The sequence below is a fragment of the Actinomycetes bacterium genome, assembly GCA_022599915.1.
Lineage (GTDB): Bacteria > Actinomycetota > Actinomycetes > S36-B12.
Genome location: JAHZLH010000009.1, coordinates 1 through 57,439, shown reverse-complemented (window position 1 = coordinate 57,439; position 57,439 = coordinate 1). Strand labels below are relative to the sequence as shown.

General features: G+C 59.9%; 55 protein-coding genes (1 of these 55 cut by a window edge). 29 read left to right on the top strand and 26 right to left on the bottom strand.

Annotation, left to right across the window (positions count from 1 at the left end; translation table 11 throughout):
• The 4 genes from K0U62_02115 to K0U62_02100 all read right to left on the bottom strand — a co-directional run.
• Positions 1–779: the 5' portion of an MFS transporter gene (locus K0U62_02115; protein ID MCH9800313.1), read on the bottom strand. Its footprint begins 517 nt before the window's first position; the window shows 779 of its 1,296 coding nt (coding positions 1–779); the start codon lies at positions 777–779; its stop codon lies beyond the left edge, outside the window.
• Positions 780–822: 43 nt separating this feature from the next.
• Positions 823–990 (bottom strand): hypothetical protein, encoded by a 168-nt coding sequence (locus K0U62_02110; protein ID MCH9800312.1) that lies wholly within the window; start codon positions 988–990, stop codon positions 823–825.
• Between the two features lie 132 nt (positions 991–1,122).
• The gene (locus K0U62_02105) at positions 1,123–2,202 is read right to left on the bottom strand and encodes an inositol-3-phosphate synthase (GenBank protein MCH9800311.1); all 1,080 of its coding nucleotides are present in this window, start codon (positions 2,200–2,202) and stop codon (positions 1,123–1,125) included.
• Positions 2,203–2,220: 18 nt separating this feature from the next.
• Complete coding sequence (locus K0U62_02100; GenBank protein ID MCH9800310.1) at positions 2,221–2,832, bottom strand: PadR family transcriptional regulator; 612 nt, start codon at positions 2,830–2,832, stop codon at positions 2,221–2,223.
• Between the two features lie 328 nt (positions 2,833–3,160).
• Here K0U62_02100 and K0U62_02095 point away from each other — a divergent pair, with 328 nt between their 5' ends.
• Genes K0U62_02095 through K0U62_02085 form a run of 3 tightly spaced genes read left to right on the top strand, consistent with a single transcriptional unit; the run spans position 3,161 to position 7,216 of the window.
• A complete protein-coding gene (locus tag K0U62_02095; protein MCH9800309.1) occupies positions 3,161–3,658 on the top strand; it encodes a DUF5318 domain-containing protein in 498 nt (165 codons plus the stop codon).
• Positions 3,655–5,784 (top strand): penicillin-binding protein, encoded by a 2,130-nt coding sequence (locus tag K0U62_02090; GenBank protein MCH9800308.1) that lies wholly within the window; start codon positions 3,655–3,657, stop codon positions 5,782–5,784. The genes K0U62_02095 and K0U62_02090 overlap by 4 nt, the downstream gene beginning before the upstream one ends.
• 43 nt (positions 5,785–5,827) lie before the next feature.
• Positions 5,828–7,216, top strand: a complete 1,389-nt coding sequence (locus tag K0U62_02085) for a glycosyltransferase 87 family protein (GenBank protein MCH9800307.1) — start codon at positions 5,828–5,830, stop codon at positions 7,214–7,216.
• A gap of 29 nt (positions 7,217–7,245) precedes the next feature.
• Here K0U62_02085 and K0U62_02080 read toward each other — a convergent pair whose 3' ends face one another.
• On the bottom strand, positions 7,246–8,319 hold the full coding sequence (locus K0U62_02080) for an aminoacyltransferase (GenBank protein ID MCH9800306.1): 1,074 nt from the start codon (positions 8,317–8,319) through the stop codon (positions 7,246–7,248).
• Position 8,320: 1 nt separating this feature from the next.
• On the bottom strand, positions 8,321–9,103 hold the full coding sequence (gene xth, locus K0U62_02075) for an exodeoxyribonuclease III (protein ID MCH9800305.1): 783 nt from the start codon (positions 9,101–9,103) through the stop codon (positions 8,321–8,323).
• 235 nt (positions 9,104–9,338) lie between these two features.
• On the opposite strand from xth, the gene rpsF reads away from it, so the two are divergent.
• The 4 genes from rpsF to rplI are packed head-to-tail and all read left to right on the top strand — an operon-like array spanning position 9,339 to position 10,832.
• Positions 9,339–9,611, top strand: a complete 273-nt coding sequence (gene rpsF, locus K0U62_02070) for a 30S ribosomal protein S6 (protein MCH9800304.1) — start codon at positions 9,339–9,341, stop codon at positions 9,609–9,611.
• An 8-nt stretch (positions 9,612–9,619) separates the two neighbouring features.
• Entirely contained in the window at positions 9,620–10,105 is a 486-nt protein-coding gene (locus tag K0U62_02065; GenBank protein MCH9800303.1) for a single-stranded DNA-binding protein, read from the top strand.
• Between the two features lie 30 nt (positions 10,106–10,135).
• Positions 10,136–10,372 (top strand): 30S ribosomal protein S18, encoded by a 237-nt coding sequence (gene rpsR, locus K0U62_02060; GenBank protein MCH9800302.1) that lies wholly within the window; start codon positions 10,136–10,138, stop codon positions 10,370–10,372.
• Positions 10,373–10,385: 13 nt separating this feature from the next.
• Complete coding sequence (rplI, locus tag K0U62_02055) at positions 10,386–10,832, top strand: 50S ribosomal protein L9 (protein MCH9800301.1); 447 nt, start codon at positions 10,386–10,388, stop codon at positions 10,830–10,832.
• Between the two features lie 19 nt (positions 10,833–10,851).
• Here rplI and K0U62_02050 read toward each other — a convergent pair whose 3' ends face one another.
• Positions 10,852–11,745: a fructosamine kinase family protein gene (locus K0U62_02050; GenBank protein ID MCH9800300.1), complete on the bottom strand. Its 894-nt coding sequence runs from the start codon at positions 11,743–11,745 to the stop codon at positions 10,852–10,854.
• The gene (locus tag K0U62_02045) at positions 11,742–12,227 is read right to left on the bottom strand and encodes a low molecular weight phosphotyrosine protein phosphatase (protein MCH9800299.1); all 486 of its coding nucleotides are present in this window, start codon (positions 12,225–12,227) and stop codon (positions 11,742–11,744) included. The genes K0U62_02050 and K0U62_02045 overlap by 4 nt, the downstream gene beginning before the upstream one ends.
• Before the next feature lie 55 nt (positions 12,228–12,282).
• Here K0U62_02045 and K0U62_02040 point away from each other — a divergent pair, with 55 nt between their 5' ends.
• From K0U62_02040 to dnaB, 3 genes are all read left to right on the top strand, one after another.
• The gene (locus K0U62_02040) at positions 12,283–12,675 is read left to right on the top strand and encodes a hypothetical protein (protein MCH9800298.1); all 393 of its coding nucleotides are present in this window, start codon (positions 12,283–12,285) and stop codon (positions 12,673–12,675) included.
• 9 nt (positions 12,676–12,684) lie between these two features.
• On the top strand, positions 12,685–13,821 hold the full coding sequence (locus K0U62_02035; GenBank protein ID MCH9800297.1) for a hypothetical protein: 1,137 nt from the start codon (positions 12,685–12,687) through the stop codon (positions 13,819–13,821).
• 495 nt (positions 13,822–14,316) lie between these two features.
• On the top strand, positions 14,317–16,578 hold the full coding sequence (dnaB, locus tag K0U62_02030) for a replicative DNA helicase (GenBank protein ID MCH9800296.1): 2,262 nt from the start codon (positions 14,317–14,319) through the stop codon (positions 16,576–16,578).
• 133 nt (positions 16,579–16,711) lie between these two features.
• On the opposite strand, the gene K0U62_02025 is transcribed toward dnaB, so the two are convergent.
• Positions 16,712–18,682, bottom strand: coding sequence for a right-handed parallel beta-helix repeat-containing protein (locus K0U62_02025; protein ID MCH9800295.1), 1,971 nt, complete (start codon positions 18,680–18,682; stop codon positions 16,712–16,714).
• 1,338 nt (positions 18,683–20,020) lie between these two features.
• Here K0U62_02025 and K0U62_02020 point away from each other — a divergent pair.
• Positions 20,021–21,235: a hypothetical protein gene (locus K0U62_02020; protein MCH9800294.1), complete on the top strand. Its 1,215-nt coding sequence runs from the start codon at positions 20,021–20,023 to the stop codon at positions 21,233–21,235.
• Positions 21,236–21,305: 70 nt separating this feature from the next.
• Here K0U62_02020 and K0U62_02015 read toward each other — a convergent pair whose 3' ends face one another.
• Complete coding sequence (locus K0U62_02015; protein MCH9800293.1) at positions 21,306–22,142, bottom strand: thioesterase family protein; 837 nt, start codon at positions 22,140–22,142, stop codon at positions 21,306–21,308.
• A 54-nt stretch (positions 22,143–22,196) separates the two neighbouring features.
• Between K0U62_02015 and K0U62_02010 the strand changes: the two genes are divergently transcribed.
• Positions 22,197–23,159, top strand: coding sequence for a DNA-3-methyladenine glycosylase 2 family protein (locus K0U62_02010; GenBank protein MCH9800292.1), 963 nt, complete (start codon positions 22,197–22,199; stop codon positions 23,157–23,159).
• Positions 23,160–23,280: 121 nt separating this feature from the next.
• Positions 23,281–24,303, top strand: coding sequence for a hypothetical protein (locus K0U62_02005; GenBank protein ID MCH9800291.1), 1,023 nt, complete (start codon positions 23,281–23,283; stop codon positions 24,301–24,303).
• Here the strand turns inward: K0U62_02005 and K0U62_02000 are convergent.
• Entirely contained in the window at positions 24,300–25,721 is a 1,422-nt protein-coding gene (locus K0U62_02000) for an FAD-dependent oxidoreductase (GenBank protein ID MCH9800290.1), read from the bottom strand. The genes K0U62_02005 and K0U62_02000 overlap by 4 nt on opposite strands.
• Positions 25,722–26,427: 706 nt before the next feature.
• Between K0U62_02000 and K0U62_01995 the strand changes: the two genes are divergently transcribed.
• From K0U62_01995 to K0U62_01970, 6 genes are all read left to right on the top strand, one after another.
• Positions 26,428–26,703, top strand: a complete 276-nt coding sequence (locus K0U62_01995; protein MCH9800289.1) for a hypothetical protein — start codon at positions 26,428–26,430, stop codon at positions 26,701–26,703.
• A gap of 5 nt (positions 26,704–26,708) precedes the next feature.
• The gene (locus K0U62_01990) at positions 26,709–26,912 is read left to right on the top strand and encodes a hypothetical protein (protein ID MCH9800288.1); all 204 of its coding nucleotides are present in this window, start codon (positions 26,709–26,711) and stop codon (positions 26,910–26,912) included.
• Positions 26,913–27,053: 141 nt separating this feature from the next.
• A complete protein-coding gene (locus K0U62_01985) occupies positions 27,054–29,129 on the top strand; it encodes a beta-lactamase family protein (protein ID MCH9800287.1) in 2,076 nt (691 codons plus the stop codon).
• A 93-nt stretch (positions 29,130–29,222) separates the two neighbouring features.
• On the top strand, positions 29,223–30,266 hold the full coding sequence (locus K0U62_01980) for an alpha/beta fold hydrolase (GenBank protein MCH9800286.1): 1,044 nt from the start codon (positions 29,223–29,225) through the stop codon (positions 30,264–30,266).
• A 229-nt stretch (positions 30,267–30,495) separates the two neighbouring features.
• The gene (locus tag K0U62_01975) at positions 30,496–32,172 is read left to right on the top strand and encodes an MFS transporter (GenBank protein MCH9800285.1); all 1,677 of its coding nucleotides are present in this window, start codon (positions 30,496–30,498) and stop codon (positions 32,170–32,172) included.
• Between the two features lie 159 nt (positions 32,173–32,331).
• Positions 32,332–33,165 (top strand): NmrA family NAD(P)-binding protein, encoded by an 834-nt coding sequence (locus tag K0U62_01970; protein ID MCH9800284.1) that lies wholly within the window; start codon positions 32,332–32,334, stop codon positions 33,163–33,165.
• 33 nt (positions 33,166–33,198) lie between these two features.
• Here K0U62_01970 and K0U62_01965 read toward each other — a convergent pair whose 3' ends face one another.
• The 3 genes from K0U62_01965 to K0U62_01955 all read right to left on the bottom strand — a co-directional run bounded on the left by K0U62_01965 (position 33,199) and on the right by K0U62_01955 (position 35,242).
• The gene (locus K0U62_01965) at positions 33,199–33,705 is read right to left on the bottom strand and encodes a DUF2165 domain-containing protein (GenBank protein MCH9800283.1); all 507 of its coding nucleotides are present in this window, start codon (positions 33,703–33,705) and stop codon (positions 33,199–33,201) included.
• Positions 33,706–34,056: 351 nt separating this feature from the next.
• Entirely contained in the window at positions 34,057–34,446 is a 390-nt protein-coding gene (locus tag K0U62_01960; GenBank protein MCH9800282.1) for a DUF1622 domain-containing protein, read from the bottom strand.
• Between the two features lie 223 nt (positions 34,447–34,669).
• The gene (locus K0U62_01955) at positions 34,670–35,242 is read right to left on the bottom strand and encodes a hypothetical protein (protein MCH9800281.1); all 573 of its coding nucleotides are present in this window, start codon (positions 35,240–35,242) and stop codon (positions 34,670–34,672) included.
• Between the two features lie 168 nt (positions 35,243–35,410).
• Here K0U62_01955 and K0U62_01950 point away from each other — a divergent pair, with 168 nt between their 5' ends.
• Positions 35,411–35,944 (top strand): hypothetical protein, encoded by a 534-nt coding sequence (locus K0U62_01950; GenBank protein MCH9800280.1) that lies wholly within the window; start codon positions 35,411–35,413, stop codon positions 35,942–35,944.
• Positions 35,945–35,982: 38 nt separating this feature from the next.
• Here the strand turns inward: K0U62_01950 and K0U62_01945 are convergent, their stop codons facing one another.
• Genes K0U62_01945 through K0U62_01935 form a run of 3 tightly spaced genes read right to left on the bottom strand, consistent with a single transcriptional unit; the run spans position 35,983 to position 38,995 of the window.
• The gene (locus tag K0U62_01945; GenBank protein ID MCH9800279.1) at positions 35,983–37,212 is read right to left on the bottom strand and encodes an ABC transporter permease; all 1,230 of its coding nucleotides are present in this window, start codon (positions 37,210–37,212) and stop codon (positions 35,983–35,985) included.
• Positions 37,209–37,913 carry an ABC transporter ATP-binding protein gene (locus tag K0U62_01940; GenBank protein MCH9800278.1) on the bottom strand — a complete coding sequence of 235 codons (705 nt, stop codon included), beginning with the start codon at positions 37,911–37,913 and terminating at the stop codon, positions 37,209–37,211. Before K0U62_01940 ends, K0U62_01945 begins: the two co-directional genes overlap by 4 nt.
• Positions 37,910–38,995, bottom strand: a complete 1,086-nt coding sequence (locus tag K0U62_01935) for an HlyD family efflux transporter periplasmic adaptor subunit (protein MCH9800277.1) — start codon at positions 38,993–38,995, stop codon at positions 37,910–37,912. The genes K0U62_01940 and K0U62_01935 overlap by 4 nt, the downstream gene beginning before the upstream one ends.
• Positions 38,996–39,191: 196 nt before the next feature.
• Between K0U62_01935 and K0U62_01930 the strand changes: the two genes are divergently transcribed.
• The 4 genes from K0U62_01930 to K0U62_01915 all read left to right on the top strand — a co-directional run bounded on the left by K0U62_01930 (position 39,192) and on the right by K0U62_01915 (position 42,475).
• Positions 39,192–39,665 carry a GNAT family N-acetyltransferase gene (locus tag K0U62_01930; GenBank protein ID MCH9800276.1) on the top strand — a complete coding sequence of 158 codons (474 nt, stop codon included), beginning with the start codon at positions 39,192–39,194 and terminating at the stop codon, positions 39,663–39,665.
• Between the two features lie 81 nt (positions 39,666–39,746).
• On the top strand, positions 39,747–40,166 hold the full coding sequence (locus tag K0U62_01925; GenBank protein MCH9800275.1) for an RpiB/LacA/LacB family sugar-phosphate isomerase: 420 nt from the start codon (positions 39,747–39,749) through the stop codon (positions 40,164–40,166).
• A gap of 57 nt (positions 40,167–40,223) precedes the next feature.
• Entirely contained in the window at positions 40,224–40,973 is a 750-nt protein-coding gene (locus K0U62_01920; protein ID MCH9800274.1) for a protein-L-isoaspartate O-methyltransferase, read from the top strand.
• A 74-nt stretch (positions 40,974–41,047) separates the two neighbouring features.
• Entirely contained in the window at positions 41,048–42,475 is a 1,428-nt protein-coding gene (locus K0U62_01915) for a glycosyltransferase (GenBank protein MCH9800273.1), read from the top strand.
• Positions 42,476–42,500: 25 nt separating this feature from the next.
• Here the strand turns inward: K0U62_01915 and K0U62_01910 are convergent, their stop codons facing one another.
• The 5 genes from K0U62_01910 to ppk2 form a co-directional block, all read right to left on the bottom strand.
• Positions 42,501–43,382: a hypothetical protein gene (locus K0U62_01910; GenBank protein ID MCH9800272.1), complete on the bottom strand. Its 882-nt coding sequence runs from the start codon at positions 43,380–43,382 to the stop codon at positions 42,501–42,503.
• Between the two features lie 209 nt (positions 43,383–43,591).
• A complete protein-coding gene (locus K0U62_01905) occupies positions 43,592–44,149 on the bottom strand; it encodes a hypothetical protein (protein MCH9800271.1) in 558 nt (185 codons plus the stop codon).
• 100 nt (positions 44,150–44,249) lie between these two features.
• Positions 44,250–44,606 (bottom strand): DUF2304 domain-containing protein, encoded by a 357-nt coding sequence (locus tag K0U62_01900; protein MCH9800270.1) that lies wholly within the window; start codon positions 44,604–44,606, stop codon positions 44,250–44,252.
• Position 44,607: 1 nt separating this feature from the next.
• A complete protein-coding gene (locus K0U62_01895) occupies positions 44,608–45,318 on the bottom strand; it encodes a glycosyltransferase family 2 protein (protein MCH9800269.1) in 711 nt (236 codons plus the stop codon).
• A gap of 179 nt (positions 45,319–45,497) precedes the next feature.
• Entirely contained in the window at positions 45,498–46,349 is an 852-nt protein-coding gene (ppk2, locus tag K0U62_01890) for a polyphosphate kinase 2 (GenBank protein ID MCH9800268.1), read from the bottom strand.
• Between the two features lie 107 nt (positions 46,350–46,456).
• On the opposite strand from ppk2, the gene lhgO reads away from it, so the two are divergent.
• The 3 genes from lhgO to cydC all read left to right on the top strand — a co-directional run bounded on the left by lhgO (position 46,457) and on the right by cydC (position 51,209).
• On the top strand, positions 46,457–47,665 hold the full coding sequence (gene lhgO / locus K0U62_01885) for an L-2-hydroxyglutarate oxidase (GenBank protein MCH9800267.1): 1,209 nt from the start codon (positions 46,457–46,459) through the stop codon (positions 47,663–47,665).
• 110 nt (positions 47,666–47,775) lie between these two features.
• Positions 47,776–49,530 (top strand): thiol reductant ABC exporter subunit CydD, encoded by a 1,755-nt coding sequence (gene cydD / locus K0U62_01880; protein MCH9800266.1) that lies wholly within the window; start codon positions 47,776–47,778, stop codon positions 49,528–49,530.
• The gene (cydC, locus tag K0U62_01875) at positions 49,527–51,209 is read left to right on the top strand and encodes a thiol reductant ABC exporter subunit CydC (GenBank protein ID MCH9800265.1); all 1,683 of its coding nucleotides are present in this window, start codon (positions 49,527–49,529) and stop codon (positions 51,207–51,209) included. The genes cydD and cydC overlap by 4 nt, the downstream gene beginning before the upstream one ends.
• Here the strand turns inward: cydC and K0U62_01870 are convergent.
• The 3 genes from K0U62_01870 to K0U62_01860 all read right to left on the bottom strand — a co-directional run bounded on the left by K0U62_01870 (position 51,206) and on the right by K0U62_01860 (position 54,590).
• The gene (locus K0U62_01870; GenBank protein MCH9800264.1) at positions 51,206–52,030 is read right to left on the bottom strand and encodes a DUF2127 domain-containing protein; all 825 of its coding nucleotides are present in this window, start codon (positions 52,028–52,030) and stop codon (positions 51,206–51,208) included. The two genes, cydC and K0U62_01870, sit on opposite strands and share 4 nt — an antisense overlap.
• Positions 52,027–52,989 (bottom strand): UDP-glucose 4-epimerase GalE, encoded by a 963-nt coding sequence (gene galE, locus K0U62_01865; protein ID MCH9800263.1) that lies wholly within the window; start codon positions 52,987–52,989, stop codon positions 52,027–52,029. Before galE ends, K0U62_01870 begins: the two co-directional genes overlap by 4 nt.
• A gap of 65 nt (positions 52,990–53,054) precedes the next feature.
• A complete protein-coding gene (locus tag K0U62_01860; protein ID MCH9800262.1) occupies positions 53,055–54,590 on the bottom strand; it encodes an MFS transporter in 1,536 nt (511 codons plus the stop codon).
• 68 nt (positions 54,591–54,658) lie between these two features.
• On the opposite strand from K0U62_01860, the gene K0U62_01855 reads away from it, so the two are divergent.
• A complete protein-coding gene (locus tag K0U62_01855) occupies positions 54,659–55,438 on the top strand; it encodes a carbon-nitrogen family hydrolase (GenBank protein MCH9800261.1) in 780 nt (259 codons plus the stop codon).
• A gap of 87 nt (positions 55,439–55,525) precedes the next feature.
• Complete coding sequence (locus K0U62_01850) at positions 55,526–57,286, top strand: DUF4012 domain-containing protein (GenBank protein ID MCH9800260.1); 1,761 nt, start codon at positions 55,526–55,528, stop codon at positions 57,284–57,286.
• A gap of 28 nt (positions 57,287–57,314) precedes the next feature.
• Here K0U62_01850 and K0U62_01845 read toward each other — a convergent pair.
• Positions 57,315–57,439: LPXTG cell wall anchor domain-containing protein (locus K0U62_01845; protein ID MCH9800259.1), on the bottom strand; the 125-nt coding region annotated here is incomplete at its 5' end.

Here is a 57,439-nt window from a genome sequence, read left to right as displayed (position 1 = left end):
AGCAGCACCACGGTGAGCACGCCGAAGGCAAACCGGTGCACCAGCTGAACAGCGACAGCGCGCCAACTGGGCCGGTCCGCGGTGAGGACTCGGAAGCCAGCAATCAAACCTCGAACAACAGCTGAGGTGGTTTCGCCATGTTGATCGTTGCTGGGACCCAGTCGATCACGCCCTAAGGACAGCGGCACCAATCCTGCTGCAGCGTAGATCAGGGCCGCTGCCGCGAGTACGTAGCCGACACCGGTGTCGCCACCGCCAGCGAGGCGCCCAAGTGAGATTCCGACCAGGATCCCCAACCCATAGATGATCGTTCCTGCTGTTGGTGCCACCGCGTTTGCAGTTACCAGTCGTTGCTGCTCCACGACATGGGGCAGCGCGGCGGAGAGGCCAGCCAAAACGAATCGACCGAGGCCCAGCGTGGCCAATACGATGAGACCCAAGTCCAGGCCGTCTCGGCCCACCGCCACCACCGGAATAGTCAGTAGCACCGTGCCACTGCGAGCCCAGTTGGCCCGGGCCAGGACTTGCCGACGGCGCCACCGATCGAGAAAGACGCCCGCAAAGGGTCCGATGAGAGAGTAGGGCAGTAGCAGAATCCCGAACGACACCGCAATGGCGAGCGGAGTGGGTTGTCGCTCTGGCGAGAACAACACGAAAGACGCCAACGCGGCTTGCAGTAGCCCATCCCCGAAGGAACCGGTAAGCCTCGTCGCTAGCAGCCGAAGAAATCCGGTGTTGCGCAGCAGGATCGCTATCGGCGCCCGGATGTCCTCTGCCACGGTCTGACGCTACTGCCTAGTTCTCATTGGTAGTCCAGTGACGCTATTCCTGGTCACCCCGGTTGAACCAGCTCGAGTTCATTCCGATAACTGCGCCGATGGCGGCAAACAGGCCGATCAGCACGGTGTTGCCCACAAGAAGCCACAAAACTGTGCCCAGGACTGTTCCTCCGGCGATACCGACCGCCATTCCACGTGCGTCGAACTCCATGAGATGACCCTAGCGTCGTTGGCTACGGTCAGGGCGTTCCGGCCGGTATGAGTCAAGAGCTGCCGTTCCTAGGGAATGCGAAGGGGCCGAGCCCGCAGTGCGGTCCCGGCCCCTCGGCTGACTCGTATCGGACTAGCGTTCGATTTTTCCGGCGATGAAGTCTTGGACGGCCTGGTTGGCTTCCGTGTCGGTGTATTGCACCGGTGGGGACTTCATGAAGTATGAGGAGGCCGACAGAATCGGTCCACCGATGCCGCGGTCCTTGGCGATCTTCGCCGCACGCAGCGCATCGATGATGATGCCGGCGCTGTTCGGCGAATCCCACACTTCAAGCTTGTACTCCAGGTTCAACGGCACATCACCGAAGTTACGGCCCTCTAGCCGGATGAACGCCCACTTGCGGTCGTCAAGCCATTCGACGTAGTCGCTCGGTCCAATGTGAACGTTGCGGGAGCCGATGTCCCGGCTCATCTGTGAGGTGACCGACTGAGTCTTGGAGATCTTTTTGGACTCCAACCGATCGCGCTCCAACATGTTCTTGAAGTCCATGTTGCCACCTACGTTGAGCTGGTAGGTCCGATCGACGGTGACGCCGCGGTCCTCGAACAACTTAGTGAGCACTCGGTGCGTGATGGTGGCGCCAACCTGTGACTTGATGTCGTCGCCAACGATTGGGACACCAGCGTCCTCGAACTTCTTGGCCCACTCGGGAGTTCCCGCGATGAAGACCGGAAGCGCGTTCACGAACGCTACCCCTGCGTCGATGGCGCACTGAGCGTAGAACCGCGCGGCATCTTCGGAGCCCACGGGCAGGTAGCAGACCAAGACGTCAGCTTTGCTGTCCTTGAGTGCCTGCACCACGTCGACCGAGTCATCGCTGGACTCGGTAATGGTTTCCCGGTAGTACTTGCCGAGGCCGTCTAGTGTCGGGCCCCGTTGCACGGTCACACCGCTCGGCGGAACATCACAGATCTTGATCGTGTTGTTCTCGCTGGCGAGGATGGCGTCAGACAAGTCTTGGCCAACCTTTTTGGCGTCCACATCGAAGGCGGACACAAACTCGATGTCTCCCACGTGGTACTCGCCAAACTGGACATGCATAAGCCCCGGAACACGGGACTCGACGTCGGCGTTGCGGTAGTACTCGACGCCCTGAACTAGGGACGCGGCACAGTTACCTACGCCGACGAGTGCGACGCGAATCTTCCCCATCGCTGTTCTCTCCTTCGGTTACCGGTGAGCGGGCTGACCGCTGCCGGAGTCGGTGGCAACGGCGGTTCCGCTGCCTTGGTTGTTTTCTGTTTCGTTGTCAATCAGTTCTCGCAGCCACGAGACCTCACGCTCAACTGAGTCAAGGCCGTGTTGCTGAAGCTGGATTGTGTAGGTGTCCAGCCGCTCACGTGAGCGAGCCATTGACGTCCGTAGCGTCGCCAATCGCTCCTCTAGCCGGGAACGCCTTCCTTGCAGAATCTGCATGCGCACATCTGCGTCGGTCCGACCAAAAAAGGCCAGATGGACACCGAACCTGTCGTCCTCCCACGCTTGCGGACCACTATCTTCTAGTAGATCCGCTAGGTGCTCTTTGCCCTCCGCAGTTAAGCGGTAGACGATCTTGGCTCGCCGGCCTGAAAGGGTTGGCGCACCAGCATCGGCTGGGCCCGCCTCCTCGATGAGGCCTCGCTGTAGTAGGCCCTTCAAGCAGGGGTAGAGGGAACCGTAGGAAATAGCGCGGAAGGTACCCAGGACGCTGTTGAGTCGCTTGCGTAACTCGTAGCCGTGCATGGGGTTGTCTTGCAACAGACCAAGCACGGCGAATTCAAGCACTTCGGAGCGCTTGGCCATACTGATCTTCCTTCCAACAGCCACGAGGTGGCTGCCTGCTCGTCCGTCATCTCCATCGAGTGTGTGCCGAGATGTCGTGGCGAACTATTGCCGTCGATATCTTGACCCGATACTCGAAACAGATATGTCGGTTCGATATATCTTGTTTTCTCAACTTTACGGGTTAGGTGTGCCCGTAGCAAGCACAAATAAACATTTGCGTGTCGCGGCGGTAGCCCAACGTGAACATCCCGTGGTGGTCCGCTACCGGTAGGTATGCGATTCCAGTCACGTAACAACTGCATCTCGGGCAGATGGCAAATATCAGTTCGAGACTTACTCTGGACGGATGGCGACTCATAAACAGCAGCAGTTACCCCGTGGTTCACGGGTTGCTGCTGCACCCACAAAGCCCCCGCGGGAGTCGCTGCCAGAGCCGGAAGAAGTCGCCGATCCGACTCGCCCCCGGCATGTCATCGACTACACGATGCAACGTCGGGCCACTTTGCTGGGACTGGTGCGGGGAGGGTTACGGGAAGATATCTGCGACGCGGACCCGATTTTGCTGCGCACTGCCAAGTATCACGGCGAGCAGACTTCCCGAGATTGTCCGGTTTGCCGCCGAGAGCAGCTGGTGTGCATCACCTACACCTTCGGTGCGGAGATGGGGGAACTGTCCGGTCGCGTGAGAGCCGCTAACGAACTTCCTGAACTGGCCCTGCAATACGGGGCTTTTCGGGTCTACGTGGTCGAGGTGTGTCGTGGCTGTGAGTGGAACCATCTGGTGATGTCCTACGTTCTAGGGGATGGCCAGCCACGTAAGCCACCGAGAAGGGGGAGAGCGTGATCAACTACCCAAGGTCAGACAAGACTGGTGCGGGCAGATTCCTACCGTCGTGGAAACTCGTCTTGGGGCTGATGCTGAGTGGCATCGTGCTCGCAGCGGGCGTTTTCGCGCTAGCGGTTTTCTTGATTCCAGTTCCCGACCAAAACGACGTCGCTCTGGCGGAGACCACCAAGGTGACCTACGCCGACGGTAAGAATGTCATTGGGCGCGTAGGAGATGTCCGACGAACGAGCATCCCGCTTAGTGAGGTTCCGGAGCATGTGCAATACGCGGTTCTGGCGGCTGAGGATCGAGACTTCTACGATCACGGTGGCTTTTCGATCCAAGGCATCACCCGAGCATTCGTCAACAACGTCTCTGGTGGTGACAAGCAGGGCGGATCGACCATCACCCAGCAGTACGTGAAAAACGCCTACCTAACGCAAGAGCAGACCTGGACCCGCAAACTGAGGGAACTAGTCCTGTCGGTGAAGTTAGAGACGATTGAGTCAAAAGATCAGATCCTGGAGGACTACCTCAACACCATCTACTTTGGCCGTGGGGCTTACGGGATTGAAGCTGCTTCCGAGGTGTACTTCGGGAAGAAGACCGCCAAACTCACCCTGGAGGAGGGCGCGGCGCTAGCAGCAATCATTCAGTCTCCCGGCAACTTCGAACCATCGCTTTATCCGGATGAGCTGCAGGCTCGTTGGAGCTACGTGCTCGAGGGCATGCTCAGCGAGGGGTGGATAACGCAGCAGGAGTACCAGAACGCGGAATTCCCCAAGTTCAAGAAGTTGAAGGATAAGAACCAGTACGCCGGCCAAAACGGCTACATCATCGAAGCGGTCCGCCGGGAAATGGTGGAAATGGGATGGACCGAAGCTGAGCTCAATCAAGGCGGCTTAACCATCGTCACGACTATCGATCGCAAAGCGCAAAGTAGTGCAGTGACTGCGGTGGAAACAGCTGGGCCGCAATACGACGACCAGCGAGTTCGGGTCGGATTGGCTGCGGTGCGCCCGGTCACCGGAGAAATCGCTGCGATCTATGGCGGCAAGGACTACCTCGACAACCAACTCGACAATGCGTTGCAGGCTCGGGCGCAGGCGGGATCGACCTTCAAAGCCTTTACCTTGGCGGCTGCCTTGGAGGAAGACTTCGGACTGGATTCCACTTGGAACGGCAACTCGCCCGCCACCGTAGAGGGGTACACGCTGCAGAACTTCGCTAATGCCAGTTACGGCACCGTCAGCTTGCTGCAGGCGACGACTAAGTCCATCAACACGGCCTATGTCGATGCGGAGGCCACGGTGGGGGTAAAGGAGTCGATCAACGCCGCTGAGCGGCTTGGCCTACCCGCCGATACGCCAGGTATTGAACCTAACCTCACCTTTGTCTTGGGCTCGGCGTCGCCGCGGGCGATCGACATGGCCGCTAGCTTCAGCACTTTTGCGGGGCGGGGAACGGCCGCGACACCGACGATCATTCGCAAGATCGTGTTCAACACTGGTGAAGAGGCCTACCGGATCGATCCCGATCGCGGCCGACGTGTCTTTGACCCGCAGACCATGGATTTGACGAACTATGCGCTGCAAACCGTGGTGACCTCGGGTACGGCGACACGGGCATCGTGGACCGGACGGCCGGCAGCGGGAAAGACGGGAACTACTGACGACAGCACCGCTGCCTGGTTCGTCGGCTACACCCCCCAAATGTCGGCCGCCGTCATGATGACCAAGTCCGACAAGAAGGGAAATCCGGTGTCGTTGAACGGTACCGGTGGCGTAGGCAATGTCACCGGTGGCTCATTCCCTACCGCTATTTGGGCGACTTTTATTGAGGCAGCATTGGCCGATGAGCCGCAAGAAGATTTCGTTCCACCGGGACAGCTGCCCAGTCCGTCGGTTGAGCCGAGTGAAAGCGAAAGCCCCTCGGAGGAACCGTCACCTACGGAATCCCCGACAGCGGAACCGACCCAACCACCCACTCAACAACCCACCCAGCAGCCGACGTTGCCCCCCACACCGACACCGGTAGACCCTGGACTGCAAGGCGGTGGCGGTGGTCAGCAGCCAACACCAGAAGTGCAAGAAGTTCCGCAAGGCCGGGAGGCGGAGTCTGTCGAACCGGTTCCGACCGGTTAGGCGTTATCACCACCCCGCAGGTTCGGCGCAGTAGAGTGCCGGTGTGGCTGACTCGCAGATCCGACCCACGCGATCGGATCCCGATCTGCGGGAGGGAAACGAAGGGCTCGGTGGTCCCGCTGGCGATCACGAAGCCCGTCCGCAATTTTGGACTCCGCTTCGCATAATTCTGGTCGTCGGCACCTTGGTGTATTGGGTCGGTTTGCTGCGCACCTATCCCTGTATGTCCAACGGTTGGTTGAACCCGGATCGGTACGAGGCACTGTGTTACAGCGACATTCCCGTGCTCTATCAACTGCGCGGGCTTGCTGACGGTTTGATGCCGATCCTGGAATGGCCAGCGGACGGTCAACCCTTGGAGTACCCGGCCCTGACAGTAGTCTGGGTATGGCTGATCGCAAAAGGTATCGGACTGTTCTCGACCAACCCGCTGACCTACTACCTCGCCACAGCGACGCTGTCCTACTTGCTCTACGTGGTTGCCCTTATCGCTACCTCGCTGACGGTTCGTCGGCGGGCCTGGGACGGTCTACTGCTGGCTGCTTCACCGGCGGTGCTACTCGCGTCATTCATCAACTGGGACTGGCTAGCGGTGGCGCTCACATCACTAGCATTGCTGGCGTGGTCACGAAGCCGACCGGGATGGGCGGGTCTCGCACTGGGTCTGGCGATTTCCGCCAAGTTCTATCCGTTGCTGCTGTTAGGGCCGTTGTTCCTGCTGTGCCTACGGGACCGAAGACTAGCCGCGTTCGGTCGGGCGCTGCTGTCTACTGCTGCCGCCTGGTTGGCCGTGAATCTGTATTTCGCCCTCGCCAATCCCGAAGGATGGTCCTACTTCTTTTCGTTCTCGCAAGAACGTGGTCAAGACTTTGGCTCTTGGTGGCTGATGGTCGAGAAATGGGGATTTCCGATCCCGGGTGGTGTGGTTAACCTACTTGGCACGACGCAACTGGTGATTTTGTGTGTGGGAATCGCCGCGCTGATCTTTTTCGCACCGCAGAAACCACGATTGGCGCAAGTGAGTTTCCTGGTCGTTGCGGCGTTCATCATTAGCAACAAGGTGTACTCGCCGCAGTTCGTGCTGTGGTTGCTGCCGCTGGCCATCTTGGCGCGGCCGCGTTGGCGTGATCTGATCTGGTGGCAACTGGCGCAGGCGGTCTACTTCGTAGCGATCTGGTGGTATTTGGTGGGCATCTCCGACGGCGAGCGCGGATTGCCAGACGAGTGGTACGCAGCGGCCATTGCCATTCACCTGGTAGCCACGATCAGCTTTGCCGCTCTCGTGGTGCGCGACGCACTGTGGCCGCAATACGATCCGATCCGTTCCGACGGTGATCCTGACCATGCCGATGATCCTGGTGGTGGAGTTTTGGATCATCCCAGGCAAGCAGAGCTGAAGCTAGCAAGCGCGGGGGTCGATCCGGCGAAATGAGTAGCCGGCTGACCAACGGTCGGAGTGGGTCAGAGGTGGAGGCGATCCACCACGGCAGCCAGTGCGGTATGCCAATTCGTCCGTAGTGGGAATTGCCAGGTGCCGATCATGCGTCTGAGTTGTGTGGGTGGCCAGCCCGGTGCGGGCATCCGGATGGAACTGCTGGGGTCGGTGGCCAAGGTCGGAATCACTAGGGACCGCGAACCAGTCATGGCAGTGTGTGCAATCAGGTGGGCACGCAGGGCCTGCACTTCTGGGCGATCGGCATGCGGCTGTGGCAAAACGCCAGAGAGATCCCAGGCGCGGTTACCCGACACTGCCACCAGACCCCCGTAGAGCGGTTCTCCTTGTTGCTCCACCACCAAGAGTTTGACCGAACCGGGGCTTTCTGCCGCTAGACCTTGCCAGCCACTAGCGAGCCGCCGCAGGCCTGGTGTGGGTATGCCTTGATGAACGTCCGTGATTGCCCGATGCACGCTCGGCAGTTCCTCGGCGGAGCCGGCCCGTACCCGGTAGCCAGTGGATAGGGCATCGGACGAGGCAAGGTGATTGATGCGACGCAGCGCGTTCCCACCGGCCACCATCACCTCGGCGGTGCATTCCGCTGGCAATGGTTCGACTCGCTGCCAGCCTGCCTCGATTAGTCGTTGCTCGGTTCGGCGGTACTCCCAGCGGTCATCACCGTTCTGGTGCAGCTGGATTTCACTGCCCTGCGCCCTCTGATCTGGGTCAACCGCCCACCAATCCTGTTGCACGACCTCGGGGCTCACCCGCACCGAGATCGCTCCTTGGTCACGCAGTAATTCGCTGAGTGGCTCCAGCCAGTCAGACAGCGAGCAGCCCGGCCGGCGCTTTCCCGTCCAGTCGATATCTGGGCCGCCAGCCAGCACCGCCACGGTTCGCATCGGCAGTCGAGGTAGACCTCGGTAACGAACTAGACCGGCGCCAATTAAACGATCGCCCTCAAACCAGCCGATCGACTCGGTGCGGCTGGATTCGAAGCCTCGAGCCCAGCCAGGTGTCTGGCGCAGCGGAACCTGCGGATGGGACGCCAGGTAGGCCAGATGCTCGGCAGAGCTTATTCGGCGAACGGTCAACGACATGTCACTGATCAGCCAAATCGACCACAACTGGTGCGTGGTCCGAGGCCCCTTTGCCTTTACGGGCTTCGCGATCTACGTAGGCATCAGTAACTCGCTGCACTACTGGATCACTGGCGTAGGCCAAATCGATACGCATACCGTTGTTCTTGGGGAAGGCGAGTTGGCGGTAGTCCCAGAACGTGTAGGCGCGGTCGTACTTCAGCGGTCGGGCGGTAACCTCTTGTAGCCCGGCAGCGCGCAAGTCAGCCAGTCGCTGTCGCTCGGCCGCCGTGACATGGGTGCTGTCGGAGAACAGTTCGATATCCCAGACGTCGTCATCGGTGGGTGCGATGTTGAAGTCGCCCAACAACGCCAAGTTGGAGTAACTGCCCAGTTCCGCGATGGCAGTTTGGGTCAGACAATCCAACCATTCCAGTTTGTAGCGGTAGTGGTCGTGGTCCAAGGTTCTGCCGTTGGGCACGTACAGACTCCACAGCCGTAGATCGCCGCACACCGCGCCCAAAGCGCGCGGTTCACTCTTTCCCTCCCACGAGGGAACCGCCGGGAGCCCCTCGCTCACGTCGGCAACACCGACTCGAGACAAAATAGCGACGCCGTTCCAGGCTCCGTCGCCGACCACTGCGCTCTCGTAGCCGACCCCGGAAAACATCAGTGCTGGAAAGTCGTCAGCACGGCATTTGGTTTCCTGCAGGCACAGCACGTCTGGCTGAACCGCTGCCAGCCAATCGATGACGCGGTCTAATCTGCGGTTGATGGAGTTAATGTTCCAAGTGGCGATGCGCACAAGAAAACTGTACGTGTGCACAGTTGCGCGTCCGGTTGGGTCCTCCCCAGCAACGCTAACGACAGGCTAGTTGTCGGAGGTAGCAGACAGGATTTCACCGCGAGGGTGTCCAACCGTTACAGTTGGGGAGTTCGCCCCGGCGATTGCCGCGGGCTAGCGCCATCCTCCTGCTGCGGAACGTCCGTGGCCGTTGAGACCGAGGGAGGTCCCATTGGACGCGCGCCACTACGAAGTTATGGTCATTTTGGCTCCTGATCTAGAGGAGCGGACCGTCGAGCCCACGCTGGATACGTTTCTGAACGTGATTCGGCAAGACGGCGGCAACGTCGACAAGATTGACGTCTGGGGACGTCGCCGGCTCGCCTACGAAATCGACAAGTACGCTGACGGGATTTACTCCGTCATCGATATTCGCTGCACCACCGAGTCCGTTAAGGAACTCGATCGGCAGTTGAACTTGAACGAAGCGGTACTGCGGACGAAGGTCGTCCGGCCCGACGCCAAGTAGGAGGAACCATGGCAGGCGATACCCAGATCACCATGATCGGCAATCTTGTTGCCGATCCCGAATTGCGCTTCACCCCCTCGGGTGCGGCCGTCGCGTCGTTTCGCGTCGCGTCTACCCCCAGGTTCTTCGATAAGCAGAACAACGAATGGAAGGACGGCGAATCGCTGTTCCTGACCTGCAATATCTGGCGGCAGCAGGCCGAAAACGTCACCGAGTCACTGGCCAAGGGCATGCGCGTCATTGTTGTTGGCCGGCTGCGGCAGCGCTCGTATGAGACCCGCGATGGCGAACGCCGTCAGGTGATGGAGATTGAGGTTGATGATGTCGGCCCCGCCTTGCGCAATGCCAAGGCATCCGTGGAGCGGATCAGCCGGGATGGCGGTTACAGCTCCGGCGGTGCGGGTGGCGCCGGCGGCTTCAGCGGAGGTCAAGCCGCCGATGACCCGTGGAGCGCTCCCGCAGGTTCCGCTGGCTCAGATGAGCCCCCGTTCTAACCTTTCCCAACGATCGAAATGAGATCCAATATGCCTAAGCAGATCGTCCGGCCTATCCGGACCAAGCCCTGCCAGTTCTGTCGAGACAAGGTGACCTTCATCGACTACAAGGACACCCAGTTGCTGCGTAAGTTCATCTCGGACCGCGGCAAAATTCGAGCTCGCCGGGTTACCGGTAATTGCAGCCAGCATCAGCGCGATATCGCTACCGCAGTCAAGAATGCACGCGAAATGGCCCTGCTGCCCTACACCTCCAACGCACGCTGATTGGGAGTTTGAGATGAAGTTAATCCTCACTCGTGACGTCGGAGACCTCGGTGCTCCAGGCGACATTGTCGAGGTCAAAGACGGCTACGGGCGCAACTACCTGATTCCGCAGGGAATGGCCATCGCTTGGACCCGCGGTGCCGAGAAGCAGATCGACCAGATCAAACGAGCACGGCAGATCCGTGAGGTGCGCAACCTCGACCACGCTCAGGAAATCAAGACCGACCTGGAAGCGCTTTCGGTCTCGGTTGCGGCCAAAGCTGGTGATACCGGACAGCTATTCGGTCGAGTCACTGATCAGGATATCGCAGCAGCGATCAAGGCTGCTGGTGGACCGGATGTGGATCGTCAGCGGATTGAGATCGGAGAACCGATCAAACACGTGGGCGAGCACCCGATCACGGTCCAGTTGCACCCAGATGTGGCTGCTGTGGTCCGCGTTTCAGTTTCAGCTGACTGATTCGTGCAACACAGTCCGTCTAACGGGCCAATGTCCTGAGTACTCGTTGGATTTCACGCTCAACTTGGCTGCCGTAGCTGCTGCCGAACATGACCGCATGAACAAGGAGCGGCAGGAGTTGGTGCAGCGGTATTCGCTGTTCCCAGTCGTCAGCTAGGGGTCGAGTGTTGCGGTACCCCAGCAGAATGTCAGTCAGACAGGATGGCGGGAACAGCAACAGCATGCCGAGATCAGTTTCGGGATGGCCGCCGTAGGCAGCGGGGTCGATGACTGAAATCTCCGAGCTCTGCCACAGTAAGTTGCCAGCCCACAAATCGCCATGGATTCGGGTGGGCAGTTGTTCGGGTCCGGTGTCGATGGAGCCGGCGGTGAGTAGCTCGCACAGTCGGTTCGCTTCGGCCCAGCCGCGCCCGCTGAGGCCACCACGCAGATGGGCGAGTTGAGCAGTGGGTAGCAAGCGCTCTTGGGCGTAGAACGTTGGCCAGTCAGAATCGCGGCTGTAGCTGATAGGTACCGCGCCCAACCAGCCGGAAGACGGTTGCCAGCCATCATCAGCTGTCGGGGGCTCTCCGAAGCTTTCGACAGCGGTGCTGTGTAGCTTCGCGAGTGCCGCACCGAACGCCTGCGCCGCCAGCTTGCTTGGCTTGCTTTCCGCGATCCATTCCAGCGCTAGCGCATTCTCGGAAACTGCGAGCACCGCCGGGGTGGGCAGCCCGCCTGCCGCCAGCCATTGCAGGCCGCTCGCCTCGGCGGGAAACATCCCCGGCGCAGATCGCCGGGCGGCTTTGATCAGAACCGACCCCGCTGGGCCTGCGTAGCGGGTAGTTGTTGCGGTGTCACCGCCAGCCACTGGTTGTGCTGACTCCGGATCGAGGTCCAGCCCCAGTTCAGCGAGGAGTTCTTCTTGGATCATGAGGTCATCTGGGATGAAACATGGTCAACGACTCCGGCTGCGGCCCGCTCCACCATAGCCAGCACCGTCACGAATCCCTCAGCACCGCCGTAGTAGGGGTCGGGTACTTCGGCATCCGCGGGCGCGACCGGGTCGAAGGACCGGAACAACGCGATGTGATCGGCTTCTCGACCGTAGGTCTCGGCTAGGTTGTGCAGATCAGTGAGGTTCGCCAAGTCCATGGCGAGGATGAGATCCGCCTCATCGAGCCAGTCAGGTTGGAACTGTCGAGCTGAATGGTGGAAGTCGTAGCCGGCTTCTTCGAGAGTTTCACGAGCTCGGGAGTCTGCATCTCGAGCAATGTGCCAGCCCCCGGTGCCGGCGGAGTCGACGGTCACCCGATCATCAAGGTCCGCGGTTTTCAGGCGATCTCGCAGCACCACCTCCGCCATCGGAGATCGACAGATGTTGCCCAGACACACGCAGGTGATGCGATAGACCATGACCTGAATCTAGCCCGTGATCGAATGACCGTGAGCAGGGACGTAATCTGTCACGATGCGCGCACTAGCAGCAATATGGGTGGCTGCGGGACTGGTACTCGGTGGTTGCGCTGATGCAGCCAGATATGCGGATTCGGACACCGGTGAGTCCGCTGCTGGGGATGGGGCAACAGTCACCCGAGAAGCGGTACCCGAAAGCCAACTTCCCGGCGACAAGTCGTGGCGCAAGGCCAGAGGTCGAGCGGATAATCCACAAGCCATGGCCGCCTACGCGGACAAGCCGTCCGCGTTACCGGGAGAGCCGATCTCACTGCACGTCTCCACCACCGCCAAGACCTACCGCGTCGTCGCTTATCGGATGGGCTACTACGGCGGGGCTGAGGCACGTCGGGTATGGCGGTCAACACCACTGCCCGGACAGCAGCAGACCGGAACTGGCTTCGACTAAGAACTGCGCATGCCCTACGCGACCTGGACGGAGTCGGTGCAGCTGGACACGGCAAGCTGGCCCGGCGGCTCGTACCTGCTGCGTCTTGTTGGTGACAACGGTGCGGAGTGGCTGGTTCCTCTGGTACTGCGGGACCGCGACACCTCCGGAAAGTTGATGTTAGTCGTTCCTGATACCACGCTGCAGGCCTACAACACCTGGGGTGGCCGCTCGGTGTACACCGGTCCCGGGGGGTTTGCAGATCGCTCGAGGGCCGTGTCGTATTCCCGTCCCTATGACAAGGATGCTGGTTCTGGCTGGTACTTGGGTCTGGCGCAGCCGGTTGTCAGGCTGGCGGAGCAGTTGGACCTATCTACTACCTATGTTGCGGCCAGCGATCTCGACACCGGTGCCGCCACCATGATGGGTACTGAGGGTGTCGTGATGATGGGACATGACGAGTATTGGACAACGAAGCGACGCCAAGATACTGAAGCCGCCCGCGATAGCGGTACGGATCTGGCTTTCCTCGGAGCCAACACCATGTACTGGCGTACTCGCGTGGACACTGGTGCGGCGGGATTGCCGCAAATCACCGTTTATAAGGACGCCGGTGAGGACCCGGTATCCGGTAAGAAAACCACCGTGCGGTTTCGAGATCAGCCGGCCGGAGAAGCGGAGCGGTCCCTGATCGGGATGGACTACGAGTGCTATCCGGCCAAGGGCATGTACGCAGTCGTTGATCCAGAGTTCTTCCTGTTTCGCGGGACGGGGGTGAGTAGCGGGGACCAATTGGCAGGCATCGTCGATATTGAGGCTGATCGGGCGTACCCGTTGCCGGGTACCCCGGCGAACCTGCAGATCGTGGCGAATAACCCGACCGACTGCGGTGGGGCGGTCACGATCAGCAACTCCACCTACTACACCGTCAAGTCTGGCGCAGGAGTGTTCGCAACTGGGTCTATTGGGTGGGTTAATCGAGCTCTGCGAGGTTTCCCGAGCGGTCATCCTTTGCGGCCGCCACGGGAATCTACCGAGTTTGTGGAAACCGTCACCAGCACACTCTTGACCGAGATGGCTGCCGGCCCCATGGGGGAGAAATACCCAGCGAATGGAAATATTGCCGAATTTGATCTTCCGGTGACCAATACGACCGGAAGTGCCTAGTGGCTGTACACAGCAGTCAGTTTGCCGACTGTGACCCACGCCACCACAAGATCACAAAAAGAAATCTGCTTTCCACACCCAGTGGATGGAGTTTTCCCTAGTCAAATGGTGTGTCGTGACGCGAATCACAGTGAAATTCACAGACAATCCACATGTCTGTGGAAAACCGGCACGCTCACTGTCCACAAGGTTATCCACAGGTGCCAGCTGACGACGTTGGACAGGTTTTGCCCTGGGTCGTAGCGTCGCATTGGCTCCACTTCTCGAAGTGGCAAAAGCTGATGTCGGTACCGACCTGGAGGCGGTACCGACCGGTCCGTTGGAGTACCGGGGGGGTACTGGTCCAGGTCGACGGGTCGAGCAGCGCAGGGAGAGACTGCTGCTCGGTCCGTCGGCCTACCGCCGGGGCCGCGGCACTCAGCAAATCCGGGGGATTCGTCGGACCCCTCGGGTAGAAGCGAGTAGAAGCGGGCCGTAGATGCTTGGAGGTACCGGATGTCAGTAGCTGAACTTCCCCCGCCACCTTCCGATGCGCCTGGGCCGACCGAGGATCGGCTGCCGCCCCAGGATATTCCTGCCGAGCGTTCCGTGCTCGGGGCCATGTTGCTGAGTAAAGACGCCATTGCTGACGTTGTTGAAGAACTGCGCGTCGAGGACTTCTACCGACCAGATCACCAAACGATTTTCGGCACCATTCTCGATCTGTTTACCAAGGGCCAACCGGCGGATATGGTGACCGTGGCTGACGCGCTCACTCGCAGCGGGGATCTGAACCGGGTCGGCGGGGCACCCTATCTACACACCCTCTCCGCCGAGGTGCCGACTGCAGCGAATGCCACCTACTACGCGCAGATCGTTCATGGCAAAGCGGTGCTGCGCAACCTCGTTAATGCTGGAACCCGCATCGCACAGTGGGGCTATGCCGGCGAGGGTGAAGTTGAGCAGATCGCTGATCGTGCGCAAGCAGAGGTCTTTGAGGCAACTGTCACGCGGGCGGCTAATGACTACCGTCCACTGGGTGAAGTTATGCCGGACGCGATCGCTGAAATTGAAGGAATTGCTTCTCGAGGTGGCGAAATGGTGGGAGTACCCACCGGTTTCGTCGACCTTGACCGGCTAACCAATGGACTACATCCCGGGCAGTTGATCATCGTCGCGGCCCGGCCGGCCATCGGTAAGGCATTGGCGGTCGACACCCCCGTTCCGACTCCCCAAGGTTGGACAACTATGGGGGAGATTTCCGTCGGGGAGCAGGTACTGGCACCAGATGGCACCGCCACCGAGGTTGTGGCGGCAACCGAAGTCATGGTGGGACGCCCCTGTTATCTCGTTGAGTTCAGTGACGGCAGCCGGGTCGTCGCCGACGCCCAGCATCAATGGCAGGTGGAGACCACCGAAGGTAGCCAGGTGGTGACCACTGAGGTCTTGCACGAGCAGCAGGGTCGCGGTCCGTTCCTGCTGCCGACGGTGGAATCTTTGGATCTTTCCGAAGCGGTACTGCCGATCGATCCCTATGCATTAGGAGCGTGGCTTGCGCACACGACTGGGGAACTACCCGATGAGGTGCAGATGTTGGCGGCCGCCGCGGGTGGTGACCTCACTGAGGTGGCAGCGCAGGCCCGTGACCTCGGTATCAGCCATCGGGGCTTCATCCCGCCGCAGTACCTGCGGACTAGTCAGCAGCAGCGCAGAGACTTGCTCGCCGGTCTACTAGACGCGGGTGCGGAACTCAACGATGACGGCAGTATCGTCCTCGACACTGAGTCTCGGCCGCTGGCTCAGGGGCTGTTTGAGCTGCTTTCGACGTTCGGAACGTCAGCGACGGTCTCTGGCCGACCGCATCACGGCAGCACCGGACCGCAGGTACGACTCACGTTCACCAGCGACCAGTCGGTATTTCGGGTGACCGAGAAAGACCTGCGCCATAAGGAGTGGCTGGCACACAACACGGTGTCTCACGAGCGCTCCATCACAAACATCACAGCGATCCCGTCGGTGCCGGTGCGATGCATCGAAGTAGATCACTCCGCGCACCTTTTCTTGGCAGGGCGAACGATGGTGCCGACGCACAACTCCACTTTGGGTTTAGACATCGCCCGGTCTGCTTCGATCAAGAACGACTTGGCTTCGGTGATCTTCTCGCTGGAAATGAGTAGCCAAGAGATTGTGACCAGACTGCTGAGCGCAGAAGCTCAAATCCCGCTGCACCACATTCGGTCCGGAAATGTACAAGATTCCGATTGGAGCAAGATCGCTTCCCGCCAAGGTGTCCTGCACGGTTCCCCGCTCTATATCGACGATTCCCCGAATATGACGATGGCGGAGATCCGGGCAAAGTGTCGCCGGTTGCGTCAGCGCAATGAGTTGCGGTTGGTGATCGTGGACTACATGCAGTTGATGACCTCAGGAAAGCGAGTGGAGTCGCGGCAACAGGAAGTTAGCGAGTTTTCTCGGGCCCTCAAGTTGTTGGCCAAGGAGCTTGATGTCCCCGTGATTGCGATCAGCCAGCTAAATCGTGGACCGGAAGCGCGCAACGACAAGAAACCGATGCTCTCCGATCTGCGTGAATCAGGCAGCCTGGAGCAGGACGCTGACATGGTGGTACTGATCCATCGCGAGGACGCCTACGACCGCGACAGTCCTCGTATCGGCGAGGCTGATCTGATCGTGGCCAAGCACCGTAATGGCCCCACTGACACTGTCACGGTTGCCTTCCAGGGTCACTACAGTCGATTCGTTGATATGGCGCGGGAGTAACTGCGATCGCCCCGACCGACGAAGTGCTTGCCGGTCTTTGATTTGCCTGCCTGTGGTCAGGCACCGGCAGGCCGGAAATGCAAACTCGATCTTCTGTGGGCCGCCTATTGTTCAGCGACGCCTTTATCTGGGCTCACGGCCCGAGAAAGACATTGGCTGTTCCTGAGTCGCTGACAGGTTGTCCGGAGTTGGGCAAATCTCGTCCAGTTCGATCGAGTCCGATGTAGTTGTTGTCGAACACGTTGTCGCGAGTCCTCTCGGTCAGGGTGACACCGTTGCCGATATTGCCACTGATGATGTTCGCCGGATTCTTGGTCCGCAGGCCAACGAAGTTGTTATTGGCGTCATCCGTGACCAAAATGCCACCCTTCTGGTTCGGCAGCGCCTTCTCGCCGAATACTTCGGTTCCAATGAAGGTTTCCTGGATCAGGTTGTTGTGAACATCTCCTTGCAGCACCAGACCGTAACCAAGATTCCCGGAGAACAGATTCTGCGGAATGACGGATTCCCGGGTGCCACCGATGACGTTGTTGTGCGCTCGACCAGCCAGTACCACCCCATGCTTTCCGTTAGGCAGCGGACTCTGTCCGTCGGTGGTGGCACCGACAATGTTCGGATCGACGGTGACGCCGCGGGCTCTACCAGCGATCCGGATGCCATTGCCAGCGTTGCCGCTCATGACGTTGGTGCGGGCCAGGTTGTCGCCGCCAGTTGACGTAATGAGTAGACCATTGCGTCCGTTAGGGGCTGCCCCCTTGAAGGCCAAGAGACCACCGAAGGTATTGAAGGTAATGAAGCCAGTCACCTTGTCCTTGACTTCAATTCCGTTTGCTTTGTTGCCGGCGGAAACATTGCCGAGCGGGATCACGCCACCCACCTGCGTGTTTCGCGAGCTGCCTTCCACCAAGATGCCGTTGCCCTGATTGGGCAATAGGGCAGTGTTGTTGGCCCCTACCCCAAAGAAGTTGGCGTGGACGGTCACATTGTGGGAATCGGTAATGACCAGCCCATGGCCGCCGTTGCCACTCAAGACGTTGTAGTAGACAAAGGGATTTTCTACGAAGGTGCAGCCAATGAGCTTATTCCTTGGTGCTGCCACCATCTGGACGCCGTCACCACGGTTACCCAGCGCAGAGTTGCCATTGGCAGTGGTGCCGATGAAATTTCCGCTCAGGACATTCTTTCGTGCTCCGGATGTCAGGTGGACGCCATCACCGCGATTGCCAGAGACCAGGTTCCCTAGGGGCGGAACAACAAATACGGGTGTCACCTTGCCCTTGTCCCCAGTGGGGTCATTCACCTGACCTGTGGCTGTATCGGTGTACGCGTTGCCACCGATGGTGTTCTCGGCTGCTTCCTTTTTCAAGGTGATGCCGTGCCCGCGATTGGCCAGTTTGCTGGTGCCGGTGGCGTTGGTGCCAATGCGATTCGCCACCACGGTGTTGTTCGATCCGCCAGCAATCACGATGCCGCTACCGCTATTGCCGGAGATCAGGTTGCTCATCACCCCCGAATCTCCTGCGGGGTTGATGCCAATGCTGTTGCTATTCGAGGTGATGTGGATGCCGGCTTTGCCGTTCCCGTCAGCCTCACCCGACATCCGCACGCCGATATAGCTATCAGAGATGGTGGTCTTATTGCTTTGCAGGCTCAGCCCGTGGTGCTCAGCTCCCACGAGGGCCAATGCGGTGATGGTCGAACCCTTGGCGCCCTTGAGCAGCACGAGACCTTCGTTGCCGTTCGCATCCACTTGCACCACCGGGGCGCCACCCGCAACGTATTCGGGTGCCGAAGTGCCATCGATGGTGACCGGTTTGGTCACCTCGGGGAGTTTCTTGGTCAACCGGACAGTGCCGGCCACCGAAAACGTGATCGTCGTCGCAGAAGCCGCTTGATTCGCAGACTTGATCGCCGCGCGCAGTGACCCACTTCCTCCCGAACTCAATGTCGACACTGTGGCGCTGGTGCTCGTGGCCTCCAGATCACCAGTAGCGACCGGGACGTCGGTGGTGGCGTGAACCGGAGAAACCACGGCGAGCACGAGTATGCCACCGGCCAAGGGCGCCAAGCCGTAGGCCAACGGTGAGGATTTTTTTTGCATCATGAGCGCCTTCCAGAGGGTGGCGAGTGCCTACCAAGAGAAGTCAAGCAGCGCTGGCCGAGCTATGTCTACATCTGACAAGTGTTGGGCGTTGTTTTCACCTTAACGAGTTGAATTAATGACAAAGCTAGCCGCGCTCGTCTGTCAGTAATTGGCAGGGCCAGTTACTGACACGATTTCCGGGAGGCCGTACCGGCTTTGTTACCAGCGTCGATGCTGCCAGAAACTGTCGGTTTTGCCTCCGTTCGGACCAGCACTCGTGGGCGAACTGATACTCCCTAACCGTGGGGGATGTTTCGGACCGTCGGATAGGGTTTCGGACCGTCGGATAGGGTAGGGCCTATTGCTGGTAAGGAAGGCATCGCGGCCATGAATCAAACGAAAATCCGATCCCGACTAGGAACCTTGCTGATTGCCACGTGCGCAATAGTCGTGGGGGCAGGTGCTATGACACCGGCCGTAGCAGCAAAACCCACGCCTCGTGAATCCGAGAAACTCGCCAAGACCGATGCCGGGCCGGACGACATCACAGTTGACGCTTTCGGCAATATCTACACCGCCAACTCCCGTGCGAACACTGTCACCAAGATCACGCCGAACGGCAAGCCCGCCACCCTGGGAACCACGGGCAGCAAACCGCGTGGGATCGCAGTCGATGAGTCCGGCAATGTGTACACCAGCAATCTGGAGTCAAATAACGTCAGCAAGATCACGCCCGATGGTGTCTCCACGATTCTGGGTTCCACCGGCAACCAGCCGATCGATATCGCGCTTGACTCCGACGGGAACGTCTACACCAGCAACTACGTGGACAGTACCGTCACTAAGATCACAACCGACGGTGTCTCGACAACCTTGGCAACCACCGGCTCGCAGCCGCTCGGCATCGTGGTCGACTCGGCCGGCAATATCTATACCGCGAATGAGCAGTCCGACAACGTCTCCAAGATCACACCGGATGGTGAGTCATCGATCCTGGCCAAGACGGGCGGTTGGCCGCAGGCGATGGTGATGGACCGGGAGGGCAACCTCTACACGGCGAACTGGAACTCCCGGAACGTTTCCAAGATCACTCCGAAAGGTAAGTCCAAGATCTTGGGTACCACCGGGCGCCGTCCTATTGGCATCACTATTGATCCTTACGGCAACCTCTTCACCACTAACGATGGTTCGAACAGCGTCTCCAAGATCATTCCCAAGGGTGACTCCAAAGTGATCGCTCGCACTGGTAAACGGCCGATTGGCATCACCTCAGACGCCGCTGGTTTCCTTTACGTGGCGAATTTCCTGTCGAGCACGGTGACGGAAATCTTCCCGAAGCCGAAGAAGTCCCCGGACGTGATCAAACTCAGCACGGTCACGGTTAAGTCGCCGAAGAATCGCAAGGCCTGGATCATTCCGTTCTGGAATGACGTCTACAAGAACAAAGCGGCTTGCGAGAAAGCCTTGCCCGATGTCATGGCTAGGGTTGCGGAGAATGCCGATCCTGCCGTGCAAGCTGAATCCGCGAATAACTGCATGGGTATCGGTCGCGTTCCCTACCAATACCGGATCGCTGAGACCGAGTTGACGGTCGCACAGTGGGTGAAGTTCCTGAACACGGTGGATCCCAAGGGTCGAAATAAGCACCGACTGTGGGATGTAGCGCAGAGTTCGCGGGAATGGCCGAAGTACGGCTCAATCAACCGAAACAAGCGTGCACCTCACGGTCAGCACTACTACGTTGCTTCACCACAGTGGGCAGACAAGCCCTACAACGTCGCCGACTTCACTCGGGCGGCCCGGCTGGCCAACTCACTGGATAAAGGCAAGACCCTCTCGGTGAAGACCAAGCGCGTGAAGACGGTGACCGGCAAGAAGTTGGCGGTGACGACCTACAAGATGCGCATGTCGTCTAAGACCGAAAACGGCATGTACACCATGAGCGATCGAGAGGCCACGCGGAACGCAAAGCGCGGCTTTGCTGTCTCCAGCCAAGACGAGTGGATCAAAGCCGCATATTTTGACCCTAAGGGCGGTGGCAAATACTCCTACTGGGACTACCCAACGAATCCGGGGCTATTTGTTCCCTGCCCGGTTGATGACTCGGGTTGCTTCGAGGGGGAACAGCCGAATATGACCAAGTTTGACGACTACGGAAATGTTGTTGGGGCGAAGAAACGTCAGCCACTGGCATCGTTTGAGGCGCTGCCCGGTGTCGCCCCAGATTGGTGCCCGGAACCCTTCACTGATGCGCAATGTGCAGTGTCCCCATTCCCGCCGTTGGATGACATTTACACCGGCAACATGAGTTCAGTTGGGCAGGCGCTGACCCGCTCGCCATGGGGAACTCTCGATCAAGGCGGCAACGTGGTGGAGATTACCGACACGATTGCACCGCCGCCGTCACTTGAGGATCCGGACATTGTCTGGCGCCGCTGGCACGGTGGTGTAGTGACTGCGACTGCGTATCAGATGTGGCTATCCGCCGTTGGTGTCACTCCGCAGACCATCCCCGGCTACGCAGTGAATCCATGGCGCGGCATCCGGTTGGTTGTGCGGGATCGGGGAATGTAAGGCTAGCCCCTGCATTTTCAGCGAAACCAGGTAGTTCCGATGGTGATCAGGGGTTAGTGCTCGGCCGAAGTCAGGTTTGCGGCACTAGGGCGAGCTGGCGGGATTGAGCGATGAGACGATCATCTTCATCCCAGATCAGTCCGTCCACCTCGAGGCGGTCGGCACCCACGAATCTGGATCGGTAGTCGAGTTTCACATAGCCAGGCGCGGGACGGGCGCGGACGTGGACGGTCAGTTCCACGGTGGGAGTCCAAGCGATCGGAAGGCCAGCATTGAACGTAGTGGGGGGTAGGCAATCCGCAGCGACAATGAGAGCAAACGGGTCGAGCGGTTCATCGTCGAGTAGCCGAAACCACGCTCGCATTCTTGCGTGACCGCTCGGTTCACCCATCATGAAGCCGGCATCGGCGGGATGTAGTCGCAGTTCAACGCGGTCCATAAAGGGCGGTGGCAGCGGCGGGGTCTCATCCGTGGGCCCGGCCCAGGTTGCTGCGCCAGACCGGATTCGCAGGCAATCAGTCGGTTCGGGCAGCGTAGGCGGCTCACCGTCTTGGAGTTGCAGGTCGTGCGGATCCGGCCAGGCGCCAAAAGCGCCCAAAGCCTCGGTGAGAAGCTGGCTGTCGGCGGAAGCACTGGCGCGGACAGTCGTTAGCCTTCGCCCGGCTTTGGCCGTAGTTGTGGCGATTGAGATCGGGCCGGAGCGCGCTGGTGCCAGAAAGTGTCCCGTCACCGTTGCAGGAGCTTCTCGACCGGCGGACTCGGCCATCGCCTTGGCCATGACTGCCAGGATGTAGCCGCCATTCGTAGCGCCGAGAATGTCCCAGCCGTCTGCGAGTTGACCCTCAAAGCGGCCGTCGGTTTGCTGCGTCACCGCTGAGGCCGCGGCCCAAGACTCCCGTTGAGGCATCTGCGCAGCCTAGTCAAGGTGGGTGGCGGCTGCTCATCGAGAGACACTGAACAGGTGGAAGAGACCGAGGTCCGACTGGCAGGGCCATACAGCCTTTGGCGCACGTTGCGTTCCTTGCAGCGCGGCGCGGGCGACCCCACTATGCAGCGGACTGATACTGGGATGTGGCGGGGGATGCTCACGCCTGCCGGCCCCGCCAGCATGCAGTTGCAGGACCAGACTCGCGACCAGGGCGTGACGATTGTCGCTCGTACCTTTGGCCCTGGTGCGCAGTGGGCTGCGGGCACCGTGGCTGATCTGGTCGGAGCTGGCGATGATCCCGAGCAGTTCCGCCAGCGCCTTCAGGCTGCGTCGGAGGAATCCCGTTGGTCGCCGGAGCAACGGCGGACTATCCAGTTTGTAGCCACCGCCTATCGGCAGACTTCCTGGCGGTTGCCGAAGTCGCATGGAGTGTGGGAAGCGCTGTTGGCTGCGGTCTTGGAGCAAAAGGTCACCGGTAAGGAGTCCAAGGGCGCTTGGCGGTCCCTGGCACTGGAGTTCGGCGACGTTGCACCGGGTCCGGTTCCAGCAGGGCTGCGCCTACCACCCACACCGGAGCAGATTCGCCTAGTGCCGTCCTGGCGGTGGCGCAACTTCGCAGTCGACCGGCCCCGCAGTGATGCGATCCTGCAGTTGGCAGCGAGGGGAGCGAGCCTGGGCCGGTTGCTGGAGATGACGCCCAACGAGGCTCGCGCTGCGCTTACCTCGGTTCGAGGAGTTGGCGCTTGGACCTACGCTGAGGTGGCCCAGCGGGCCTTGGGCGACGCGGACGCGGTGAGTGTGGGTGACTACCACCTGGCTCACTGGGTGGTGTTTTCGATAATGGGCCGTCGCGACGGCACTGATGAGGAAATGCTGCATTTGCTAGCGCCCTTTGCCGGAGATCGATACCGCGCGGTACGCATGATTGAAATGTATGGAAGACCCATGCCCAGGCGTGGCCCGCGAATGTCGATTCCGCGGCATCGGTACGGCTGACTTCGTGACCAACCCTGTCGTGACGCCCGACGTGCTTGCGGGGCGGTAGCAGGTGTCACGGTAGTGGCACATCAGGGGCACCCTCCCGGAAACTGCGCGACGCATGTTGTTGAATGGGGGCGTGTGGCTTGTGAACTTTTTCTACGGGTTCCCGATTTGGGCATGCCTCGCGATAGCCTTTATCCCTGCTGCGATCACGGCCCTGGTAGTACGGCCGTTTGCCAAGACTCTGGTGGAAGACCAGGGCACAACCGTGCTGCGCGATCGGGTGTTTGGGCTCGCATCTGCTGCTTTCGTATTTGTTGTGGCGCTGTCTACGAACACCCTGTGGCAGCAGGATGTCGATATAGCTAGTGCTGCTAGAGAAATGGTCGTCTCGGGTCAGGAAGTTGTCCTGCAAGTCGACCAAGAAGAGTTGTCGAATCGGGACGAAATCGTCGAAGCGCTCAGTGACTTTCTTCGGGAGGTGAACGCAAACGAGACTCAGATGGGCCCACTGCTGGGGACGCCGGAAGTGAATCAGGCGTTGAAGGATGCGCGGAGTTTGATTTTTGCGAACACCGACTCGATCGACAACCAAGACTCGATGGACTCGGCTTTCAAGGAGCTCATTCAAGATCGGGGCGACTATCTGTCGGCACTCAATCAGCCTGGAATACCAGATATTTTGTGGGTGGCGGTCATCATTCTCGGGTTGCTTCTGATCGCAACCTTCGCGCTTTATCCGATCGCGCGATCTCGTCGGTTTAGTACTACCGCGACTGCAGTGGCGGTCTTTGCGGTGGGGCTGATTCAACTGCCGATGTGGGTGTTGAACTCGTCGACTCAGGTCGAGAAGATGGTCCAGCCCTACCTAGCTGACGGTGTCGGAGAAGCGATTCCGACTGAACCGCCGATCGTTGGGCAGATGGTGGCGGCCGTGGCGGTTGCCACCTTGGGAGTCGCTATCGCGGGAGCTCTCTTCTACTTTGGCCAGCGCAAGCTTTCGCATCACCACGCGGCACCGCCGGACGATAATTACCTCTCCCAGCACGACCTGCTGCGCCAGATTCGAGATTCGCTGCAATCGGTGGAAGGCGCTGGCGCGACCCGAGTTGGCCAGTCGGCGTCGGACGAGTCGTCGCCAGACGATCGCCAGTCCTAGATTCGAGTGAAAGCGGTATCTACCGGCGGTAGTCTCAGATCTGCTTCGTACCCCAAGATTCGCCGTGCTTCACGAATGCCCGAGCCGATCGCTCCCTCAACGAAGCCGGCGCGTTCGCGATAGGTCGCTTCGCCAGCGAACAGCAGCCGCCCGGCAACTGGCGCTAGCAGGTCGTCGTAGTCACCCGCCGAAGTCGTTAACGAGACAGTGGAGTAACTGCCGAGTGAGAACTCGTCGGTTCCCCAGGTCGTGACGTGTACCGCAGCAGGATCCTGGTATTCGTCGGTGAAGATCATGTGCAGGATCTCTGTCGCTCGCGCGACCGTGGCTTCCGGATCTTCTGCCAGTTGCTGGGCTTGGTCCCCAGTCAGGAACGCCACCAAAACGGGCCGACCCGCGGTACTGGATGCGTCGACGAACGCGGGGAAGTCTCCCTGGACTGCTGAGACATGAAAGATGCTGCGGGGTTGGTTAGGTGACTTCCGCCAAAAAGGCTCATCGAAGGCCAGGACGACTTTCTCGACGATTCCGACACCAAGATTCTGGATCGCTCGCTGTTTGCCGACAGGCAATGCTGGTTGAAAAGTAATGGTCTGGGCTTTCAGCACTCCGAGTGGAACCGTGACGATGACGTGAGATCCGCGCAGCACTTTGGCGGAGGTTTGGACTGTGACCCCGGCTGCGTTGTAGCTGATTTCTCGAACTTCGGCGCCCAACTTGATGTCGAGTCCAGATGCCAGCCGGGAAACGAGACGTTGGTAACCACCTGCAATGACGTAGTCACCACGACTGTCGTAGTCCGGATTTAGCGCCAGGGTGTTGGGGGCAAGCAACTCAGCTTTCTGCGCGGCGGTGAGATCATTCATCGTTCGCAGCATGAATCGGAAATACTTTTGTCCGATGATGCCGCGCACTCGAGACACTTCAGCGTCGAGACGTTCAGCAAGATTCGCCGCGGACTGTGGCGCCGAGATGTCCTCTCGACTCAACCTGCTGAGGACTCGATCGGCTCGCCAGAGGTGATATAACGCCCGCAGTTGATTTACCGATCGTTTGTTCACACCGTCGAACATCAGAAATCCGCCGCTACTGGCCATCTTGTCCTCGCTGCTGGCGATGCCCGCTTCCTGTGTGAGGTGATAGAGCGGATTGGCACTGCCGCCGTGAATCCAGTTACCACCTTCATCGACTGTTCCACCCTCGACATCAATCGTGTGGAGCCGGCCGCCGATTCGTTGACGACCTTCGACGACGATGACTTCTCGACCCTGGTCGTGAAGTACGCGAGCCGCAGTGAGTCCGGCTGCTCCAGCACCGACCACGATCACCGGCCCGTGGCCATCAGCAGCACCGGCGGTAACCCCGTCGATGAAGGAGTCGTGGTGCTTACCCGTCGGATGAGACTTGCGTTTGGTCACTTTTCCTCCGCAACACTTCCCCTGGCCGTTATCTCCGATATCAGCGGGTCGGTGCCCCAGGGATCTTCAACCTCCAGACTGCCTCAAGATGCGGTTACTGGGCTGGAGTTTGCGAGGAACTCGATCCTCTTTGTTAGCAGCCTTTCCCTGGTTGGCAAGACTCTGGCAGCGCGGGGGCTCATGGAGGAGATTGTGGTCGGGGGAATGTCACTACTCCGGCTAGCAAGCTAGCGCTGCTGGGCAAGGGCGGATCAGGCGTTAGCTCCCTTACTAGTGCCTATCAGGACGGAGCACCCCTCGGTCAGACGCAGTATCCGAGGCGCCTCGGCGTACAGTCCACCGGTGACATTGTGGTGGGTGGAGGCTGGGGAGGCAGCAAGGAAGGAGTGCGCTACCAGGCCGATGGTGTGACGGACGCTGGCTTTTCACCGAACGGGACCGCAAACTTCAACAGCTTGATGGGTACTGCACCAACCTCTGATGGCAGTGGCGCAATCGCTGGTTATCAGTGGCGCAGCAAGGTCGCTAAAAAAGCGGGCGCCAACAAATGAGCCGCAGCCAAGAAAGCCGAGTGGAGTAAGTAGTCGTCGTCGCGACCGTAGTCGCGGTAACAACTACCGAGTGGCTGCGTTGGGCACTTGTGCCGCCGTTGGTGTGGTCTGCGCTGCGTTGCGGACCGCGATGGGTTGCTGGCCAGATAGCCGCAGTGACAGTTGTCTTTGTCCTATTCGCCGAGGAATACCAACGAGGTTCCCCTTGGCTGAGTGTGCTCGTGGCACAAATAGCAATGCTGTCACTGGTGTTCTCGGTTCCAGTGATTGCACTGGCGGTCAACGGGATGCATCGTGAAGCGAAGCGGGCAGTGGTTGCCCTTGAGTTAGCGCAGCGGGATTCGCCGACCGGTCTGTATAACCGGCGGGCGCTGTATCGGAGAGTGGATGGCACGCTGGCGAGGGCGGCGATGAGTGTGTTGTCGTACTGAGTGATTTGGCAGGCGCGTCGGACTCCGATGCCGTTGTCGACTCAGTTCGAAGCAATGTGAACCGGGAGTTCGCAGTTGGTGGCCGATCCGTCCCCGTGAGTGTCTCATTGGGCAGTACGCTGGGTTACGGAAGTTCGGATCGGAATGGGCTGCTGGCCGAAGCAGATCGAGCGCTGTATCGGGAGAAAGAGCTCGGGCCTTCGGTGTAGTCGCATCAGCCGAACGGGTGGCTCGCGCAGCCGGTTGCTCCGCTTGTCGCACCGAAGTTAGGTTGAACTGTGGTGTCTATTGGGCGACTAGTCAGGCCGCTGCCGTTAGCGGTATTGGCGGCTGTAGTCACCGTGACGTCGATGGCTCAGTTCCCCGCAGCTGCAGCAACGGATGACAGCAAGAGCATTTTTGAGGTAACCGACTCGGTAGTTGGTACGGAAGTCAGCAGACGCGGCGCTTTTGATGCGACTATCCGTGCGGGGCGCCGAGCAGTTCGCGAACAACTGCGGGATTCAGCAGGAACTTCGGCGGCGGTGGCGCTTGTCGCGGGCAAGCGAGTGGTGTGGCGTCAGGGCTTCGGTCAGGTGAATGCGCAAGGTCGTACACCGTCCGCCAGCACCCGCTACGGAATCGGATCGGTCAGCAAAGTGGTGACGACGATGGCCGTCCAGCAACTCGTTGATGCGGGGAAGTTGTCGTTGGATGCACCAGTCGTGCGCTATGTACCGGACTTCAGGATGAAGTCACCGCAGTACCGGCAGATCACGGTGCGGATGTTGCTTAATCACTCTGCCGGGCTACCTGGCACCGACTACGCCAATGCGTTCAGTTTCGCGCCCATTCCCGGCTATTCGCAGCGATTGCTGCGCGCGCTGGCCGAGTCACAGCTAAAGACCACCCCGGGGTCTGTGAACGTCTACTGCAACGACTGCTTCACGCTGGCTGGCATTGTGGTGGAGAGGGTCGCGAACCAGCCGTTCACCGAGTATGTGACGCAACAGATTCTGGATCCGTTGGGGATGGATCGCTCTGGCTTTCTGACGACAGAGCCGCTTCCCGGAGACATCGCGCGAGTCAGCGGCTTTGTTGAGGAAGAGCCGACGCAGGTCGCTAATGTCTACGCGGCTGGTGGCTTGGTGTCGACCACCAAAGACATGACAAGACTGGCTCGGGTGTTTCTTGGTGCGGGCAAGGTCGGGGGCACCCGGGTCCTTTCGCGGGCAGCGGTGCGCCGAATGGCCAAGGATCAGACCGAGACCACACTCAAGGTCGGATCGCCGGACTCCTGGCGCTACGGGTTGGGGTGGGACACCGTGGCGGAACCAGGACTTGCAGTGGCGGGAGTTACTGGGTGGAATAAGAGTGGGGATACGCTGCAGCATCACGCAAGTTTCATGATCGCGCCGAACAACAACTTGGCCGTGATTGTCCTCACGGCCGGATCGATGTCCTCAAGCAAGGCCGCAGCAGTGGGAAGAGTTGTGCTCCTCAACGCCCTGACCGAATCCGGTGAGATCGCCCGAATGCCTGCTGACATATCGGGTCCCCCCGCCAAGCGGAAACCCAGCAAGAAACAGGTGCGCCGGATCACCGGTACCTACCTCGCTTCTGGTTTGGCCTACAAGGTATCCGCGAACGACAACCGGGTGCTACGAGTGAAGCCACTTGTCAGCGAGGCCAGTGGTGGCGTGGTGACTCCGGGCCGTTATCGGCAACGTGCGGATGGGGCCTTTTGGTCTACGTCGGGGGATGGCACGTCGATTAGGTCGCAGGCCGCATGGGGACGCAAATTTCTTGTGAAACGCTCAGCTGGCGACCCTGCGGTATTTTCCGAGGATTTAGTCGTGGGACAGAAAGTACGTGGTGGTAGCCAACCGGCCGCTGCCTGGGATCAGCGGGTGAACCAGTCATGGTTACTGGCGAATGAAGACCCGGAGTCGGCTATTTGGGCCGCCGTCCCGCCCGCGATCACAGTGAAATCTATCCCAGGTCTGCAGGGTTACTTGCTAGCGGACGGGATGGCATCAATGGTGCCGTTCAATGCTGCAGGTAGCAGCAGCGTCGGAACGATGTTCTTGACTATTCCATACCTGTTCGGCCGGGACATGTTCGACGTTGCGTTCACCGAGCGAGGGGGAGACGAGTGGTTATCATTCGCCAGCAGCCAGCTGCGCCCGGCGTCGACGGTCCCGCGACTGGCGGTGGGTCAAAACTCGGTCAGGATCGGTGCTGAGAACTTCGCGGAATGGCGCAAAATCTCAGTAGCAGGAACGCTCAGGCTTGTCGGGCAGCAGGCGTGGAAGATCTACGATCAAGATTTCGCCCTAGTCAGTTCCGGCGGAGCCAACGCTGACACCGCTGATGTACCGGCGGATTCCTATGTGGCCACTTTTGGTGATGCCGGCACGAGCATCACGCTGAACCTCACCAACTAGGCGAGGGCTTCTCGGTCGCGGCACCCCAAAGCAGCCGCGCGTTTCACTCGGTAGTTGGTGGGTGTGCTGGCGTGTTGGGATCAAGCGAAATCAGTGGCAACTATGCAAATCTTCGGTGTGGCCGACATCATCAACAGCGAGTTTGTCCCACCGTGGGGGTGGCAGTCGGGGCATCTACAAACGGTGCGTAGTCGAGTAGTACGGCGAAACTATGACTTGGCTGCTTTGGGAGTCCAACGCAGTGGTCTAGTTCCGATACAGGATGGCAGTGGTGATCGACTAGCTGTTCATCTGCATCAAGTCGCTCGTCATGATCCCCGTGGCCTGGTGGTACTCGTCCATGGACTTGGCGGCAGCGCGGAGTCTGACTATGTTCGGGCAACCGCGATGAGCATGTTGCAGGCTGGGTTCAACGTCGCGCGGGTTGATCTGCGGGGTGCCGGATGGTCCTGGTACACCTCCGCGGGGCTTTACCACGCGGGTAGGACCAGTGATCTGCGAGCCGTGATTCGCCAGTTAGCCCTGATGCCGGAGGCGCAAGTCGCCGCTGAACCGCGAATCTTCCTGATGGGATTTTCCCTAGGCGGTAACGTCACCATCAAGTTGCTGGGCGAGCCGTTGGATGACCTACCGGTGGCAGCGGCGGTGGCGGTATCTGCCCCGCTAGACCTGAACGTTGGCGCGGTCCATCTCAGCAGCATGGCCTTTGGGCTCTACGAGAAGTATCTGTTGACCGGGCTACGCCAGCAGGTCCTCCAATCCGGACCGGAGGGCGAGCCGCGGGTGACCCAGCAAGAGCGGCAGTTAGTACAAAAGGCGCGCACGATCGCTGAATTCGATGACGCCATCACCGCGCCCCGCAATGGCTGGCGGGATGCAAACGAGTACTACCGAGTCAACTCCAGCGGGCAGTTCCTCCCAGCCGCTGCTGCGCCGTTGTTGGTTATTCATTCGGTCGACGATCCGATGGTTCCGTCGGGCCCCTACCGCGAGATCGATTGGAGCACCCTGGAACGGAATGCTCCTGTACAACGGGTCATTACCCCAGTGGGGGGTCATGTTGGCTTTCACGCACGAGGACAACGATTGCCCTGGTACACCCAGGTAGCGGTGGATTTTCTGACAGCGAACGCTTAGCGGTAGTGCTCGGGATGGCGAGGCAGCAGTCCCGAAAGTGACTGTCCGAGAGGTGAGGAGAATCGCACGCTGTGGACCAAACAGGTTTGGCTGGTTAGCAACTGGACATGTGCTTGATAGTTGCACTGGCCTCATCCCCCGTAGGCCAGGGCAACGCCTCTCGCCCACACCAGACATCCAGCAAGGCGGCGCGATGCGCCACGGGTGCGGCAATCTGCCAGGGTGAAGTGTGAGTGAATCCCAGGTATCCCAACCGTCGGCGAGTGAAGCGGGAGTTTCCAGCGGACCGCGCTTCGTGATGCTGGGTTTCGTCGTGCTCTCGCTTGTCACCGTGGTCTACGCGATCGATATCTTGCCGATCATCGGACCGGAAGTAGTGCGAGGTATCAATACCTCTGCGGGGGTTATCGATCTAGGCGGCACCCTGCTCCTCGCAGCGTCCGGCGGATTCGTGATGCTCATGGGTCAAGCCGGCGACAGGTTTAGTCACAAACCGATATTCCTATGGGCCGGGTGTGGCCTGATCATCATTGGTGGTCTGATTGCGACGTTCCCCCCCAACGGTGGGGTACTGCTGTTGGGGCGATTCATCATAGGAATCGGTCTTGTCGGGATGTCAGTGCCTTGCCTCGCTTTCCTCAACATCAAGTTCCCAGCGGGAGATCCCCATCGAGGTCTCGCCTTTGGCCTGTTCGCCGCTGGGTTCGGGTTTGGGTTCATTCTTGCGCCCATTGTTGGTGGACTACTCGGTGACGTTGAGCATGGCTGGCGTATCGCTAGCCTGCTGGTTCCGGTCCTGGCACTTGTCTGCATGGTCGGTATCGCGGCTTCAGTCACGAAGACTCGCGGGGTGAATCCAGATCTACGCATGGACGTTCTAGGTTCAGTGCTGCTACTACTCGCCATGTCGGGTCTGATTGTTGCGATGAATGAAGCGAGTACCTACGGTTGGATCACCCAAACGGAGCCGTTGGCAGTCGGTGACTGGAACTGGCCGCTGGATGTCTCGATGCCGTTTGTGTTGGGGATACTCGCCATCGCTTGTTGGGTACTTTTCGCCGTTCATGAACGCAAGCTCAATCGCAGTGGCCGTCCGGCAATCCTCGACTTCACACTGTTTGCGAACAAATCGTTCTCGATTGGGCTGATCGCTTGCTTCCTTTTCTTTCTGGGCGCTTTTGCCGCGATCTTGGTGATCCCGCAGTACTTCCTGCTCGCCTTGGGCGTGGACACTCTTGTGCTCGGTCTGTCGTTGCTCCCCATCGGCATAGGAGTAGTTGTCTGTGGCTACCTAGCCGGTCCAATCGGAAATAAGTTGGGTTCGCGCACTACGGTCATGGTCGGATTTGGCGCCCTCGTTCTAGGGTCACTGCTAGCGATCCCCGCGATGGGGCCCGGCGCCAGTGGTTGGGTCACCGCTATCCCGCTGCTGATCTTCGGAATCGGATTCGGACTGGTCTACGCCCGAATTTCGCAGAGCGTCTTGGCGTCGGTACCAGCGGCAAAAGCCGGGATCGGTGGTGCCACTATGTTTGGGGTTAGGCTGCTGGCTGGTGCCTTTGGTGCCCTAGTACTCACGTTGATCCTTACCGCCACCGCGGTGGACAAGAGCCAGCAAGAACTCAGCGTTCAGGCGAGCAGTCTAGATCCACAGCAGCTAGCCACCCTGTCAGCGCTTGTGGACCGGGGTGCTGCGCTGCGCCAGGAAGCGGGGGGAATGAATCAACTTGCGGGGAACCAGCAGAGTTATCAGGAAGTGCTCCAGGATCGGGAACTCCAGACCGCAGTGGCGGATATTGCCGATGCCTACTCGTTCGGCTTCAGAGTTGTGATGTTGCTGGTAGCAGCGATTGCATTGCTGGGATTGCTGACGACGCGGAGACTACCGGAGCCAAAGTCGAGTTAGCCGCGGCTGGGACAGCGGTCGCTGATACCGCCGCGCCCAGACGGTGGGAACTCGGAGCGTGACACAGTTGGCCGGTTGCTCGTGCCGAATGGAGAAGGTGGGCGTCCGACACCTAGGGTGCGAGGGAGACTTCGACTACGTCCGAGAAAAGGTAGCGCAATGATTGTGGTGACTGGTGCGACGGGAAACGTCGGCGCTCCAACGGTTGAATTGTTGCGAGAGCAGGGCCAGCAGGTCCGTGGCCTGAGCCGACATCCTTCCCACCCGGACGATCGAGCAGTCGACCTTGCGGATGCTGATGCGGTGAATGCGGCGGTCGCTGGTGCCGACGCGGTGTTTGCGATTGTGCCGGCGGTGGAAGACCAACTCGATATGGAACGTAACCTCATTGCCGCTGCCCTTGCGGCAGGGGTGACTCGATACGCCCGACTATCGTCACTGGGCGCTGATCCAAACGGCAAGGACTCCGTGTCGCGAGTGCACGGTCAGGCAGAGAAGTTACTGGAGGAATCTGGGCTGCCCTACACCCACGTGCGAGCCAACTACTTCATGCAAATGTTCCTCACCCAAGCCGACAACATCGTTCGGCAAAACGTCTTCGCCACCTGCGCGATCGGCGAGGCTGAAGTGGGATTTATTGACACACGTGACATTGCCGCAGCTGCGACCGTGACGCTTACTAAAGAAGGCTATGAGGGCAAAACGCTACAACTGACTGGACCAGAACTACTGACGTTCACTGCCGCAGTGGCGACTTTGAGTAAGGCGGTTGGCCGGGCGATCAACTACTACGACATGGACTGTAGTGACTACCGGAAGGTGCTGGTGGGGGCAGGCGTCTCTGAGTATCTCGCCGACCACATCATCGGTCTCTACACCCGGATTGGTTCCGGCAGTTCTGCAGTAACAACTGATGATGTCGCTGTAGTCACCGGAACCGCGGCGCGGACTATGACGGACTTCGCGACTGATTTTGCAGACAAGTTCCGCTGAATACCTGCTAGCGGCCGCTGGAAATCAGCGCTGCTAGGCGGTCTCGCTGGCAGATTCGGTGTCCTTCAGGGCGGAACCAACTTGGCTGCCCACCAACACCCCGGTCACCAAGATCAGCATGGTGATGGTCATCACCGAGTTCTGGAAAGCTGGCTCCATATCGTTCCACGTCTCGTTCAGGTACATGATGAACCAGTTGCCACCGACAGTGAGGAAGCCGAAGAAGAAGACGCCGAGTCCGAGGAATCCGCCGTAGTACGTCCACTTTTGTGCTGCAGCGCAGGCCACGTCGTCCCGGGTCCGGAACAGTCCGGTGAAGCCGCCGATCAGCAATAGGATTCCGGTGAGAGTTTCGCAGGCGATTACGGTGATGTAGCCGATGAGTTGGAAGGTCTCGTTGTCGATGTAGTGCCACTCGAATCCTGCTCCAGCGGCTTCGTTGACACCGTCGCCGCTCAGCACACCCTGGATGAAAGCCCAGTTGCTCTGGGGATTGGTGATGTTGTCGAATGCAACCAGGGAGTAGTACGCCGCCGTCATAAGGACGACGAGCGAAGCGACTAGTCGGGTAGTTCGCTAAATACTTGCGCCGTTGTTGGTGGCCATGGTTTCTCCTCGTTGCATCGACAACCCAATAAAGGATCTTGACGCTAGGTCTCGCGGTATTCACTGTCCGAATAACACCCCCAACACACCCGGCTCGGCTTGCTCTTGCTCAGCTGCGGAGTGGCGGGTTGTTTTCCGTTCCTAGGCGAGGCATGAACGGAAGCCCACATGGCGGGAAGTAAGTCGCCCCGCTTGGTGGGTTGCGCTGGGAAGAACACTCACTCGATCAAGGGACGGCAACGTGCTGTGTTGCCTAGGTTCAACGGTGAGGCGGAACTTTCGGACCTACTCTCGATCCGGCACCTCAGCAGCCTGTTGTTGCGCTCTGGCGAACTGGGTTGCTCCGCTGGTGGCTACTCGACGCCACGGTACAGTGCCGTCCATTTCGATCTCTAGTGAGAAGGACAGGAACGTTCGAATCAGCACAATCAGACCTAGGACTGCGACGCTTTCCAATGTTTGCGAAACGGCCACCGTTTGGAGCAGGTCGCCTGCCACCAGAATCTCCAGACTCAGCAGCAATACCGAGCCGAAGGACTGCCGCATCAGTTTGTAGCCTGCTTGTCCGTCTCCGGTCCGGCGCCATTGCCGAATCGCGAGAATGCCGGATGCAAATAGCCCGAAGATCAGCAAGACTGCGGCGATCACTTCGAAGGTGCGTGAGATCGCAGTCATTATGTCGACATACGCGTCTTCATTCACCTGTTCCACCTACCTTCAACACGTCGTCACCGCGCCCCATCACACTAGCGATTGCTGGATTGTCATCGTGGCGGGTTCACGAGAGGGTCAACACCATCTTGCCAACGTAACTTCGCTCGCGAAGTCGATCCTGGGAGGCAGAGTTTCACCGGCTGTGCGGTGTCGGTACCACCGTGAGTCGGTGCCACGCTTGCGGCTAGTTGGCCGCACCCGGTCCGATAGCCACCGCTCCTAACTCGGACCGACATTTCTCCAGAGCTTTCCGCAACTTCGGGTCGCCGGGATTGATCGCTCCGGGATCTGTCAAGACTAGTTTGCCATTGGCGTCGAACTGCGGATCGGGAACATCGACGCCGTTATCACGCAGGCAGGACACCAGGTTGAGGATCGCTTCCTGCTGTGCCGAGTCAAAGTTTTGATTGAGCGGATTGCCACCGGGCAGTAGATCCTGGCACTCCGTCAACGCATCACGAAACTTCGGGTCCTCGAAGTCAATATCGGCATCCTCGGGTGAGCCGAACCCTTGATCGGGATCTGGATCTGGCACATCAACGCCGTTGTCGCGCATGCAGGCAGCGAAGGCGAGACCACCGTCATCGGTGGCGGTAGGATTGCTGCTGGACTCCGGCTGCGCGTCTTGATCGGAAAGCGTCGCAACCTGAGACTCCGAACTAGACGAGCAGCCCGTCAGTACCAGTGCAGCGAGTCCGAATCCAAGCAACCAACGCGCAGCAGCATTTCGCTCGTGCGTTTTCTTCGTCGGTTTCATGTGATTCCCACAATGTTCTGCTGAAAAAAGAGCCGGGCTGGCTTAGCGCCTGGTCGATTTTCCGCTGCGATATGTCCCGCTCCATCGTAAGCGAATTTGGATCATGACCCAAGACCTAGAGTTACGGTTGATCAACGCTGAGCAAAGGCGTGAGTCATGATGGTGCCCATGGCTGAATCGGATAGCACCCAGATCACCGAACCTGCCCATCTCCACGACAAGGTGTTGCAGGTAGAGCGAGTGGCGATCATGGTCTACGCCGCCATCACTATCCTGGGCGTAGTGGCCGCATCCTCACTGAAACAGTTCGTCAGCTCTGAAGGGGAGTTGATCGCTGCGGCGGTGGGTGCGTCGCTGGCGGTAGCCCTGGCGCACGCATGGGCTGCTGTCATGGGCCACCGGCTAGTCCATCACGAGATGATGTCGCGCAAGCAGTTGTGGGCGCAGGTCCGAATCGCCGGTAATCTGCTCGCGGTCACGGTAATGACCGTTGCCACGATTCTGCTGAGTATGGCGACTGGCGCAGCCTACGAAACAACCGTCTGGGTTACCCAAGGCATGCTGGTACTACTGCTATTTCTCGTGGGATTGCTCGGAGCGCGTTGGTCGGGCGCCAGTTGGGCCAAGGCCCTCGCCTGGGGGGTTGCTGATGCGCTGATCGGAGTAGGCGTTCTCCTGGTCAAAGTTCTTGTCGGGGGTTAGAGCGAGTAGTTCGTCGGGCGGGAGCACCCCCCTGAACGCTAGATATTGAGCGCCTCGGTGGGCGCTAGTCGAGCGGCCCGTGCGGCGGGGAAGATGCCAGCGACTATGCCGACCAGCAGCGTGACGCCGAGACCAGCAGCAATTGCCCACAATGGGATCGCGATCGGCCAGCCGCTGGTAGTAGCAAAGATGATGGTGACTAACGCGCCGAGAACTGCCCCGGCGGCCCCGCCGAGGACCGACAGCGCGACTGCTTCGCCGAGGAACTGGTCTCGGATCATTCGCTGGGTGGCTCCTAGTGCCCGGCGCAGGCCGATCTCCTGCCGGCGTTCCAATACTGAAACCACCATCGTGTTCGCCACACCAACTCCACCAACAAGGAGTGATACGGCTCCCAAGCCCAGCAGGAGCCCAGTGAAGGCGGCGTCAGTGGCGGCTTTAGCGGCCAGGGCGTCAGAAGGTCGAGAGACCTGGACTTCGTCGGGTGCTGCCGGATTCACGGTTGCGGGTAGCACAGCCTGTACATCCAGCACTGATGCTTCCGCGGAACGTTCGTAGATAGTGCTGGGATGGCCATCAAAATTCAGGTAGTTCTCAGCAGCCAGCCACCCGACCAGAGCTGAACGGTCGAGTTCGGGTGCCAGGGCTGATGGAGCGAGAATCCCGACGACGGTGAACCAGCGATTTCCCAGCCATACTTGTGGTCGCGTTTGCCCAAGGAGTTCTGGACTTATTCCCAAGCGAGCGGCGGAGTCGGCGCCTAAGACCACTGTGGGAAAACTGTTAAGCGCCGGATCCAGCCAACGCCCAGCGGCTACGTCGAAACCGATGGTGTTCTGTAGATCGTCAGTCGCAGCCCGGACTGCGATTCCACCGCTTTCCGCCTTATCGATTCGGTCATTGCGGTACACGTTGGCATCAGTTACTCCGAGGGCTCCCACCGATTGCACCGGTCCGATCCGCTGCACCATCTCAATGGATTCCACAGGTAACTGAGCAGTGTTACCGCCCAAAGTGGTACCGCCGGATACCGACAACAGATTTGTTCCTAACGCGTCTAGTTGGCGATTCACTTGCTCTTTACTGGATGCCGACAAACCCACCACTGCCACTAGTGCTGCAATACCGAGCGCGATTCCAAGTCCGGAAAGCACCGCCCGCAGCGGGCGGTGGCGCATACCAGCTGTCGCTACCCGAACTATGTCGCCAGGAGCTAACTGCGACGTGGGAATGACAGCTTCAGATTTGGTCGTAGGGGTCGAACTCATGCCGAGATCCGATCGTCGGCAACGATGTGTCCGTCTCTTAGCCGGATTCGTCGAGGGAACTGCGCAGCCAGTTCCAGATCATGAGTAACCACCACCACTGTGGTGCCGTCATCATTCAATTCCTCCAGCAGTTCGATGACCTCCGCGCTGGCAGCGCTGTCCAGGTTTCCGGTGGGTTCATCAGCGAGAAGCAACGGTGGGTTGCCAACCACAGCCCGCGCAATCGCTACTCGTTGCCGCTGACCGCCGGAGAGCTCTGTTGGCCGATGGTCGAGTCGGTCAGAAAGTCCAACACGTTCCAGTGCGGCAGCAGCCCGATCGCGACGTTCGTCCCGATCGACACCGGTGTACAGCAATCCATCCGCTACGTTGTCGAGTGCCGTTTGGACTGGTGAGAGAAAAAATTGCTGAAAAACGAAGCCGATCAAGTTTGCTCGCAGCCCGGATAGTTCGCGGTCGGTGAGACCAGCTACATCGATGCCGGCGATGTGCAGTTGCCCGCCAGTCGGCTCATCGAGGCAGCCCATCAGATGCATCAGGGTTGATTTGCCCGATCCAGACGGCCCCACGAGTGCCAGCAATTCGCCCGCGACGATGTCGAGGTCGACGTCGTCCAAAGCGACAACTGCCGCGGCCCGAGCCTTCCCGCCGCCGTAGACGCGCCGCAGCGACCGAGCTCGCAGTACCGAATCCTCACTCATCGGCTAGGCACCACCACTACCGTCCCTTCGGCGATGCCACTGCCGGTAATTTCCACTTGACCTTCGGCAAAAAGTCCGGTGGTGACACCGACCAACTGGCGCTCACTGTCGCTGACCACTTCCACCGCGTAGCCACCCTCGGTTAGCGCCAGCAGGGCAGCCACCGGGACGGTGAGGACATCGCTAGCGCTATCTGCCTGCAGTCCCACGTCGACAGGTGCAGAGTCCCATCGCTTCGCCTGACCGGGACGATCGAGGCTGACGGTGACCGGGATGGTTGCCTCGGTTGCCGTGCCAGGTTGAAGGGCATTACCGCTACTCGCGACGGTCCCGATTTTGGTGATGCGGCCAGCGATCTCGGTCCCGTCGGGAAGGGTGACCGTCACTCGATCCCGCAAGGTAACCAGGCTTTGGTCAGCGGTATCGAGGTCGATAGCGACCTCTCGCACCTCGCTGGTCACCGACATGATTTTGGTGCCGGGTTGGACAACTGCGCCTCGCTCTACCAGCGCTGCTGCAACTCGGGTCGCAGCCGGAGTGAAGACAACCTGCCCTAGTGGCACGGTACCCGTTTGTGGCAGGCCCACGTCGTCTTGCCAGTTGCGGACAGCGGTGGCGGTGTCACTGGTGAAGTCATTGCTGTTGGGAGCCCGCTGGTAATCCAACTTCCGCAGGTTCTGGTTTAACTGTTTGACGTCGGTCCCGGAGTTTCCGACAGCGAGCGGCCGATACGCGGGTACTGTGCCGTACATCAACACCGTCGGTTTTTGGTTGACCTTCCACAGCACACCGCCGCGGACCACCGTGCTCCCGTCGCTCCGGATAGCAGTAACTGTTCCGCCTGACTGGGTGACGAGTTCCTGTTCATCGGCAAACTGCAGGGTGCCGATGACAGTCTCGCGATCAACCAAGTCTTGTCGGGTGACTTCAGTGGTGCTCTCGGTGTAGCTGGTCGCCGTATCTTCTTCGCTGCCGCCAGATAGCAAAACAGCCAGTAGAACCACCACCACCACCAGCAGGAGCACGAGCATTAGGATTCGGTTGCGAGTAAGCAGGCTGGTGGAAGTGCTGGTATCACTCACTCGGAATCCCCTTGTTTGATTAGCCAGGTGATCTGCATCCGGACCCCACCACATTGTAACTAACACGGGACATTAGGTCTGCGAGTTCGGTAGTTGCTGCCAAGGCAGTTATGCGGGGCTGTTGTCCGGGAAAACCCGTGAGCGCAGGTAATCGCCGCGGTGGCTGCCTAGAGTTGTGGTTATGTCTGCCGGAGCCATTGTGGCCAAGCCGTGGTCGGAGTTCACTCGAGACGAGGTCTTCGATATGGCCAAACTGCGGTCCGATGTGTTCTTCCTCGAACAGCGCATCACCGAGGAAGAACTAGACCACTTTGACCGCCTCCCCGAGACCATGCACTACTGGTTGCCAGATGAGCGCGGCTTCGCGGCCTACTTAAGAGTCGTCATCGATGAGTCGGAGGTCGAACGACAACGCGGTACGGCGCACAGCATTGGTCGGGTAGTAGTGCGACCAGACCGAAGGGGGGAAGGGCTGGCGAAGGTGCTCATGGCGCAGGTGATTGCCGATTGCGGTGCGGTGCCCATGGCACTCCATGCCCAGGTCTACATCGCAGAGCTGTATCGGGAGTTTGGCTTTGCGGAGTTTGGCGAGGAGTTCGATGAAGCTGGCATCGCGCACATCATGATGTACCGACCAGCAACGTCAGGAGGTGAATCCGACGACGGCTGATGGGGTTGACTGTCGCGGGGTGTGACGAGTTGTCGTGCAGTAGCGTCAAGTTGCTAGCAGCGAGACTGATCGGGAGTGGTCATGCGGGTTGTGCTGGGATCGGATGAGAAGACGACGCTGTCGGATGCGGTAGCGGAGTTGCTGAGCGCACGAGGGTTCGCAGTCGAGCTGATTGGCCCACCAGCAGGTGAGCCCGATCAGTGGGCGGAGGTAGGCCGTCGAGTGGGTGAGGCGGTGGCATCGGGTTCGGCACAGCAAGGCTTCCTGTTCTGCTGGACTGGCACCGGCGCCTCGATAGCCGCGAATAAGGTGCGTGGGGTTCGGGCGGCATTGTGCGGTGACCCCGGAACGGCCACCGGCGCCCGGCGATGGAATGACGCCAACGTCTTGGTGATGAGCAACCGGCTGGTATCACCAGCCTTAGCAGCGGAAATTCTCGAAGCATGGTTTGCGGCGGAGCCCGATCCCAGTGAGGCGAGAAATATTGCTCGGCTGGAGTAGTTGCTGGCTCGGCCAGTGTTTTCCGTCCCGTTGGGGTGTAATCGTGCCGTCAGTTGCGTGACGGCGGCGTCATCGGAGCATGATGGAAGTGTGCAGCGCGAGCAACTAATCGCTGAGTTGCGGCAACAGGGGATCCGCGACCAGGCCGTGCTGCGAGCCGTCAGTGAAGTGCCGCGAGACGAGTTTGTGTCGCCGCGACATCGGGCGGCGGCCTGGGAAAATCACCCGTTGCCGATTGGATCTGGTCAGACGATTTCGCAGCCCTTCATTGCCGCCTATATGGTGACGGCGCTCGGCGTGATGCCAGGTGACCGAGTACTGGATGTTGGCACGGGTTGCGGGTATCAGGCAGCAGTACTTGCAGCTTGCGGTGCCGACGTGGTTTCGGTTGAGGTGCGCCCGGAATTGGCCGAATCAGCGGACGAGACGTTGCGGCGGCTGGGCTATTCGGTAGAAGTGGTGGTCGCAGATGGTCATGGTGGTTGGCCTGATGGTGCGCCCTATGCCGGGATCGCGGTGGCCGCGGTGGCTGCCAACATCCCGCCAGCCCTACTGGAACAACTAGTTTCGCCGCGGGCTCATCGGCGAGGGGGGCGACTGATTCTGCCTTTGCATGTGTCAGGTGGGTTTGGGAATCAACAACGGCTCGTTCTTGTCGAACGGATGCGTCACGCGGCTAGTGGCGGATCGCGGGACTTGGCACCGAGCACAAGTCTGCGGGCCCCGGACCTCACAACGGAGTTCCGGCAGCAGAAGCTCATAGATGTGGCGTTCGTGCCGCTCATCGAAGCGGAAGAGTTGACCTGAGTGGGTATGCCGGGTGTGCCACCATGGCGTAGAGATTGCTGGGGAAGAGAACGGAGTTTGCGGGGATGTTTCAGGTGCAGTTGCAGCCGCGAGCTCTCGCCGACCTTGCGGTCGTGATACCGCCCGCTCGAGTATTTCGCCTGATCGAAGATGTTGCTCCGATGATGCGGGTGCGGCTCACCGGACACGACATCATTAATGTCAACTCGACCGCCAGCGGCGGTGGTGTCTCGGAGATGCTGCACGTGCTGTTGCCGCTATGCCTAGGACTAGGCGTGCCAGCGCCTTGGTACGTCATGGAGGCGGATCCAGAGTTCTTCGTCACGACGAAGCGCATCCACAATCGGCTCCACGGCAATCGTGGGGATAGTGGATCGCTGGGCGAGGTCGAGCTGAGCCAGTTCCACACTGTCGCCGAGCGCGAGGCTGCGGCGCTACTCGAGCGGATTCGTCCCGGCGACGTGGTGATCCTGCATGATCCGCAACCGGTAGGAATTGCACGGATTCTCCACGAGGCAGGGTTTCCAGTGATTTGGCGATGCCACGTGGGGGTCGATCACCACAACGACTACACCCGGGAGGTTTGGAACTTCCTCCGCCCGATGCTCGAGGGGTACGTCGATGGGTACGTATTCACTCGTGAGTCCTATGTGCCCGATTGGGTGCCAGCGGATCAACTACAGATCATCAAGCCCGCTATCGATCCGCTGGCCGCGAAGAACCAGGAGCTTGCGGAGTCCGATGTTGTGGGTGCGCTGGTTACTGCCGGCATCCTGCATGGTGCTGCCGAGCCGGGAGCCGCATTTACCCGTGCAAGTGGGCAATCCTCCCCGTTCGATCTCGTTGCCGAGATTCAGCGCTCTGGCGAGGCGCCGGGGTCAGAGGTGCCGATTGTGCTGCAGGTGTCCCGCTGGGATCCGCTCAAAGACATGGCCGGCGTCATGCGTGCATTTGCCGAGCAGATCGCACCGAATAGCGATGCCCACCTCATGCTGGTGGGGCCATCGGTTGCCGCAGTCAGTGATGATCCAGAAGGTCAGCAGGTTTTGGCGGACTGTGTCGCGCTTTGGCGACAACTACCAGCGAAAATACGTGAGCGGGTTCATCTGATTAGTTTGCCAATGACCGACCCGGAGCAAAATGGCGCAGTTGTAAACGCCCTGCAGCGACACGCAACCGTTGTGGTGCAGAAGAGTTTGGCGGAGGGTTTCGGGCTGACCGTCACGGAAGCAATGTTCAAGGGGAAGCCGGTGGTTGCAGCGGCCGTTGGCGGGATCGCTGACCAAATAGTGAATGACACATCTGGGTTGCTGATTGCCGATGCTACTGACCTGACCGCGTTTGGCGCGGCGGTAAATCGACTGTTAGCCGACGGGGAACTGCGTAGTCGGTTAGGCACGGCAGCGCGACAGCGCGTCGTCAGTCAGTTCTTGCCGGACAGTTCGCTGGATCAGTGGAATGCCGTGGTGCAGTCTGCGATGACTCGCAAGCGGGAGCCATGAATCGACACGCCCGATCGGCGACAGATCATTCCAAGATGAGGTTGGGGCTGATCCCCGTCCCGCGACCTGCTTGAGCGGGAATGACTACTCGGTACGTCCCAGCTGGCAGGTGACTGATAATCGCGGTACGACCCACCTCGGTGTAGCCCTTGCGCGACAAATCCCAATGCTCGCCGTTGAGCTGCTGGACCTGATAGCTGAGTTGGCTAGGAGAGGCACCAGCAACGAGGAGTTGGATACCTAGCGGGTGTGCCGTTGCGGCTAGGTCAGGCGCGGGGATTTCTGCTGGGGTATCGGAGGGGAGCCGAGGGTCGCCCGGGCAAGCTCCCTGGGCGATGCGTAGCGTCGTCCAGTAGGTGTTTCCTTGCACCACCGTCGCTGAACCCAGAAAGACCGGATCGGGCATGGTCAACCGTGCGGCGGCGGCCGGATGCGATTCCAGCCAGTATTTGAGCGCGGATTGTGGGGTGCTGTTCTTGGCCGCGGAGGAAATCGAGAACACCTGGTCGAGCTGCCGGCAGACAACTGCGGTGTCTTCTGGGTACCAGGAATCGGTCAGGTACTGACCTGGTCCGGCGTCCGCCATCCGGTTAGACCACATCGCGGCTTGAACGCGGAGGGGTTCGTATTCCTTGGCGGGCTGCAGACCCTGACTCACCCGCAGGTTGCCCACGAGTTTCAGCATTTGATCGTCGAAGTCATCTTCCGGAAGTCGGGGGGCGAAGTCACCTGATGTTTCGAAGGCGATGCCACGAGCCCCGAGGGTGATGCGGTGATCGTCAATGTCCTGGCTCATGGAACCGAAATAGTTAGCGGCGTCGGTTCCGGAGTTGAAGGCGGAGGCGGGCATGGTGAGTGCAACGATCACGAGACCGATAGCGGCCACCGCGAGCACGCCTGCTCTCACTGGGACTCCTTACTAAGCGGATGTACCTATCCACAAGTTAAACCACAGAAATAGTAGCGACTTCCGGGGTTCTGTGGATAGCCGTACGCTTAGGCTCACATTTTTGCTCCCTGTGACTAACGGTATACGGCGCTGACATAGGGTACTTATCCGCCCCAGCGATACCTATTGTCAACCTGCCCGCGTCCACCGACGACAGTATGTGGGGATTAGCGGAAGCTGGGGTACTGCCCAGGTGAACCTGACGAGAGACTGGCCAGCAGCTTCGTGGCTTTTTTCTTGGTGAGCCGGTAGGACTGATTCGACATCTCGTCGAGTTGGTCGCCAGCAACATTGGCCACTAGGCCAGTTGCGGTTGCCTGGCCCACATCTGCCACGAGTGCCTGGCGGCCCCTGTTCGCCTTGACGCTTAACTGCATCGGGATACGAACTTTTCCGAAACTTGTTCGGACTTTGGCGACCACCGGCTGGACTCCATCGACCGACGGGCCCGTGTTAACGACCACCACGGTGAAGTTGACGGGAATCCCCGACATCGATTGCTGGCCGTTCATCCGGATACCGCGTTTGCTGACCTTGGCCGAGGTGCAGGCATCTACCTTCTTACACATGCGTTCGACGTTGAACATCGTCTGCCAGTTGGTTTTGGCCCGGATAGTGGTTGGTTCGGCACCTGCCGCAGCGGCGTTGAACAACGCCCCTGCGGATAGGAGCAGTGTGGCAGCAACCATCCCGATGAGAAGCACGGCGGACCGCGGTGCGGTCATTGCGATGGTTGTAGTTCCGCGCTGATTTCCCCGATGCATGCCTCGAGAGTGTCACGGAATCTCAGTAGAAACCAATTTTTTCCGGTAGCTAACGCCTTCGCTACCCGGGGTCCGAACGGTCGGTTGCTTCCCAAGTCGCAACAGCACGATCTGCCGCCTGCGCTGAGACGATTTCTGCGATCCTATTTTCGGTCCGGCGGTGACTGATATACGTCAGAGCCGCCAGCAACATGAGCCCAATCGCAGTCAGATAGAAGACTAGGTCGGCCCCCCGGCCAACACCTAGCCAGGAAGCCGCTCGAGTGGTGATTTCCGGATTGACGATCGTGACCACAACAAGCGCGGCGAAGCCGATGAGAACAAGGCGTTTGGAAGCCCGTCCCTTAGTTGAACTACCGAGGCGCCACACAATAACGACGCCTAGTACCACTGCAGCGACGAATATCCAGGCGGCCATATCAGCGCAACCACCGATCAAACAGAATGTTCACGGCATTGGTCATCGATTGCCCCTTGGCCTTGGAGTAGTCGGTGTATTCAATATGGATCGGTACCTCGATCCACGAGACATCGTGATGGGCGATAAAGTCGAGGATGTCGGATGCATGACCCATCCCCCGATCCTCGAACTCGATGCGTTTGGCGAGATCAGTAGTGAGTGCCCGCAAGCCATTGTGGGTATCGGTTACTGCTAGGCCGGTGGTCCAACGGGTGTAGCGGGTGCCAGCCCGCAGGATGGCTCGCTTCAATGTGGAAGCGTTGGAGGAACCGTCACCGAATCGAGTTCCCAAAACAATGTCAACGCCTTGCTCGCGGCCGGCGTCGACCATCGCCGCAGCATCGCTGACACGGTGCTGCCCATCCGCATCAAAGGTGACCACCCAGGAAAAGCGCGGCATCCTGGCCGCCACTTGGAATCCGGTATCCAACGCACCGCCTTGGCCAATGTTGACTAGGTGACGAGCCACATGAGCGCCCGTTTCTTTCGCGACTTGGCTGGTGTCGTCGGTGGAGCCGTCGTCAATGACCAGAACGTTTGGGAACTGCCTGCGCAGATCAGCCACCACGGCCCCAATCGCCGTTGCCTCGTTGAAGGCGGGAACGATCACTAGTACGTCGGCGTAGCGGTCTGCGTGGTCCGCGTGTTCCGCTTGTGGCTCTTGGGCCATCGCCGACCCCCTGCTACCGGTTTGTCGCACAACTGCATTGTGCCGCATTGGGGTGAAGGGGTGTGCCAACTAGAGCAGGAAGACTTCGCTCGACCTGTGTGAGGTACGAGAGCAGTAGCAATGAAATCTGGTCTTGCCCGATCAGCTCCACTCGTCAGCGCCCGCAAGAACCCGACACGTTAGGTCTTAAGGCCTGCCGCGTCCTCGACTGCTCGTGAGTGATCTGGGACGTGGTTTTGGGTGTCTTTCGGGGGTCGGACGTAGCCGGTGGATGCTGGTCGATGCGGAAGTTCGATCGATGGCGGGGGGATTTTGGAATATGGCACAGTCGACAACAAGTGGTTAATGCAGTTGATGCGTGCCCGACGTTTGTCGTCACTCTCCACCACATACCAATGGGCGGGACTGACATCGGTATGCACCATCATGGCGTCCTTCGCCATCGAGTAGTCCTCCCAGCGAGTGATGGATTCCAAATCCATGGGTGACAATTTCCAGCGCCGCATCGGGTCGTATAGCCGGGAGCGGAATCGAGTCTCCTGCTCCTCGTCGGAGACACTGAACCAGTACTTGCGCAGCAGAATGCCGTCCTCATGCAGCATACGTTCGAAGATCGGGGCTTGGTGGAGGAATCGGCTGTACTCATCTGGAGTGCAGAATCCCATGACCCGCTCAACGCCAGCTCGGTTGTACCACGAGCGGTCGAGCATCACGATCTCGCCAGCTGCTGGCAGGTGGGAGATGTAGCGCTGGAAGTACCACTGCGTCTTTTCTCGCTCGGTGGGTGCTGGTAGGGCAACTACGCGAGCCACTCTGGGGTTCAGATACTGCGAGACTCGTTTGATGGTTCCGCCTTTGCCGGCGGCGTCACGACCCTCGAAGATAATGACCAGCCGAGCACCGGTGGTCTTCACCCATTCCTGCATTTCGACAAGTTCGGCCTGCAGACGAAGGAGCTCCTTCTCGTAGACCTTCTTATTCATCCTGTGCTTGACAGTGGTCTTAGGAGCCTTCTTGTTCTTCTTGCTCATGCGGCTGAGGCTAATCTTGTGTTGAGATCGATGCGCGGCGATATGTTGGGGGAATGCCGCAGATTCTGCTCATCAGTTGCGAAAGGTAACCGCGGGGAATGACAGCAATGCTTACGACCGCGACGGCTGACTTTGTCGTCATTGGGGCGGGAATTGTGGGTCTCACGATCGCACGTGAGTTGACCATGCGTTTCCCAGCGGCTCGAGTGGTCGTGCTCGACAAGGAAAAGCAACTCGCGGAGCATGCCTCCGGGCGTAACTCGGGAGTGCTGCACGCTGGCTTCTACTATTCGCCCGACTCGTTGAAGGCCGAGCTCACTCGCCGGGGAAATCAACTGCTGCACGAGTTCTGTGATGAACATGCGGTGACGATCCGCCGTTGCGGCAAGGTGGTGGTGACGCGATCGCCGGCGGAACTAGCCAGGCTGGATGAACTGGCCAAGCGCGGAGCAGCCAACGATGTGCCGCTGGAGATGGTGACAGCAGCCGAACTGGCCGAGTTGGAACCCCTCGCACGAACCTGCGAGCGCGCCTTGTTTTCGCCCACGACCGCCGTTGCGGATCCAGTGGCGGTAGTGATGGCGGTGGCCCGGGATCTCCTGCGGCGTGGTGGGGAGATTCATCTGGGGGTACCGGTCGCGCGAACGAAGCCTGGAGTGGTTGTCACTTCTGATCGGGTCTGGTCTGCGGGTCATATCGTCAACTGTGCTGGTCTTTATGCCGATGTGGTGGCTCGTGACTTCGGCATGTGTGATGACTATGTGATGCTGCCGTTCAAAGGTGTTTATCGCTACGGCAACTGGGAGCCGGGCCGACTCCAGCGCCACGTCTATCCGGTGCCTGATCCCCGCAATCCATTTCTGGGTGTTCATGCCACCGTGACCGTCGCTGGAAGGACCAAGATCGGGCCCACTGCGATTCCTGCTCTCTGGCGCGAGAACTACCAGCATCTGGCTGGCTTCAAAAGGAAGGAAGTGCCGGGTGCCGCTCGCGGTCTGGCGAAGTTCCTAAGCAGCGACGCCCATGAGTCCTGGCAACTTGTGCGCAGTGAGCCGCGCAAATACTCACATCGGGTCCTTGCTCGCGAGGCTGCCGAACTCGTTCCCAGCATCCGACCGCAGGATTTCACTGAACGCGGCAAACCGGGGATTCGAGCGCAACTGGCGCATCGGAGTACCGGGGCACTGGAAATGGATTTCGTTGTTCGCGGTGATGAGAAATCAACTCACGTACTGAATGCAGTGTCACCAGCGTGGACGAGCTCACTGGCCTTCGCTGAGCACGTCGTTGATGGTCTAGTTGCTCGCGTTGGCTGACTGTTCACGGTTACCACGGGGCGCCCGAGACTGGCTGCTAGTAGAGTTCCGACGTGTTCGTCGGTAATCCCGTGACCCAACAGCGATCAAAGGATGACTGAGGTCTGCTGATGCGTCCGCTGGATCCGAGACTACTGAAGTGGGCTGACGTTACGCGCTCCTACCTCGTGGTGTCGGTGATACTCGGGGCGCTGACCGCGGTCTTGATTGTCATCCAGGCAGCCCTGCTCGCAAGCATCATCACCTCGGTCTTTCAGCGGGGCGCTGAGCTCGCCGAAATTGGCGATCAGACGGTCTTGCTGGCGGTCGTTATCGCTGGTCGGGCGTTGTTGTCCTATCTGCAGGAGTGGGCGGCAGCTAGGACGTCAGCTCGGGCAAAAAGTCAGTTGCGCATGGCAGTGCTGGATCACGCGGTCGAGTTGGGACCATTGGCCCTGCAGGATCGATCTACGGGGGAACTGGCGCAACTCACCGGGCGGGGCATCGACGCCCTAGATGCCTACTTTGCTCGCTATCTGCCGCAGTTACTGCTGTCCGTAGTCGTCCCGATCATCATTGGCGTGGTGGTGGTGACCCAAGATGTCCTGGCCGCAGTGATCATCGCGCTGACCTTGCCACTCATTCCAATCTTCATGATTCTGGTGGGCTGGTACACCAGGAATCGGGTGGATCGGCAATGGCGGGCGCTGGCAGTTCTGGCGGGCTACTTCTTGGATGTCGTGGCGGGGCTGCCGACGCTGAAAATTTTCGATCGTGCTCGGGCCCAGGCAACAACCATTCGTGATGTCGGCGAGCGGTATCGACGAGCGACGATGCGGGTGCTGCGGGTCTCCTTCCTCAGTTCGTTAGTCCTAGAACTCCTCGCCACCCTGAGCGTTGCCATCGTTGCGGTATCCATCGGACTGCGGCTGGTCGGCGGCAGCATGGAATTGCAGACCGCACTCTTCGTCCTGATCTTGGCGCCGGAGGCCTACCTGCCGCTGCGCATGGTGGGGGCGCAGTATCACGCTGCTGCGGAGGGGATCGGTGCTGCCGCAGCGTTGTTGGATATCCTGGATAGTGAGCCGGGGTCGCCTGCGGGAAGTCAGCCGGCGCCGCAGCCGGAAACCGTTACTGTTGCGGGAGTCAACGCGAACTACCCCGGACGCGAAGTGTTGGCGTTGCAGGGGGCGAGTTGCACCCTGATAGCTGGCCAGATCACCGCCGTCTTGGGGCCCTCGGGTGCGGGAAAGTCGACGCTGGTTCAGACCCTCTTGGGGTTCCTAAAGCCATCGGCTGGCACTATTCGCATCGAATCGGCAAGAGCCAGAAGTACGACACGAGTTAGCGATCTCGGTAACGATTCGGAGAGCATCGCCTTGGATCAGATTGATCCACAGTCCTGGCTGCAGCAGGTGGCCTGGCTGCCGCAAGAGCCACTGATCATCGCGGGGACGATCAGAGACAACATCGCCTTGGGGGATCCCGAGGTTCAGCAGGCGCGCATTGTCGCCGCCGCCGAATCAGCCGGACTGTCGGCAGCGCTCCTTGAGCAACCTGTCGCTGAGGGCGGATTGGGGATATCGGCGGGGCAGTTACGTCGGGTGGGGCTGGCACGGGTGCTGTTGCGGGAAGCTCCGCTAGTACTGCTGGATGAACCGTCGGCTGCTTTGGATTCCGAGACTGAGCAGCAGGTAGTGACCGCTATCAAGGAGTTGCGCAGTGCTGGGCGTATCGTGCTCGTAGTTGCCCACCGGCCGGCGTTGGTGGCGGTAGCCGATCAAGTCGTCAGACTGCAGCCGGCAGGTGAGTTGCCCACTGGCGCCGAACCCGACAAGGGCGTGGAGCGACCATCGACCATCCCACTTCCGGGGTTGCCGTCGTGAACTCAACTGCTCAGGAGGGTCGCTTGCTCAGTGCTCCCGTGATTCGGGTCCTGCGCAGCGCGGGCCCGGTATGGCCGCGGCTGTTGCTGGCAGGCTGTCTGGGAGCCCTAGCGATTGGCAGTTCGGTGGGGTTGATAGCAGCCAGTGCCTTCCTGATTTCCAAGGCATCACAGCAGCCCCCCATCTTGCACCTCGGAGTGGCGATCGTCTCGGTGCGGGCCTTCGGCATTGGCCGTGGTGTCTTTCGATACGCGGAGCGGCTCACCGGCCACGACGCGGCTTTCCGATCACTAACCGATTTGCGACTCGCCGTCTACGATCGACTAGCCATTGTCGCCCCCGCGGGCAGTGGCGCGTATCGGTCGGGGGACCTCCTGAATCGGCTGGTAGCTGACGTCGACTCCGTCGTTGATCTGTATTTGCGGGTGGCGCTTCCCTATCTCATTGCCGCGGCGGTAAGTGTTGGCGCAGTCGTCTTGATCAGCCTGTTCGTACCGGCCGCTGCGGTTGCGCTCGCGCTCGCGCTGCTGGTCGGCGCGGTGGTGGTGCCGTTCATCACCCTTAAGACGTTGGACCGTAGTCAGGAACGGGTGGCGCCGGCGATGGCTCGACTGACGTCTGAGACGGTCACGCTGGTGGATGGGGCCGCTGAGATTACCGCCCTAGGTCAGCAGCGCCGGTTCATCGATCGGATAGCAGCGACCGATCGGGAATTGACCGACGCGGCGGCGAAAGCAGCCAAGTCACAAGGATTGGGATCTGCACTCGGAGTTCTGGCGCAGGGAGCGGCCATCATTGCTGCCGTCATCTTTGGTACCCAGGCGGTGACAAGTGGTCAGTTGGATGGCCTCAACCTCGCGATGGTGGTGCTGGTTCCGCTAGTCGCCTACGAAGCGGTTCAGGTTCTGCCGGCAGCGGTGATCACGTTGGCTCGAGTGCGTGAGTCTGCTCGGCGAGTGGTGGCGGTGTTGGATTCACCGGACCTAGTACCTGACCCGCCTGCCAGCGCCGACCGGACAACTGCGGTATCCGCGACTTTGGCTGGCGGCGCCCCGTTACAGATCACGGGGTTACGCGCTGGCTGGCAACCCGGTCAATGGCTGGTGGGGCCGTTAGATCTCTGCCTGGTACCAGGGGCACCGGTTGCTTTGACCGGCCCGAGCGGGAGCGGCAAATCCACAGTAGCTGCGGCGCTTACCCGCCTAGCCCCTGCCACTGGGCAGAGAGATTTTGCTGGCATGAACCTGGCAAGTCTTGCTGGCGAGGAGGTGCGACGAATCATTGGGTTGGCCGAGCAGCAGCCACACCTCTTCGACACCTCCATTGCCGAAAACGTACGGCTAGCTCGCCGTGACGCCAGCGACGAGGAGATCATGGAAGTACTGACCGACATCGGTCTCGGCGAGTGGCTAGCGGGGCTCCCCAAGGGCGTAAATACGCCGGTGGGACGGTTTGGCCGAGCAATCTCCGGGGGGCAGCGGCAGCGGATCGGGCTAGCGCGAGTCCTCATCGCTGACTTCCCGGTGGTTATCGCCGATGAGCCCACCGAGTACCTCGATGATGAAAACGCTGAGCTAGTGATGACGACTTTGCTGAGGCACTGTCGTGACCGTGCACTATTGGTGATCAGCCACCGAGAGGATGACGTTGGGCGATGTGATCACGTGATTCGCATCTAGTGACGGGGTTGGGAGTTTGGGAGTACGGGGGCAGTCGTATGCAGCTTCTCCCAGTCGGTGTCAGCGGTGAGGGATCTCTCGAGCGCCGGGGTGCCGCCGCGGACCCCGAACAGCCGCTTCGTCCACACCAGATAGGCCAGAATCGCCAAATCGAGAAATAGGCCGAACAAGCGCATTACGGTGACCTGTTCGGTGAGCGCTCGGATGGCCAGCGGGAGAAGCCCTGCGGTGGCGATGACCGTCAGGTATTCCGCCCAGCGCGCTCCGCGCCACAGGAAGACCGCTTCAGTTCCCTCCAGCACCGCGTAGCCAACCGCGACTGCGAGTAGCAGCCAGGCACGGCTGGCATCCAAGTTGCTCAACTCATTCAAGCCGGATACCAGCAGCGAGTTGCCAGGGCGAGAGCCAGCCGCGATTTCACCTGCTGCCTGCAAGAGTTGGGAGGCTTCGTCCCGAAGGCCCGGTAACCCCCACTCGATGACCACAATTCCGATGGCCAGCAACGTGAAAAACACAAAGTGCAGGCCGCGGATCACTGCGATCCCGCGGATTACCACGGTCTCCTCGAGAGCCTTACCGCGTTGTGGGGTGGGGAGTTCGCTCGGCGGTGGGAGTGTGTCAGTTTCCGGATGTTCGGGATCGGCAATGCAGATCCAGTCATCACACCGTAGGCAACGACACAGCCGGGTGCCGTCGGTCAGTGGTAGTGCCAGTTCGTGATCAGTTGGCCCGATTCCTGCGACGCTTGCTCCCGGGGCAACATGTCCACTTGTCGCACACCACAGTGCGCCCAACCGCCATCGGCGGGGCACTACCTTCATGGCAACGGAAAGCCAGCGGCCCGAGCGGCCGAAGACGTCATGTCGTCCAGCGAATATTCTGATCGCCAGTTGAGGAATTCGGTGGCACGATCGACAGCTGCCACCAAACTCGGCGGGTCCCCGGCTCGTCGTTCGGTCACTTGGTAGGCAACTTCCTGACCGAGTACCCGGCCGATCGAGTTGAGCACGTCCAGCACGCTGGAACCCGCACCGGTCCCGATATTGATGGGTAAACCGACTTGTTGCGTTTCCACCAGCACAGCTGCTGCAGTGTGAGCATCGGCTAAATCAGCCACATGGATGTAGTCGCGTATGCAAGTCCCGTCTGCGGTGGTGTAGTCGTCACCGAACACGTTGCACTTCTCATTTTGCCGGATTGCCCGCAAGACAATCGGAATCAAATTGGCGACTGAGGGATCCCCGAGATCAGGTGATCCAGCACCCGCTACGTTGAAATAGCGCAATGCGGTCCACGAGATTCCGTAGTTTTCCGCGACGTCGCGCGTTAACCATTCACCGATCAGTTTGGTCTCGCCATAGGGCGAGATCGGCTCGGTAGGGCCGTCCTCGAGGACTGGGCTGGTGTCAGGTTCGCCGTAGACCGCAGCCGATGAGGAGTAGACCATCCCGCCAACGCCGCAGTTGCCCATAGCCTGCAGCAGCGATTGCATCCCGCCAACGTTCTCCTGGTAGTACCACAGCGGGCGCTCAACCGACTCGCCGACAGCCTTCTTGGCGGCAAGATGTACGACCCCCGAGACGTTGTGATCTCGCATCGTTTGTTCGAGAAGTTCCTGATCAAGGATCGAGCCGGTCACTAGCGGCACCTCACCGGGAACCCGCTCCCGGATGCCAGTAGAGAGATCATCGATGACGACGACGTCGCGACCGGACGCCCGGAGCGATCGAAGTACGTGGCAGCCGATGTAGCCGGCGCCGCCGGTGAGTAGCCAGGTCATGACAATCACCCTAGTCAAGGGTTCTACGTAGTTGGTGCAAACCGCCGCAACCCAACGAGAGAACGCTAGTTTTCAGTGGGTTGCTCTGCTTGATCGGCGGTGACTTTCCCGGTGTCGGCAGTAAAGCCGAACCATGAGATCGCTGCTCCCACCAGGCACAGCGCCGCGCAGAGCAATACCGCACGCTGGTAGCCCGGCAACACTGCCGCACCGGTGAGATCACTGGAATGCGAGAGCCCAGCCAGCAGCGGGATGACCGCCACTGCCACTAGGCCGGCAATCCTGGCTAGCGCGTTGTTGACCCCGGATCCGACACCGCTGCTGTCGACCGGAATATCGCCGAGCGCGGTCGTGGTGATGGGGGCCACGATGAAAGCCAGACCGAGGGCGAATACGGTGATGCCGGGGAAGACGTCCACCCAGTAAGTGCCATCAGCGGGTAGTAGGGAAAGCATGACCATGCCGACGGCCATCAGCAGGCTGCCGATGGTCAGGAGCAGGCGAGAACCCAACTTCGGTAGCAGGCCACCAATCTTGGCTGAGAGCAGCGCCAGCACAATTGTGATGGGCAAACCCGCAGCGCCGGCGGCCAGCGCTGACCAGCCCAAACCAATTTGAAGTCCGATGGTGAACAGCAAGAGCAAAGCACCCAGCGCGCCGTACACGACGAAAGTCACCAGATTCGCCACGGAAAATGAGCGGAACCGCCACAAACTAGGTGGCATCATCGCCGGCGGTGACTGACTCACCTCGCGTGCGCGTTCCACGAACCAGAAACCGATGAGCAGCGCGATTCCCACCACCACCAAAAGGGCAGCGACACTCCAGCCGAGCCGCTCGACCTCGATCAAAGGGCCAACGATGAGACCCAACCCGAGAACAGTCATACCGGCACCGAGGAAATCGACCTGCGCGCGCAGTGGGCCGGGCTTCCTTAGCCCCGGTACGGCAGGAATCGGTCGGCAGAGGACGAGCGCTAGCGCGGCCAGCGGCAAGTTGATGAGGAAGACCCAACGCCAGCCAGACGGGGAGGAATCAACTAACGTGCCGCCGACAAAAGGCCCGAGGGCAGTCACGATGCCCGACAGTCCTGACCACAATCCAATGGCCCGACCGCGGTCCTTGTCGGTAAATAACGAAGACAACAGCGCTAGCGATCCAGGAATCATGAGTGCGGCAGCTATTCCCTGAATACCTCGAGCAGCGACTAGCGTCGTGGCCGTTGGGGCGATGCCGCACAGGAGTGATGAGATCGCGAAGCTAACGATTCCCCACATGAATACGCGCTTGCGGCCTAGCAGATCCCCAAGCGCTCCACCTACCAAAACCAGCGCCCCGAGCGTAAGTAGGTAGGAGTCCAGCACCCATTGCATGGTCGCCAGACCGCCGCCCAAATCCGACTGGATAGCGGGCAGAGCCACATTCACCACGGTGCTATCGAGAAAGCCAATCCCGCTGGCGACGATCGCAGCACCCATGAGGGAACGGCCTGCCCTGCTAGAAAAAACTAGGGTGTGCCCGGAAGCGGAACTCTGCTGCGCTCCGAGTTGCGAGGTGCCAGCGGAGGGTTTGACGGAATCGGGATCCATGGCTTCTGGCATTTCACGACGCTACCGGAATGGGGTGGAGTCGGCGCGATCAGATGGTGGCGGTCTAGGGTGTGGGCATGGTGCGTATTGCGGCCGTGCAGGTGTCGATTGAGGATCGAGAATCTCCCCAACTTCGATTAGATCGGGTGACTGAACAGGTCGCCGAACTCACCGACAGCGCTGATCTGGTAGTTCTGCCAGAGATGTGGACCGTTGGAGCGTTCAACGCCCACCTCTTCATGGGTAACGCGCAGGCGCGTGACGGAGATTTTGCGCAACGCATGAGTGAACTGGCGAAGCAGGGAGGTTTCTGGCTGCATGCCGGTTCAATACCGGAACTTCACGAGGGCGGGGTCTCCAACACCAGCTTGGTATTTGATCCTGATGGCAATCTGGCTGCCCACTACCGCAAAGTGCACCTGTTTGGCTTCGATGAAGGCGAAGCAGCCGCGGTCGTGCCAGGAGATCGAATCACGACTGTGGCGACGCCACTGGGTACGACCGGGCTATCCACCTGCTACGACCTTAGATTTCCGGAGCTCTATCGAATTCAGGGTTCAGCCGGTGCGACTGCCTTCTTAGTTCCATCTGGCTGGCCCGCGCCACGGATTGAGCACTGGCGACTGCTGTGCCGCGCCCGAGCGGTAGAGAATCAAGCCGTGCTGGTTGGTTGCAACGCGGTGGGCCGCCACGCCGGTGTGGAGATGGGTGGTCACTCGGTGATAGTTGCCGCCTCGGGGGAGGTGCTCGCTGAAGCAGGGTCAGCTGATGAAGAAGTGATCACTGCAGAACTGGATCCGGACAGCGTCGAAGAGCTTCGGTCAGCTTTTCCGGTCTTAGCTGATCGACGCTTCGGTTAGCAGCTGGCTAACTAATGTTCGTGGCGGGGATGCCGTCGAGCGTTTTCGAGTGCCACTAAGTTAGCCAGCTGATGTCAAACTGTTCGAGTGACGTTTGATCCTCACACTGATTCGGCAGTGGGTGACGCTCCGAAAGCGCGGCGGGGTTCGTTGGTGAAGGGCGCCATCTGGGGAGTATTAGCCGTTCTCGCGCTACTGCTGGTGTGGCTGGTCATTACCGGCGCCCTTGCTGCGAAAACCGCGAACGATGTGAGGTCGCAGAGCAACACGCTTGTCTCCGCAATGAAATCTGGTGATGCCGCGGCAATCGTGTCGGCGCTGGAGCAGTTGCAGTCCAGCACTGCCGACCTCGATGTGCGCCTGAACTCCTCGCCGTGGTCGCAGGTCGCCGATCTTCCGCTAGTGGGGCGTTCGGTTGGGGCTGCAGCAAGTATTGCCACAGGTGCGAATGGTGTGCTGGCAGCTACCGAGGGATATGAGCAGGTGATCGGGGAGGTCGTACAGCAGGTTGATAGTGACGGGTTGGCGGCGGCGGGCTCGCTGCGCCAGCTGCAACCGGTGACTCAGGCTGCTGCCGATGCGACGGTAGTTCCGGCGCAAGCGGTCGAAACAGCGGTAGCCGTGGGGCTGCCGGGTCCGGTTCAGGCTGTAGCGACAGACTTCCTGGCGGCTGTTGAGGGGGTAGCTGCTGCAAACGCCGGTACGCATGTACTTCCTGGCATGTTGGGATTTGGTGAGTCCGCGACTTGGCTGGTGGTGTTCGAGAATCTCGCGGAGCAACGGGGCACCGGAGGGCTGATTACTTCATTTACTTCGGTAACGGCTAGCAGAGGCAAACTATCACCCGGCACAGCGCAGACCACCAACGCCATTGACAAGGAGAGAGTGTCCCTCGCTGGTATTCCCGCCGATACTCGCAGATTGTGGGGCTCTGATCTGGCATACAGCTACGGGTGGAATCTTGATCGTCATTTCCCGTATGCCGGTCGACTAGCGCTGAGATCGAGTGAGAATTCCGGCGGGACTGCGGAGTATGTGCTGTCACTGGATGCGGAGGCAGTCGCTGCGCTGCTCGAAGTAGTTGGGCCAGTCACTGTGGCTGGCATCACCATCGAGGCCTCGAACGCTGCTGACTATTTCACTCGTCAGATTTACGAGGACTTTCTTAATGTGGAGCGTAAAGACCGCGTGACCTTGGCGTTCATCGATCAGGTGGTCTCAGAGTTCTTTGGTTCCGAACTGGATCTGGTGGCGTTGGCCGAAGCGATCGTTGAGCCGGCCCGCACCGGCAACATCAAGATTTACAGTGAGGTTCCCCGCGAGCAACGCGTGCTTGCGGCTAGCACTATCGGCAGCGCGGTACCGAACACTATTGGCCCGTGGGCATCAGCAGCCATTAACGACAACGCTGGGGACAAAATGGCGCCCTACCTTGAAGTCGACGTAAGCTTTGAGTCTGCCGGACGTTGCTTAACCCCAGGTGCCACGTCACGGATTACGGCCACGGTGACTAATCGGGCGCCGGACGATATTGCGCCCTACGTCGATGCCGGTAGTCGCAAACTTCTGGAGAACCCGCCGGGAAGCACCCGAGTGGGGGTTGCGCTCTATGCGCCGGTCGGCTCGGCCCTGCAATCAGCCGAGGTAGATGGTCAACAGACCCTCATCAAGCAGGGCCGAGACCGAAGTCATCCGGTGTGGGCAGTACCACTGGACCTGAACCGCGGCGAGACGAAATCCTTCACCGTGGAGTTTGAAGAGCCGAGAACTTCCGACCTCCCAATCCAGTTCTCTCGCCAACCGATGGTGAATCCGATCGGAGTCACCCTGACCGAAGTGAACTGCTGACTCAGGAAGCTTCTGGGTTGGGTGCGTTTTAGTTGGTGCGACGGCGTGACGCGACCAGGATGCCGGTGCCGGCGCCGATAGCGGCGAGGCCTGCGAGCAGTCCTAGTGTGGTGGCGTCGGATCCCGTTTGGGCGAGAGTTCCGCCGGTCGTTG

What these genes read in the sequence shown, in the direction of transcription:
- K0U62_02110 (MCH9800312.1), bottom strand. Translation starts at nt 990, where the DNA reads ATGGAGTTCGACGCACGTGGAATGGCGGTCGGTATCGCCGGAGGAACA.
- K0U62_02105 (MCH9800311.1), bottom strand. Translation starts at nt 2,202, where the DNA reads ATGGGGAAGATTCGCGTCGCACTCGTCGGCGTAGGTAACTGTGCCGCG.
- K0U62_02100 (MCH9800310.1), bottom strand. Translation starts at nt 2,832, where the DNA reads ATGGCCAAGCGCTCCGAAGTGCTTGAATTCGCCGTGCTTGGTCTGTTG.
- K0U62_02095 (MCH9800309.1), top strand. Translation starts at nt 3,161, where the DNA reads ATGGCGACTCATAAACAGCAGCAGTTACCCCGTGGTTCACGGGTTGCT.
- K0U62_02080 (MCH9800306.1), bottom strand. Translation starts at nt 8,319, where the DNA reads ATGTCGTTGACCGTTCGCCGAATAAGCTCTGCCGAGCATCTGGCCTAC.
- rpsF (MCH9800304.1), top strand. Translation starts at nt 9,339, where the DNA reads ATGGTCATTTTGGCTCCTGATCTAGAGGAGCGGACCGTCGAGCCCACG.
- K0U62_02065 (MCH9800303.1), top strand. Translation starts at nt 9,620, where the DNA reads ATGGCAGGCGATACCCAGATCACCATGATCGGCAATCTTGTTGCCGAT.
- rpsR (MCH9800302.1), top strand. Translation starts at nt 10,136, where the DNA reads ATGCCTAAGCAGATCGTCCGGCCTATCCGGACCAAGCCCTGCCAGTTC.
- rplI (MCH9800301.1), top strand. Translation starts at nt 10,386, where the DNA reads ATGAAGTTAATCCTCACTCGTGACGTCGGAGACCTCGGTGCTCCAGGC.
- K0U62_02050 (MCH9800300.1), bottom strand. Translation starts at nt 11,745, where the DNA reads ATGATCCAAGAAGAACTCCTCGCTGAACTGGGGCTGGACCTCGATCCG.
- K0U62_02045 (MCH9800299.1), bottom strand. Translation starts at nt 12,227, where the DNA reads ATGGTCTATCGCATCACCTGCGTGTGTCTGGGCAACATCTGTCGATCT.
- K0U62_02040 (MCH9800298.1), top strand. Translation starts at nt 12,283, where the DNA reads ATGCGCGCACTAGCAGCAATATGGGTGGCTGCGGGACTGGTACTCGGT.
- K0U62_02035 (MCH9800297.1), top strand. Translation starts at nt 12,685, where the DNA reads ATGCCCTACGCGACCTGGACGGAGTCGGTGCAGCTGGACACGGCAAGC.
- dnaB (MCH9800296.1), top strand. Translation starts at nt 14,317, where the DNA reads ATGTCAGTAGCTGAACTTCCCCCGCCACCTTCCGATGCGCCTGGGCCG.
- K0U62_02025 (MCH9800295.1), bottom strand. Translation starts at nt 18,682, where the DNA reads ATGATGCAAAAAAAATCCTCACCGTTGGCCTACGGCTTGGCGCCCTTG.
- K0U62_02015 (MCH9800293.1), bottom strand. Translation starts at nt 22,142, where the DNA reads ATGCCTCAACGGGAGTCTTGGGCCGCGGCCTCAGCGGTGACGCAGCAA.
- K0U62_01985 (MCH9800287.1), top strand. Translation starts at nt 27,054, where the DNA reads ATGGCTCAGTTCCCCGCAGCTGCAGCAACGGATGACAGCAAGAGCATT.
- K0U62_01970 (MCH9800284.1), top strand. Translation starts at nt 32,332, where the DNA reads ATGATTGTGGTGACTGGTGCGACGGGAAACGTCGGCGCTCCAACGGTT.
- K0U62_01965 (MCH9800283.1), bottom strand. Translation starts at nt 33,705, where the DNA reads ATGACGGCGGCGTACTACTCCCTGGTTGCATTCGACAACATCACCAAT.
- K0U62_01960 (MCH9800282.1), bottom strand. Translation starts at nt 34,446, where the DNA reads ATGACTGCGATCTCACGCACCTTCGAAGTGATCGCCGCAGTCTTGCTG.
- K0U62_01955 (MCH9800281.1), bottom strand. Translation starts at nt 35,242, where the DNA reads ATGAAACCGACGAAGAAAACGCACGAGCGAAATGCTGCTGCGCGTTGG.
- K0U62_01950 (MCH9800280.1), top strand. Translation starts at nt 35,411, where the DNA reads ATGGCTGAATCGGATAGCACCCAGATCACCGAACCTGCCCATCTCCAC.
- K0U62_01945 (MCH9800279.1), bottom strand. Translation starts at nt 37,212, where the DNA reads ATGAGTTCGACCCCTACGACCAAATCTGAAGCTGTCATTCCCACGTCG.
- K0U62_01940 (MCH9800278.1), bottom strand. Translation starts at nt 37,913, where the DNA reads ATGAGTGAGGATTCGGTACTGCGAGCTCGGTCGCTGCGGCGCGTCTAC.
- K0U62_01925 (MCH9800275.1), top strand. Translation starts at nt 39,747, where the DNA reads ATGCGGGTTGTGCTGGGATCGGATGAGAAGACGACGCTGTCGGATGCG.
- K0U62_01905 (MCH9800271.1), bottom strand. Translation starts at nt 44,149, where the DNA reads ATGACCGCACCGCGGTCCGCCGTGCTTCTCATCGGGATGGTTGCTGCC.
- K0U62_01900 (MCH9800270.1), bottom strand. Translation starts at nt 44,606, where the DNA reads ATGGCCGCCTGGATATTCGTCGCTGCAGTGGTACTAGGCGTCGTTATT.
- K0U62_01895 (MCH9800269.1), bottom strand. Translation starts at nt 45,318, where the DNA reads ATGGCCCAAGAGCCACAAGCGGAACACGCGGACCACGCAGACCGCTAC.
- ppk2 (MCH9800268.1), bottom strand. Translation starts at nt 46,349, where the DNA reads ATGAGCAAGAAGAACAAGAAGGCTCCTAAGACCACTGTCAAGCACAGG.
- lhgO (MCH9800267.1), top strand. Translation starts at nt 46,457, where the DNA reads ATGCTTACGACCGCGACGGCTGACTTTGTCGTCATTGGGGCGGGAATT.
- cydD (MCH9800266.1), top strand. Translation starts at nt 47,776, where the DNA reads ATGCGTCCGCTGGATCCGAGACTACTGAAGTGGGCTGACGTTACGCGC.
- K0U62_01870 (MCH9800264.1), bottom strand. Translation starts at nt 52,030, where the DNA reads ATGAAGGTAGTGCCCCGCCGATGGCGGTTGGGCGCACTGTGGTGTGCG.
- galE (MCH9800263.1), bottom strand. Translation starts at nt 52,989, where the DNA reads ATGACCTGGCTACTCACCGGCGGCGCCGGCTACATCGGCTGCCACGTA.
- K0U62_01860 (MCH9800262.1), bottom strand. Translation starts at nt 54,590, where the DNA reads ATGCCAGAAGCCATGGATCCCGATTCCGTCAAACCCTCCGCTGGCACC.